Raw genomic sequence first — 56792 nt, 5'->3', positions numbered from 1 at the left:
GTCCGCGGCTTCATGGCCGCCATGCTCGTTCCCCTTCCTGAAACCAGCTCATCGTCGTAGCCGACGGCCCCTTGAAGGGCACGCGCCGTCTCCTGAAGGGGACGCGCGACACCGGCATCGAACACATTGCTTCCCAGCCATTATCCCGCATCTCACGACCCGATGACCAACATCAGTCCGCATCGCTTGGGCAACGCACGCGAGCAAAACCACTCAATTCGGGGATGTGACTGCGATACTGCGCCGCCGCACCGACTTCCCCCGGCCAGAAACCGGCTCGAATTCTTTGACGCAGCTCACACGCGGGGAACGGTCAACCACCGGCGATCTCCGTCATGCTGTCCTTCGAACAAGGACATACCGACGGGTACGACCGCGACGACCGAGACGACCAGAGGGGATCTGCCATGGCCGACACCGTGCTCTACGAGGTGGGCGACGGGCTCGCGACGATCACGCTGAACCGCCCCGAGGCGATGAACGCGCTGAACGTCGCGACCAAGGCCGCCCTGCGGGACGCGGTACGGTCCGCGGCGGACGACGAGGCCGTACGGGCGGTGCTGCTCACCGCGGCCGGGGACCGGGCGTTCTGTGTGGGCCAGGACCTCAAGGAGCACATCGGGCTGCTCGCCGCCGACCGGGAGTCCGGCTCGGGGCAGACCATGAGCACGGTGAAGGAGCACTACAACCCGATCGTGCGGGCGCTCGCCGGGGCGCCGAAGCCGGTGGTCGCCGCGGTGAACGGCGTCGCGGCCGGGGCGGGCTTCGGCTTCGCGCTCGCCGCGGACTACCGGGTGGTCGCGGACACCGCGGCCTTCAACACGTCCTTCGCGGGGGTGGCCCTGACCGCCGACTCCGGGATCTCCTGGACGCTGCCCCGGGTGGTCGGCCCCGGCCGCGCCGCCGACCTGCTGCTCTTCCCGCGCTCCATCAAGGCGCGGGAGGCGTACGAGCTGGGCATCGCCAACCGGGTCGTACCGGCCGCCGACCTGCGCGCCGAGGCGGAGCGGGTGGCCCGCGCCCTCGCCGAGGGCCCGACGCTGGCGTACGCGGCGCTGAAGGAGTCCCTGGCCTACGCCCTCACCCACTCGCTGGACGAGGCCCTGGACAAGGAGGACGAACTCCAGACCCGCGCGGGCGCGTCCCAGGACCACGCGATCGCGGTCCAGGCGTTCGTGAACAAGGAGAAGCCGAAGTACCTGGGCCGCTGAGCGGGCCCGCGAAGGCCGCCGCGGGCGGGGTCAGGCGCCGTCGGCCCCGCCGGTCCCGGCCGCCGCGCCCGTCCGTACCAGGCACGTCTCCAGGTGGTCGTCGACCAGTCCGCACGCCTGCATCAGGGCGTACGCCGTCGTCGGGCCGACGAAGCGCAGGCCCCGCTTCTTCAGGGCCTTCGACAGCGCCGTCGACTCGGGGGTGATCGCCGGGACGTCGGCGAGGGTCCTCGGGACCGGGCGGGCGGCCGGGTCCGGGGCGTACGACCAGATCAGCTCGTCCAGCTCGCCCGGCGCCCACTCGGCCAGCACGCGCGCGTTGGCGAGCGTGGCGTCCACCTTGGCGCGGTTGCGGATGATGCCCGCGTCGGCCAGCAGCCGTTCCCGGTCGGTGTCGGTGAAGGCCGCCACCTTGCCGATCTCGAAGTCCGCGAACGCGGCGCGGAAGCCGGGGCGGCGGCGCAGGATGGTGATCCAGGACAGCCCGGACTGGAACGCCTCCAGGCTGAGCCGCTCGAAGAGGGCGTCGTCGCCGTGGACCGGGCGGCCCCACTCCTCGTCGTGGTACGTCACGTAGTCCGCGGTGGAGACGGCCCACGGGCAGCGCAGCGCGCCGTCCGGGCCCGCCAGGGCGGCTCCGTCGCTCACTGCCGCTCCTCGGGCTCGGACTTGTGCAGGTCGGCGCGGGCGGCGGCTCTGGCCCCGGTGAGCGCGGACTCCAGGTCGGCGATGCGCGCGTCCCGCTCGGCCAGTTCGGCGCCGAGGCGGTTCAGGGCGTCGTCCACGTCGGCCATGCGGTAGCCGCGGACGGCGAGCGGGAAGCGCAGGTCGTCGATGTCCGAGCGGCTGACCGGGCGGTCCTCCGGCAGCATGTCGTGCAGCCGCTCCGGCGCCACCTCGGGCAGCGGACCGCCGCCCTCGCCGCCGCCGACCACGGCGAGCGTGACCGCGCCGACCACGACGGCGAGCGCGACCACCAGGAACAAGAACATAACCATTGCGAGGCCCCACGCTCCGAGTCAGAGATCCGTGCCGACTGTGCCACACCGTGCCCACCGTGTTCATCCGCGGCCGGCGGTGCCGACGGGCGCGGATGCGTCAGGGTCCGATCGTGCCATGCGACTCTGACAGTTAGGGTCGCAGGCGGCCGTAAGGGCCGAGGACCAGGACTTATCGACGACGCATCGACGAAGAGGGGCCACAGGGGATGCTCAGGCTGGGCAGGCGGGAGTTCGACCCGCGCGAGCCGGTGATCATGGCGATCGTGAACCGGACCCCGGACTCCTTCTACGACCAGGGGGCGACCTTCCGCGACGAGCCCGCCCTCGCCCGCGTGGAGCAGGCGGTGGCCGAGGGCGCCGCGATCATCGACATCGGCGGGGTGAAGGCCGGGCCCGGCGAGGAGGTCAGCGCCGAGGAGGAGGCGCGGCGGACCGTCGGGTTCGTGGCCGAGGTGCGGCGGCGCTTCCCCGACGTCGTCATCAGCGTCGACACCTGGCGGCACGAGGTCGGCGAGGCGGTGTGCGAGGCGGGGGCCGACCTGCTGAACGACGCGTGGGGCGGCGTCGACCCGCGGCTCGCGGAGGTCGCCGCGCGCTACCGGGTGGGGCTGGTGTGCACCCACGCGGGCGGCGCGCAGCCGCGGACCCGGCCGCACCGGGTGACGTACGACGACGTGATGGCCGACATCCTGCGGGTCACCCTGGGGCTGGCCGAGCGGGCGGTGGCGCTGGGGGTGCCGCGCGAGTCGGTGCTGATCGATCCCGGGCACGACTTCGGGAAGAACACGCGGCACAGCCTGGAGGCGACGCGGCGGCTCGGGGAGATGGTGGACACCGGGTGGCCGGTGCTGGTGTCGCTGTCCAACAAGGACTTCGTGGGCGAGACGCTCGACAAGCCCGTGAAGGAGCGGGTGGTGGGCACGCTGGCCACGACCGCGGTGTCCATGTGGCTGGGGGCGCAGGTGTACCGGGTGCACGAGGTGGCCGAGACCCGGCAGGTGGTGGACATGGTGGCGGCGATCGCGGGGTGGCGGCAGCCCGCGGTCGCCCGGCGGGGGCTGGCGTAGCGGCGGAGGCCCTGGGCGGGCCTCGCCCTCAGCCGCCGGACGGGGTGGGAGTCACCTGCCCGCTTCCTTCGACACCAGGGCCACCGCCTCGTCCACGTCGTCCGTCACGTGGAACAGGGTCAGGTCCTTCTCGGCGGCCTTGCCCTGGGCGATGAGGGTGTTCTTCAGCCAGTCCACCAGCCCGCCCCAGTACTCCGAGCCGAACAGGACGATCGGGAAGCGGGTGACCTTCTGGGTCTGGACCAGGGTGAGCGCCTCGAAGAGTTCGTCGAGGGTGCCGAGGCCGCCGGGCAGGACCACGAACCCCTGCGCGTACTTGACGAACATCATCTTGCGGACGAAGAAGTAGCGGAAGTTCAGGCCGATGTCGACATAGGGGTTGAGCCCCTGCTCGAAGGGCAGCTCGATGCCGAGGCCCACCGAGACGCCGCCCGCCTCCAGGGCGCCCTTGTTGGCGGCCTCCATCGCGCCGGGGCCGCCGCCCGTGATGACCGCGAAGCCCGCGTCGACCAGGCCCCGGCCGAGCCGCACGCCCGCCTCGTACTCCGGGGAGTCGGCCGGGGTGCGGGCCGAGCCGAAGACGCTGATCGCGGGCGGGAGTTCGGCGAGGGTGCCGAAGCCCTCCACGAACTCGGACTGGATGCGCAGCACGCGCCAGGGGTCGGTGTGCACCCAGTCCGACGGGCCGCCGGTGTCCAGCAGCCGCTGGTCCGTCGTACTCGCCGTGATCTGGCCGCGTCGCCGGAGGACCGGTCCCAGGCGCTGCTCCTCAGGCCGCCTGTCGTTCCCGGGGTTACCGGTAGCCATGTGCGCTCCCTCCGCTTGCCGTCTCTCCACCTCAGCGTAGATCTACGCGGGTTACGTACGGGGTACCTGAGCATGTCCGCCGTACGGCCGGGTAAACCGGCCCCCGCCGTCATGCCGTGAGCCAGGCCCGCAGGCGCTCCTCCCCCGCCAGGATCTTGGCGGTCTCGACGCGTTCGTCCCGCCTGTGCGCCAAGTGCGGGTTGCCGGGGCCGTAGTTGACCGCCGGGATGCCGAGCGCGGAGAAGCGGGAGACGTCCGTCCAGCCGTACTTGGGCTGCGGGGTGCCGCCGACCGCCTCGATGAACGCCGCCGCGGCCGGGTGCGACAGGCCGGGCAGCGCGCCGCCGCTGTGGTCCTCGACCACGAACTCCGTGACCCCGCAGTCCGCGAAGACCTCGCGGACGTGGGCCACCGCCTCGTCCTCCGTACGGTCCGGCGCGTAGCGGAAGTTGACCGCGACCTCGCACGCGTCGGGGATGACGTTCCCGGCGACCCCGCCCGAGATCCGTACGGCGTTGAGGCCCTCGCGGTACTGGAGGCCGTCGATCACCGGGTTGCGCGGCTCGTACGCGGCGAGCCGGGCCAGGATCGGGGCGGCGGCGTGGATGGCGTTGGAGCCCATCCAACTGCGCGCCGAGTGCGCCCGCTCGCCCGTCGTCCTCAGGACCATCCGCAGGGTGCCCTGGCAGCCGCCCTCCACCTCGCCATCGGACGGTTCGAGCAGCACCGCGAAGTCGCCCTCCAGCCACTCCGGGTGCGCCTCGGCGACGTGCTTGAGGCCGTTCAGCTCGGCGGCGACCTCCTCGTTGTCGTAGAAGACGAACGTCAGGTCGCGGTTGGGGGCGGGGACCGTGGCCGCGACGCGGAGCTGGACCGCGACCCCGGCCTTCATGTCGCAGGTGCCGCAGCCCCACAGCACGCCGTCGGCGTCCAGCCGGGAGGGGACGTTGTCCGCGATGGGGACGGTGTCGATGTGCCCGGCGAGGATGACGCGCTGGTCGCGGCCCAGGTGCGTGCGGGCGACGACGTTGTTGCCGTACCGGTCGACCGTCAGGTGCGGCAGGGCGCGCAGCGCGGTCTCGATCGCGTCCGCGAGGGGCTTCTCGGTGCCGCTCTCGGAGGGGAGGTCGACCAGCCGCGCGGTGAGCTTCGCGGCGTCCAGGGTGAGGTCAAGCGGGGTGTCCGACATGGCGTCGACCCTAACCCCCGCCGGTTTCCGTACTCTCCAGTACCTTGTATCGCGTGCCAGAGCCGTCCCCCACCACCCGCAAGCGTCGCGGCCGTCTCCTCCGTGCCGCGGCGGCCCTCGTGGTCCTGTGCGCGGTCGCCGGTTACCTCGCGGTGCAGTACGTCACCGGCGGGACCGGCGCTCCCGGCTGCAAGGTCGTCTCGGCCGGGGACCGCGGAGCCACGTACGAGTTCTCGCAGGAGCAGGCGGTCAACGCCGCGACGGTCACCGCCGTCGGCATAGCGCGCGGTATGCCCGAACGGGCCGTGACGATCGCGCTGGCGACCGCCCTCCAGGAGTCCGCGCTGCGCAACATCGGCTACGGCGACCGCGACTCGCTCGGCCTGTTCCAGCAGCGGCCGTCCATGGGATGGGGCAGCGAGGAGCAGATCATGGACCCGTCGTACGCGGCGGGCATGTTCTACGACCACCTCGCCAAGGTCCCCGACTACACCCGGCTGCCGCTCACCGTGGCCGCGCAGCGCGTGCAGCGCAGCGGCTTCCCGGAGGCGTACGCCAAGCACGAACCCGACGCCACGCTGCTCGCCGCCGCCCTCACCGGCCGCGCGGGGGCCACGCTGACCTGCGACGGGCGCCCGGCGGCGACCCAGGCCGCGGGGCCGGACGCGGTGCGCTCGGCGCTGGTGCGGGACTTCGGGCGGGACGCGCTGGAGGAGACCGCCGCCGAGGTGGACGGGGACGGGCAGGAGTCCGCGGGCGCGGCCGAGGTCGCCGCCGAGACCAGTGGGCGGGCGGTGACCGTGCCCGTCTCCGAGGACACCAACGCCGTGGCCGGGCGCACCGTCGAGCAGCGCGGCTGGCAACTGGCCCACTGGGCGGTCGCCAACGCCTCCACCCTGCACATCGAGAGCGTCTCCTACGCGGGCCGGACGTGGACCGCCGGGAACACCGACAGCCGGTGGCGCACCACCGGGGCGACCGACGCCAAGGGGTCCACTGGCGCGGGCGGGGCCGCGGGCGCCGTCCGAATCGTCACTGGACAGTAGTGCGGGGCCTCACCCTCCCGGGTTAGCCGTACGGCTCGGTGACGGCCGGATCCACGGGGTTTCGCGCTGACGCCCCCGGATCGGGCGGAATCCTTGGCAGCAAAGGGCTGTCGGGGTTTCGCGGGCTTTCCGGGGCGGTGTCCTTTGCCCGTTTTTATCCACAGCAGATAATGCGACGCATTGCCAACTCTTTACGTTGCGCCGCCGCAACCTTCCCGGGGTTCGAGCGGTAGTCACTGCGTCTGGGCCCGGACGATCAACAGCCTTCCACCTGTTCTCTCCCGTCAAAGGAGCACCATGTCCCTCCCCCTGACCCGTCGGATCGCCCGTGCCGCGCTGCTCGTCGCTGCGGGAGCGGCCGCCGGGGTCGGTGCGGCTGGCTCGGCCAGCGCGGCCCCCGAGCTGCCCGCCACGCCCAACCTGAGCGGTCTGACCGCCCTGGACGGGGCGAACGTCGGCAACACCGTCGACGGTGCGGCGCAGAACCTCACCGGTGCGGCCGGTGAGACCGGCAGCAAGGCGGTCAAGAAGGCGGTTCCGGCCGCGGGCAAGACCGGTGGTCAGGCCGTGAAGAAGGCGACTCCCGCGGTGCAGAAGGCGGCCGGTGACGCGGCCGGGGCCGCGGGGGACGTGCTGGGTGACACGGCGAAGACCGCGACCAAGGGCGGGCTGCCCACGGATGGGCTGGCCAAGGGCGGTGCGCTGCCGGTGCAGGGCCTGCCGGTGGGCTGACCCGCTTCTGTTGTTGCTGGCGGTGGGGTTCAGGGGTTTCCCTGGCCCCACCGCCGTTTTGGTGGGCGCAGGTGCCGTCTGTTGGTTGGGCGCCCGGCGTCTGGGGCTGTGCCCACCCGTTCCGCCCTGCGGAACGACTGCCCACAGCCACGCGGCAGTTACCCGGCCAGCCTGGTCACCGCCGCCGCCACCCGCTCGTCCGTCGCCGTGAAGGCCACGCGGACGAACGTGGCGCCCGCGGGACCGTAGAAGTCGCCCGGGGCCACGAGGATGCCGAGGGTGGCGAGGTGGGCGACGGTGTCCCAGCAGGGCTCGTCCCGGGTGGCCCAGAGGTAGAGGCTGGCCTCGCTGTGTTCGATGCGGAAGCCGTGGGACAGCAGGGCGTCGCGGAGGGCGGTGCGGCGGGCGGCGTAGCGGGCGCGCTGGGCGTGGACGTGGTCGTCGTCGCCGAGGGCCGCCACGACGGCCGCCTGGGTCGGGGCCGACGTCATCAGGCCGCCGTGCTTGCGGATCTCCAGCAGCGGGCCGAGGACGGCCGGGTCACCGGCGATGAACGCGGCCCGGTAACCGGCCAGGTTGGAGCGCTTGGAGAGGGAGTGGACGGCCACGATGCCGTCGTAGGAGCCGCCGTTCACGTCCGGGTGCAGGACCGAGACCGGGTCGGCCTCCCAGCCCAGTTCGAGGTAGCACTCGTCGGAGAGGACCAGGACGCCGTGGGCACGGGCCCAGGCGACGATCCGCGTCAGCTCCGCCTGGGACAGCACCCTGCCGGTCGGGTTGGACGGGGAGTTGAGCCAGAGCAGCTTGAGGTTGGCCGGGTCCAGCTCGGTCGGGTCGTCGTAGACCTCGTGGTCCGTCCGCGCCAGACGGGCGCCGACCTCGTAGGTGGGGTAGGCGAGGCGCGGGTAGGCCACCTTGTCGCCGGGGCCGAGGCCGAGCTGGGTGGGGAGCCAGGCCACGAGTTCCTTGGAGCCGACGACCGGCAGCACGTGGCGGTGGGTCAGGTCGCGGGCGCCGAGGCGGCGGCCGAGCCAGCCGGTGATCGCGTCGCGCAGCTCGGGGGTGCCCCAGACGGTCGGGTAGCCCGGCGAGTCGGCGGCGGCGACCAGCGCCTTCTGGATCAGCTCGGGGACCGGGTCGACCGGGGTGCCCACGGACAGGTCGACGATGCCGCCGGGGTGCTCGGCGGCCGTCTTCTTGTAGGGCGCGAGCTTGTCCCAGGGGAAGGCCGGGAGGCGGTCGGTGACGGAGGACACGGGGTGCTGGCTCACTTTCTCGTACGTCACTCGGAAACGCCTCGGTCCCGTACGGCGCCGGTGATGACCTGGGTCATCGGGCCGTACGGGACCGAGGCGGCGCGGTGTGCGGGCCGCTTGGGGTGTTACTCGCCCGAAGCCTGCGGCGGCAGCGCGGCGATGAAGGGGTGGTCCCGCTCGATCAGTCCGAGCTTGCTGGCACCGCCCGGGGAGCCCAGTTCGTCGAAGAACTCGACGTTCGCCTTGTAGTAGTCCTTCCACTCCTCCGGAGTGTCGTCCTCGTAGAAGATCGCCTCGACCGGGCATACCGGCTCACAGGCACCGCAGTCGACGCATTCGTCCGGGTGGATGTACAAGGACCGCTGGCCCTCGTAGATGCAGTCGACCGGGCACTCCTCGATGCACGCCTTGTCCTTGACGTCGACACAAGGCTGCGCGATGACGTAGGTCACGCTGTCGTTCCTCCTCGATACGGGCGCTGGCGGGCCTCCTCAGGCTCCGCCGCCTGGCGCGCGGGAGCGCGGCGTCGTCGATGCCCGCCCCTAGTATCTCCGTTCCTGGGCATGATCCGAACAGGAGGGGTGAACTGGCCTGTGGAAATGTCGGCCGCTGGACGCCTTGAGGTCCGTCTCACCGCCGCTGACGTGGGCAAACGCGTATCCGTACGACGGTTGACCGGCGCGTCGGGCACAGAGGGGAAATTCACCGACACGGTGGGTGTTCTCACATCATGGGATGACGATGTGCTCGTGATCACAAAGCGGGACGGGGAGTCCGTGCCGATCGCGCGGGCCTCGCTGGTCGCCGGGAAGGTGGTGCCCGCGGCGCCCGCCCGGCGCCGGGGGCCCGCCGCGTCGTACGAGGAGCTGGCCCGCGTCTCCGCGCGGGCCTGGCGGCCGGTGGAGAGCGAGTGGCTCGGCCGGTGGGAGCTGCGGGCCGCCTCCGGGTTCACCCGGCGGGCCAACTCGGTGCTGCCGCTCGGCGACCCCGGGGTACCGCTGGACGAGGCGCTGGCCGCCGTACGGCGCTGGTACGGCGCCCGCGGGCTGCCCGCCTACGTCCAGACCGCCACCGGTGGCGAGGGGACGCAGGAGTTGCTCTGCGCGGAGCTGGAGCGGCGCGGTTGGGTGCGGGAGGTGACCGCGGAGCTGTGGACCGGGGCGCTGGCGCGGGTCGCGGACCTGCGGGACGGTCCCGGCGCGGTCGTGCTGTCGCGGACCGCCGACGACGGCTGGCTGGCGCGGTACCAGCGCAAGGGCGTGAGTGACGTGGCCCTGCGGGTGCTGGGCGGCGGGCCGTCGGTGTGGTTCGCGGCGGTGCCCGGTGCCGGGGGCGCGCCGGACGCGATCGGGCGGCTGGTCGTGGACGGGCGGTGGGCCGGGTTCGCCGCGGTCGAGGTCGCCCCGGAGCGGCGGCGCCAGGGGCTCGCGACGACCGTGATGGCCGCGCTGGCCCGGCAGGCGCTCGCCGAGGGCGCCTCGGCGGCGTGGCTCCAGGTGGAGACGGAGAACGCGGGGGCGCGGGAGCTGTACGCCCGGATGGGGTTCTCCGCGCACCACGCCTACCACCACTACCGGGAGCCGGACGGCCCGTCGTCCGCTGACGGAACCCGCCTCTGCTGAAGGGCAGCCTGACTGATGCGTTCCCCCTTCCCCCCGCCCCCCGAGCGCTCCGCGGAGCTGCGGCGGCGGTTCGCCGCGGAGGCGCGGTCCGAGCTGCCCGACCTGTCGGCGCTGTGCCTGCTGCTGGGCGCGGTGGCGGACGGCACGCTGGACGAGGCGGGCATCGACGCCGCGCAGGTGGAGCTGGACGAGCTGGCGGGGCGGCTGCCGTTCCGGCCGGGCGGGCCGCGCGCGTGGGCGGTGGCGCTGCGGGACCTGCTCGGTGAGGAGCTGGGCTTCCACGGCTCCCCCGGCGACTACCAGCGCCTTGGGTCGTCCCTGCTGCACGAGGTGCTGCGGCGGCGGCGCGGGCTGCCGATCCTGCTGTCGGTGGTCTGGCTCGAGGTGGCGCGACGGGCCGGGGCGCACGTCTACGGCGTGGCGCTGCCCGGGCACTTCGTCGTCGGGTTCGGGACGGCCGGGGAGCAGGTGCTGGCCGACCCGTTCGACGGCGGGCGGGTGCTGACCGGGGCCGACGCGGAGCTGCTGGTCGCGGGCGCGGCGGGGGTACCGCTCGACCCGGGCATGTTGCGGCCCGCCGATCCGCTGGACGTGGTGCTGCGGGTACTGAACAACGTGCGCGCGTGGGCCGCCGCCCGGCCCGAGCGGTCGGACGTGGCGCTGTGGGGCGTGGACCTGTCGCTGCTGCTGCCGTCGCACCCGGCGCGGCTGCGCTACGAGCGGGCGCAGTTGCTGGTGCAGCGCGGGGAGTTCCTCGCCGGGGCGGCCGAGCTGGACGCGTACGCGGAGGTGGTGGCGCCGGTGGACGAGGCGACGGCGGAACAGGTACGACGGCAGGCCCGCGTGGCACGGGCCAAGCTGAACTAGGGCGTGTTGCGAAAGTCCCGTCGTCCGCCCGGAGGGCGGGCCGAGCGGCGTCCGGTGCGTGCTCTCGGCGTGCCGGGCGGAAGCCCTCGTACTGGTTGTACGTGGGCTTTCGTCCGGTGCGGCGAGAGTGCGTGCCGGGCGTCGGGCGGCAGGCGGGACTTTCGCAACACGCCCTAGGTGTTCTGTCCACGGAGGTTGGCGACAGCGATCACTGATGTGTGATCTTGAAATGGGTGAGGGCCTTCTGGCTCGGTGTGGATTGCGAGATCTGCACCGGCGACCAGAGAGGCCCTCGTGCCCCACCGTAATGCACCCCTGACCGAGACCGGACGACTGCGCCTGGCCCGCTGCGTCGTGGACGACCACTGGCCCCTGCGGCGGGCCGCGGAACGCTTCCAGGTCTCCGTGAGCACCGCCAAGCGATGGGCCGACCGCTACCGGCAGCACGGCGAGGCGGGCATGGCCGACCGGTCCAGCCGCCCGCACACCAGCCCACGGCGGACCCCGACCCGCACCGAGCGGCGGATCATCAAGGTCCGTGTGCTGCGCCGCTGGGGACCTGCGCGGATCGCGGGCCTGCTGCGGCTGGTTCCTTCCACCGTCCACCGGGTGCTCACCCGCTTCGGCCTGGCCCGCCTCACGCACCTGGACCGGGCCACCGGCCACGTCATACGCCGCTACGAACGGGAACGTCCCGGCGAGCTGGTGCATGTGGACATCAAGAAGCTCGGCAACATCCCCGACGGCGGCGGCCACAAGGTCCTGGGGCGCCAGGCGGGCCGAAGGAGGCGTTGCGGGGCTGGCTACAGCTACCTGCACACCGCCGTCGACGACCACTCCCGCCTGGCCTACAGCGAAATCCTCACTGACGAGAGGAAGGAAACCGCCGTCGCCTCTGGGGGCGGGCGCAGGCGTTCTTCGCCTCGTGCGGGGTCACCGTCGAGCGCGTGCTGACCGACAACGGTTCCTGCTACAAGTCCCGTCTGTGGCGCGATGCCCTGGCCGCAGCCGGCATCACGCACAAGCGCACGCGCGCCTACCGGCCCCAGACCAACGGCAAGGTCGAACGGTTCAACCGCACCCTGCTCGACGAATGGGCCTATGCCCGCCCCTACCGCTCGGAACAGGAACGACGCGACGCCTTCCCCAACTGGCTGCACACCTACAATCACCACCGCGGACACACCGCGCTGAGAGGTCAGCCACCCGCCAGCCGCGTTCCCAACCTCACGGGCCAATACACCTAGGGCCCGTCGGTTGGTGGTGGGCGCGTTGGCGTGGTGGAGCGCGGCCCCGCGCCCCTTGGGGGCGCGGGGGGTACCGGCGTCTTCTAGGGTCCGTCTTCAAACGGATCTTGCCCAGAGTAGGAGCGATGCGAGGGTGACCGCCGCTTCGTAGGAGGTGGCGGTCTTGTCGTATCGGGTGGCGATGCCGCGGAAGCCCTTGAGCCGGTTGAAGCAGCGCTCGATCACGTTGCGCCGCCGGTAGGTCTCCCGGTCGAACCCTGGCGGTCGGCCGCCTTGGCAACCGCGCCTCAGCCGGTGCCGTCGCTGGTCGGTTTTCTCCGGAATGGTGTGCGCAATGCCGCGTTTTCGCAGGTAGGCGCGGAAGCTGCGGGAGCTGTAAGCCTTGTCTGCGATGACCTGGTCGGGCCTGCACCGAGGCCGGCCCAGGCCGGTGCGGGGAACACGGATCCGTTCCAGCAGAGGGCGTGCACAGACACTGTCGTGGCGTTGGCCGGGCGTCACCAGGATCGCGAGCGGGCGGCCCTTGCCGTCGCAGGCGAGGTGGACTTTGGTGGTCAGTCCGCCGCGGGATCGGCCGAGGGCGTGATCGTCCGGTTCGTCCTGCTGGTGCCGCCCCCTTTTCGGCCCGTGGCGGCGGCGTGCTGGTGAGCGCGGACGATGGTGGAGTCGATCTGGACCAGCCAGTCGATGTCGCCGGCCGCGTCCGCCTGGGCCTGGATCTGCTGCAGAGCCCGGGTGAACACCCCGTCCAGGGCGTAGCGGCGGAAGCGGGTGTAGACGGTCTTCCACGGCCCGTAGCGTTCCGGCAGGTCACGCCAGGAGATCCCGGTGCGGATCTTGTAGACCATCCCGTTGATGACCTGCCGGTCCTCCACTCGAGGCCGCCCCGTCGCGGCCCGGGGTATCAGCGGAGCGAGCAACTCCCACTCCCGGTCGGTGAGTTCATGACGACGTACCACAACACCATGATCTACCACCCAGATGATCTTTGAAGACAGCCCCTAGTTCGGGTTCGTTTCTATGACCGCCGTGCGGTCCGTGGTGCTCTTCAGGGCCAGGCGGAGGGCGCCGATGACGTCCTCGACGGTGACCGGGGTCTTGTCGCCGGTGGCGCGGGTGATCTGGACGCCGTCGAAGGTGCTGCCGTACAGCTCCTTCAGGGCGGCCTTGTCGTAGCTCTCGACGAGCTTGCCGTCGACGGCCTTCACGCCGAGGAACTTCCACAGGGAGTTCTCGGGGCTGAAGGCGATCGAGTGCGCCGCGTCGGTCTGCACGGTGACGTTGCCGGACATCGCCGGTTCGGCGAACTCCTTCATCATCCGGTCGACCTCGGCCTTGTCGACCGTCGGCCGCTTGGCGGTGGTCGGGACCTGGACGGGCGCGGCCTCGCCGGTCTCGACCTGGGTGCGGTACGCCGCCGCGACGGCCTTGGCCGCCGGGTCCACGGCGATGCCCTTGCCCTCCTTGCCGTAGACCGGGACCGCCTTGCCGGACACGAACTTGATGGTGCCCTCGGTGACCGAGCCGGTGCCGCCCGCGGCGGTCTCCAGGGCCGCCTGGAGCTTCTCCTCGTCGACCGGCATGACCGGTTCGACGACCCGCTGGTTGCCGAAGAGCGAGCCGATCACCGAGACGGGGTTGTAGTCGCTCGCCGCCGCCGCCGCGACCGTGGCCGTGGCGTCGAACTGGAGGCCCGCCTGGTCCGGCTTCAGGGCGACGGACTCACCGCCCACGGACAGCTTGAGCGGGTTGTCGATCCGGTCGCCGAGCGCCCCGTCGAGCTTCTTGACGGCCTCGTCGCGGGTGCCGCCGCCGATGTCGACGCCGAGCACGGTGGTGCCCTTGGGCACGTCGGAGTGGTTCATCAGCAGCCCGGCGCCGTAGGCGAGCCCGGCGATGAAGAGGACGCCGCCGCCGAGCAGGACGAGCTTGTTGCGGCCCTTCTTCCTCGGGGCCGCGGCGGCGGGCGCGCTGGACTGCTGCGTCCGCGGCGGCGCGGGCGGCCGGGGCCCCTCGGCGGGGGCGCCGGTGCCGAACGGCGGGGTGCCCCGGTCGGCGGGCGGTACGACGGGGATGCCGCTGGTGACGGTGTGGCCCGAGACGTTGTCCGCGGCGCTGCCGTAGAGGCCGCCGGGCGGTTCGGGGGCGGGCTTCTGCGGGGTGAGGATCGCGGTGTCGTCGCTCAGTCCGCCGCCGGGGCCGGGGTGGCCGGGCGCGCCGGGGCCGCCAGGGGCCGTGTGCGGGCCGCCGCCGGACATCCCCGGCCTGCCGGGGGCCCCGGGTCCCGCGGGGCCGCCAGGGGCGCCGGGAGCCGCGCCGGGGCCGCCCGCCGCGGGCACCCGGGGGCCGTCGCCGGTGACGGGGCCGCCGGTGGGGCCGGTGGGGTGCTGGGGGGCCGCGCCGGGGCTGCTGAAGTCGTACGGGTCCACGGCGTGCTGGCCGGTGCTGCTGCTCGGGTCGTCGTCCGTGAAGTACGGCAGGTCGTCGCGGCGCGGTGCGGTGCCGCGCTGGCCGGCGGTGAGGGCCTCGGTGACGTCGAAGGAGCCGGTGCCGCCGCCGTGGCCGGGGGCGACGGGGCCGCCGGTGGCGCCGGGCAGCCCGGCGCCGTTGGTGCCGCCGGGGCGGGGGGCGCCCGGCGCGGTGCCGGAGCCGACGGCGCCGCCGGGGCGGGGCGCGGCGGTGCCCGGCGCGCCGGGGGCGGGTGAAGCGCCGGACGGGGCCGAGCCGTTGGCGGCGGCGCCGCCCGCTCCGGCCTTGGGGGCCGGGGACTTGCGGGGGGCGAACCAGTCGCTGGTCTTCTCCTCGGCGCCCGCGCCGGAGGTGTCCGGGCCGGAACCGGAGGCGCCGGAACCGCCCGGGCCACCGGTGCCACCAGCGCCACCGGGACCGCCCGGAGCGCCGTTCGCCCGCGGCTCGTTGGCGCGCTGGGCGGCTGCGGGTGCCGCGCCGGACGTCGTCGGCGTCTCGCCCTCGGCCGTGCCCGCGTCCTCGGTCTCACCGACGGGCTTGCGCACGACGACCGGCGGAATCGGTCGCGATCCGGGGATGTTGATCCGGATCCGGGTCGTCAGCGTGGTCTCGGTCTTGCGGTCCTCCGGCTGTGCGGCCGTACGGCCCGCGTCCGTGGTGCCGCCGGGCCCCGTGGGGGTGCCGTACGGCGGCGTGCCCGACGGGTAGGCGGCAGCGCCGCGCCCGTTGGGCCCGGAGGACGGACTGTCAGTTTCACGACTCAAGGCAGGTTCTCCCGGTTGGCTCGCCGCCCGCTGCGACCTCACTCCGCTAGGGGGTCCCCCCGGCTTGAGCGGAACTCAAGGTGTGGGGGAGGCTCGGCGGCGGGACCACCATACTGGCCACTTCTGGCGCTTATCCCACGACCGCTGGGGAAACCCACACGGGACTCGCACGAGCGTGGGACGGCGAACTGGTACGTCACTTGCGAAGTCGGACGACCCGGACCTACGGTTGCCGACCCGTGGCGAGAGTGGCGCACATCACAGCCACGGCCATCCCGCCGAGCAGGAAGAGGTACGAGCCCGCTCCCGCGGCGAAGAGGAAGTCGCCCTCGGGGCGGCTGGCGGTGAGCAGCACCACGGCGACCATCCACCCGGCGGCGGGCGCGATCGCCCCGCCCCGGCCGCCGAGCCCGCGGGCGCCGCCGAGGAAGAGCCCGGCCGCTCCGGCGAGGGCGAGCAGCAGTCCGCCGGGGAACCACCCGGCCTGCACCAGCGCCCCGGCGCCGCCGACGACCGCGCCGAGCAGGAAGAGCCCCAGGTAGACGGCGATCCGCAGGGCGGACGGCCGGTGCAGGGGCTGGGCGAGCAGGGAGCCGCGGTCGCTCATGCCTCCCCCTCCGGGTCGAGCCCGGCGAACAGGTCGCCGCGCGCCGCCGGGTCGGGCTCGCCGCTGGCCAGCTCGTAGTACTCGGTACTGAAGATCGGCTGGGCGAGGTCGTTGGAGAGCGCGAAGTAGGGCTCGGCGACCTCGATCTGGGTGGCGTGCGCCCGCATGGCGGCGGCCTTGGCGGCGGCGTACGCGGTGCCGTCGACGGTGGTGGTGATCCGCTCGTCGGGGACGACTCCGGGTACGTCGTCGAGGGTGGCGGTCCTGGTGAAGGGCAGGCCGGGCAGCGCGTCGGTGAGGCGGGCGAAGGCGTCCTCGGCGGCGGAGCGCGGGACGCGGTTCCAGTAGACGCGGGCGACGCCGCAGCCCGCGGCCCCGGCCAGTTCGGCGGCGCGGGTGGCGATGCGGTGGGCCTGGATGTGGTCGGGGTGGCCGTAGCCGCCGTCCGGGTCGTAGGTGACCAGCACCTGGGGGCGGACCTCGCGGATGACCTCGACCAGGTGGGCGGCGGCCTCGTCGAGGTCGGCCCGCCACAGGCAGTCGGGGTCGTCGTTGTCGGGCAGGCCCATCATCCCGGAGTCGCGGTAGCGGCCGACGCCGCCGAGCTGGCGGAAGTCCTCGACGCCGAGGGCACGCATGGCGGCGGCCAGCTCGCCCAGCCGGTGTTCGCCGAGGGCGGTACCGGTGAGGTGGGCGAGCGCGGGCGGGATGACCTCGCCACGCTCGCCCAGGGTGCAGGTGACGAGGGTCACATGGGCACCCTCGGCCGCGTACCTGGCCATGGTCGCGCCGTTGTTGATCGACTCGTCGTCCGGGTGCGCGTGCACCAGCAGCAGACGCCGCGCGGGCAGTTCCGTCATGCGCCCACCCTACGAGGACGCACCGACGGACCCGCGCGGCACCGGCCGTGGGACCTGCCTAGAACTTGATGCTGCCGATCATGCCCGCGATGTTCGTGGTCAGCTCGTTGATCGTCGGCGCGACGGTCGAGGAGGCGAGGTAGAAGCCCAGGAGCATACACACGACGGCATGTCCGGCCTTCAACCCCGACTTCTTGACCAGCAGGAAGACGATGATCGCCAGCAGCACCACCGCCGAAATCGAGAGTGCCACGGCGGCTCACCTCCAAGAACCCGGGAACGTGGGGGAAACGGTCGAGGGACAGAGCGAGGGAACGGGTAAATCCATACATCAGCCAGCAGGTTCATACCCACGCAGCGCTAGTGATCATAACTATCAGTACGTGCGCATCGATCGGCGCACGGCCGCACAAGGGGGCGCATGGCCAATATGGTCAGGGCATGACGATGGCGCCTGATTCCTTCCCCCGACGGCACGCCCGCACCCAGCGCTTCACGCTCGGCGCGCCGCGTTCGTTCACGGTGGCTCCCGACGGTTCCCGTGTCGCGTTCCTGCGTTCCTCCTCCGGCTCCGAGCGGGCCAACTCCCTGTGGGTCCTGGACGTCGAGGACGGTCAGGAACACCTGGCCGCCGACCCTGGCGCCCTGCTCGGCGGCGCCGACGAGGACCTGCCGCCCGAGGAGCGGGCGCGCCGCGAACGCAGCCGTGAGGGCGGTGCCGGGATCGTCGGCTACGCCACCGACACGGCCGTGGAGTTGGCGGCTTTCGCCTTGTCAGGGCGGCTTTTCACGGCCGAGCTGCGGGCCGGTACGGCACGTGAACTGCCCGTCGCGGGGCCGGTGATCGACCCGCGTCCGGCGCCCGACGGGCGGCATGTCGCGTATGTCGCGCGGGGCGCGCTGCGGGTGGTCGGCGCGGAGGGCGAGGGCGACCGGGCGCTGGCGGAGCCGGAGTCGGAGGGGGTTTCCTACGGTCTGGCCGAGTTCATCGCCGCGGAGGAAATGGCGCGTTCGCGTGGGTTCTGGTGGTCTCCGGAATCGGACCGGCTGCTCGTGGCGCGGGTGGACGACACGCCGGTGCGACGGTGGTGGATCTCTGATCCAGCCCGGCCGGAGCGTGACCCACAACACGTTCCGTACCCGGCCGCGGGCACCCCCAACGCGGAGGTGCGGCTGCTCGTGATCGGCCTGGACGGGACCCGCACGGAGGTCGTCTGGGATCGTGCGCGCTATCCGTACCTGGCCCGAGTGCACTGGTCAGCGGCAGGTGCCCCGCTGCTGCTCGTCCAGGCCCGTGACCAGTGCAGCCAGCTCTATCTGGCCGTGGACCCGGACACCGGGGCGACCCGGATGGTGCACGCCGACGAAGATCCGATTTGGCTTGATCTTTTCCCCGGGGTGCCGTGCTGGACGCCGTCCGGGCGGCTGGTCCGGATCGCCGACGAGGGCGGCGCGCGGGTGCTCGCGGTCGGTGAACGCCCGCTCACCGGACCGCAGTTGCACCTGCGTGCGGTGCTCGACGTCGCGGACGAGGACGTGCTGGTCGCGGCGTCCGCGGGGGCGGAGGCGGCGGCTTTCGAGATTGGCGAAACCCATGTGTACCGGGTGAACGAACTCGGGTGGGAACGGCTGTCACAGGAGCCCGGCGTGCACTCGGCGGTGCGCTCGGGGAACGTGACCGTACTGGTGTCCCACTCCCTCGACTGGGCGGGGGCGCGGGTACGGGTGCTGCGGGACGGCAAGCAGGTGGCGACCGTCCCCTCGTACGCCGAAGATCCCGGTCTGTCCCCGCGCATCACGCTCACCGAGGGGGGCGCACGCCGCATCCCGTGCGCCGTGCTTATGCCTCGGGACTACGCCGGTGACACCCCGCTGCCGGTCCTCCTCGACCCCTACGGTGGCCCGCACGGCGCACGCGTGGTCGCCGCGCACAACGCCCACCTCACGTCGCAGTGGTTCGCCGACCAGGGGTTCGCGGTGGTCGTCGCGGACGGCCGCGGCACCCCCGGACGCTCCCCCGCCTGGGAGAAGGCCGTCAAGGACGACATCGCGGCGGTCGTCCTGGAAGACCAGGTCGACGCGCTCCAGGCGCTGGCCGCCGAGTACCCGCTCGACCTGACCCGGGTCGCGATCCGCGGCTGGTCGTTCGGCGGTTACCTGGCGGGGCTGGCCGCGCTGCGCCGCCCGGACGTCTTCCACGCGGCGGTGGTCGGCGCCCCGGTCACCGACCTGCGGCTGTACGACACCCACTACCAGGAGCGCTACCTCGGCCACCCCGACGAGCGGCCCGAGGTCTACCGGCGCAACTCCCTGGTCGACGACGCGGGCCTGGTGGACGCGGCCGAGCCGCACCGGCCGATGATGATCGTGCACGGCCTGGCGGACGACAACGTGGTGGTCGCCCACTCCCTGCGCCTGTCCTCGGCCCTGCTCGCCGCCGGACGCCCGCACGAGGTGCTCCCCCTGTCCGGCGTCACCCACATGACCCCCCAGGAGGAGGTCGCGGAGAACCTGCTGCTGCTCCAACTGGACTTCCTCCGCCGCGCCCTCAGACTGAGCTAGCGGCAAACACTCCACGGAGCACCGCAACCATCAATTGAGGAACCACGGCGAAGCACCAGCCAGGTCCGCGAGAGCGGCGCCGGTTTAGGCGCAAAAAGGGGCAACGGGCCGGGGGACATGGCGTACCCCGGCCCGTTTACGGCACCCGCACGGCCGTACGCTCCACAGACTGCCGCGTCCGTATATCGGAGCCGCTTCGCGGGAGTTGCCTGTGTGTTACTCGTTGGGCGGTTCCGGTGGGACGACCTGTTTCTCCTCCGCGAAGTGGCACGCCGAGTCGTGCGCGGCCGGGCCCCGCGCGCCCTGGAACGCCTCCGGGACCGCCAGCGCCGGTACCTCCACCACGCACCGCTCCCGCGCCTTCCAGCAGCGGGTGCGGAACCGGCAGCCGGAGGGGATCTTCGTGGGGGACGGCACGTCACCGGCCAGGATGATCCGCTCCCGGTGCTCCCGCGCCGCCGGGTCGGGCACCGGGACCGCGGAGAGCAGCGCCTGGGTGTAGGGGTGCGTCGGATGGTCGTAGATCTCGGTGTCCGTGCCGGTCTCCACGATGCGGCCGAGGTACATCACCCCGACCCGGTCGGAGATGTGCCGGACGATGGACAGGTCGTGGGCGATGAAGACGTACGACAGGTCGAACTCGTTCTGGAGGCGGTCCATCAGGTTGATGACCTGCGCCTGCACCGACACGTCAAGGGCGGAGACCGGCTCGTCCGCGACGATGACCTCCGGGCGCAGGGCGAGGCCGCGGGCGATGCCGATGCGCTGGCGCTGGCCGCCGGAGAACTGGTGCGGGTAGCGGTTGACGTACTCCGGGTTCAGGCCGACCACGTCCAGCAGCTCCTGGACGCGCCGCCGCCGGTCGCCCTTGGGCGCCACCTCGGGGTGGATGTCGTACGCCTCACCGATGATGTCGCCGACCGTCATCCGGGGGTTGAGGGAGGTGTACGGGTCCTGGAACACCATCTGGATGTTGCGGCGGACGGCCTTCAGGGCGCGGCCGGTCAGGTGGGTGATGTCCTCCCCCTTGTAGCGGATCGTCCCGGCCGTCGGCTTCTCCAGGCTGACCAGCATCTTGGCGACCGTGGACTTGCCGCAGCCGGACTCCCCCACGATGCCGAGGGTCTCGCCGCGGTCTAGGTGGAAGTCGACGCCGTCGACGGCCTTGACGGCGCCGACCTGCTTCCTGAAGAGGATGCCCTGGGTGAGCGGGTAGTGCTTGACCAGGCCGCTGACCTCCAGAATGGGCTCAGCCATGCAGGCACTCCCTCCAGAAGTGGCAGGCGCTGCCCCGGCCCGGGTGGCCCTCGACGTCGTACAGGGGCGGCTCGTCGGTGGTGCAGACGTCGCGGGCGAGCGGGCAGCGCGGGTGGAAGGCGCAGCCCGGGGGGATGTTCAGCAGGCTGGGTGGCAGGCCCTTGATGGCGTACAGCTCCTGGCCCTTCTGGTCCAGGCGCGGGATGGAGTCCAGCAGGCCGCGGGTGTACGGGTGGGCGGGCGCCTTGTAGAGGTCGTGGACGGGGGCCGACTCCACGATGCGGCCCGCGTACATCACCGCGATCCGGTCCGCGACGTCCGCGACCACGCCGAGGTCGTGGGTGATCAGGATCAGGCCCATCCGGTACTCGCGCTGCAACTCCGCGAGGAGTTCCATGACCTGGGCCTGGACGGTGACGTCGAGGGCGGTGGTGGGCTCGTCCGCGATGATCAGTTTCGGTTCCAGGGCGAGCGCCATCGCGATCATGATGCGCTGGCGCATCCCGCCGGAGAACTGGTGCGGGTACTGCCGTACCCGCTCCCTGGCGGCGGGGATGCGGACCCGGTCCATCAGCTCGACGGCCTTGGCGCGGGCGTCCTTGCGGGACATGCCGCGGTGCACGGTGAACATCTCACCGAGCTGGTCGCCGACCGGGATCACCGGGTTGAGGGCGGACAGCGCGTCCTGGAAGATCATCGCCATCTCGGCGCCGCGGACCTTCCTGCGCTCCTCCTCCTTCAGCTTCAGCAGGTCCCGGTCCTGGAAGACGACCTCACCGCCGGTGATCCGGCCGGGCGGCACGTCGAGGATGCCCATGATGGCCTGGGCGGTGACGGACTTGCCGGAGCCGGACTCGCCCAGCACGGCGAGGGTCTCGCCCGCGTCCACCTGGTAACTGACGCCGTTGACGGCCTTGGCCACGCCGTCCCGGGTGTGGAACTCCACGTGCAGGTCACGTACGTCGAGGAGCACGGCTCACCTCAGCTTCGGGTCGAGGGCGTCGCGCACCGCGTCGCCGAGCATGATGAACGCGAGCACGGTCACCGCCAGCGCCCCCGAGGGCCACAGCAGGGCGTGCGGGGCGTTGCGGACGTACGGGGAGGCGGCGGAGATGTCGATGCCCCAGGAGACGCTGGGCGGGCGCAGGCCGACGCCGAGGAAGGACAGGGTGGCCTCCAGGGCGATGTACGTGCCGAGCGCGATGGTGGCGACGACGATCACCGGGGCGACGGCGTTGGGCGCGATGTGCCGCAGCAGCAGCCGGGAGTTGGAGGCGCCGAGGGCGCGGGCGGCCTGGACGTAGTCGTTCTGCTTGGCGGTGATGACGGAGCCGCGGGCGATGCGGGAGAGCTGCGGCCAGCCGAGCAGCACGATGAACCCGATGACGGGCCAGATGGTGTTGCTGGTGACCACGGAGAGCAGCACGAGTCCGCCGAGGACGACGGGGATGGCGAAGAAGACGTCGGTGATCCTGGACAGGATCGCGTCCCCGAGGCCCCCGAAGAACCCGGCGAGGGCGCCCAGGACGCTGCCGAGGACCGCCACCCCGAGCGTGGACAGGACGCCCACCGCGACGGACGTACGGGCCCCGTACACGGTCCGGGTGTAGACGTCGCAGCCCTGCCCGTTGAAGCCGAACGGATGGCCCGGCTGGGAGCCCTCCTGGGCCCGGGAGAGGTCGCACTTGAGGGGGTTGCCGGAGGCGATCAGGGAGGGCCACAGGGAGATGACGAGCAGGAAGAGGATGACCAGGGCGGAGCCGATGAAGACGGGGTTGCGGCGCAGGTCGTGCCAGGCGTCGGACCACAGGGAGCGCGGCTTCTCCTGCGGTCCGGTGCCGAGCGGTCCGCCGGGGGTGCGCTCCAGGGTCTCGGCCTCGTCCAGGCCCAGGTCCATCGCGCCGCCCTGCCCGGTGGAGGCGATGGCGTTGTCCGGTTCGCGCGGCGGCTCAGGCATAGCGGATCCTCGGGTCGAGTACGGCGTACAGGAGGTCGACGATGAGGTTGGCCACCAGGAAGACGAGGACGAGGACGGTCACGAAGCCGACGACGGTCTGGGTGTTCTGGCGCAGGATGCCCTGGTAGAGCTGGTAGCCCACGCCGTGGATGTTGAAGATCCGCTCGGTGACGATCGCGCCGCCCATGAGGAAGCCGATGTCGGCGCCGATGAAGGTGACCACGGGGATGAGGGAGTTGCGCAGCAGGTGCCGGGTGATCACCCGGCGCCGGGGCAGGCCCTTGGCGACGGCGGTGCGGACGTAGTCGGAGCGCCGGTTCTCCGCGATGGAGGTGCGGGTCAGCCGGGTGACGTACGCCAGGGACACGGACGCCAGCACCAGCCCCGGCACGATCAGCTCGTCGAAGGTGGCCTCCGACGACACCGACGGTTTGATCCAGCCCCACTTCACGCCGAGCAGGAGCTGGATCAGCAGGCCGGTGACGAAGGTCGGGACCGAGATGACGACCAGGGTGACCAGCAGCACCCCGGTGTCCACGGGGTGGCCGCGGCGCAGGCCGGTGACGACGCCGAGGGTGATGCCGATGACGATCTCGAAGAGGATCGCCACCACGGTGAGCCGGATGGTGACCGGGAACGCCGTGCCCATCAGCTCGGTCACCGGCTGCCCGTTGAAGGCGGTGCCGAAGTCGCCGGTGAACACGTTGCCCATGTAGGTCAGGTACTGGCGCCACACCGGCTGGTCGAGGCCGAACTCGTGGCGCAGCTGGGCCGCGGTCGCGGGGTCGCACTGCCGGTCGCCGCACAGGCCCGCGATGGGGTCGCCCATCACGTTGACCATCAGGAAGATCAGCAGCGTGGCCCCGATGAAGACCGGGATCATCTGGAGCAGCCGCCGGACGACGTAGCGTCCCATCGCCGCCCCCTCTCAGCCGACCTTGATCTCGTTGTAGACCGGGACGCTGAACGGGTTGAGCTTGACGTCGGAGAGCCGCTCGGAGTAGCCCGCGCTGCCGTTCTGGTACCAGAGCGGGATGGCGGCCATGTTGTCCCGGACGACCTCCTGGGCCTGTTTGAAGAGGTCGACGGCCTTGCCGGTGTCGGACTCCGCGTTGGCCTGGTCGACGAGGTCGTCGAACTCCTTGTTGCTCCACTTGCCGTCGTTGGACGAGGCGTTGGTGTAGTAGAGCGGCTGGAGGAAGTTCTGGATCAGCGGGTAGTCCATCTGCCAGCCCGCGCGGAACGGGCCGCTCATCTTCTGGTCGGTGATCTGGCTGCGGAAGTCGGCGAAGGTGCCGACGGGGTTGCCGACGCAGGCGCGGTCGTTGTCGAGGGCGTTGTTGATGGAGTTGCAGACCGCGTCGACCCACTCCTTGTGGGAGCCGGTGTCGGCGTTGTAGCTGATCCTGACCTGGCCGCCGGGGATGCCGCCGCCCCGCTCGATCAGCTTCTTCGCCTCGGCGGGGTCGTACTCGCACAGTTCCCCGCAGAGTTCGGGGTCGTAGCCGCCGTCCTCGCCGAGGACCGGGGAGGTCCAGTCCTTGGCGGGGGTGCGGGTCTTCTGGAAGATCTTCTCGGTGATCTGCTCGCGGTCGATCGCGCGGGACAGGCCCTTGCGGACGTCCTCCAGGCCGTCGCGGCCCCAGTTGCGGTCGTAGAACGGGAAGGCGAGGGTCTGGATGATCCCGGCGGGGGTGTTGATGTACCGGTCGCCGAGGTCGTTCTTGACGTTGCTGAGCTGGGCGGCGGGCACGTCGTCGACCAGGTCCAGGTTCCCGGCGAGCAGGTCGGTGTAGGCGGTGTTGTTGTCGGTGTAGACCTTGAGGTCGACGCCGCCGTTCCGCGCCTTGTCGTCGCCGGGGTAGTCCTGCCACTTGCGCAGGGACATCTGGGAGCCGCGGGTGTAGGAGTCCACCAGGTACGGCCCGTTGCCGACGGGCTTCTTCAGCCAGGCGTCGTGGTCGTCGAAGAACGCCTTGGGCAGCGGGACGTAGGCGTTGTAGCCGAGGGTCTCGGGGAAGGTGGAGAACTTCTGGTTGAGCTTGACGGTGAAGGTCCGCTCGCCGGTGACCTTGAGGCCGGAGAGGGTGTCGGCGCTCTGCTTGCCGCCGTCCTCGGGGTGGACCTTGTCGTAGCCCTCGATGTAGCTGAAGAAGTAGGCGTTGCGCTGGTTGTTCTTCAGGCTGGCGCCGTAGTTCCAGGCGTCGACGAAGGACTGGGCGGTGACCTTCTCGCCGTTGCTGAAGGTCCAGCCGTCCTTGACGGTGACGGTGAAGTTCTGGGAGTCGGAGGTGTCGATCTTCTCGGCGAGCATGTCCTTGGCCTCGCCGGTGTCCGGGTCGTACTTCTTCAGCCCGCGGAAGAGCATGTCGAGGACCTTGCCGCCCTGCACCTCGTTGGTGTTGGCGGGCTCCAGCGGGTTCTGCGGGTCGCCCCAGGACGAGGTGAGCACGGCGCCGGAGTCGCCTCCGCCACCGCCGTCGTCGCCGCCGCCCCCGCAGGCCGTCGCCGCAAGGCCCGCGGCCACCGCGCACGCGGCCCAGCGGGCGTGCCTGGCTCCACGCATGGAGTCCCTCCTCGTATCGCCGTGCGTCAGCGCCGGGGCACTGAACCGTTAACGGCCAATATCGGTGCGAAGAGGGGCATGGCGCATGTGGTGCCGGGCCGGATGGATGACGGGCGCGCACACGCGGCGGAGCCCGGCCGGGTGGGCCGGGCTCCGCACATCGGTACGCGTCGGGTCCTAGCCCTCGGACTCCAGGGCCTTCAGGGCGGGGTCCATGACCACGTCCTCCGCGCGGACCTCCGTCGTCGGCTCCTCCGGGAAGTGGCAGGCGGTCAGGTGACCGTCGTGGTTGCCGGAGATCTGCACCAGCGGGGGCTCCTCCGTGGCGCACTTGTCCTGCGCCTTCCAGCAGCGGGTGCGGAACCGGCAGCCGGACGGCGGGTGGATCGGCGAGGGCACGTCCCCGGAGAGGCGGATGCGCTCGCGCTGCTCGGCGTCGTCGTCCACCTGCACCTCGGGCACCGCGGACAGCAGCGCGTGGGTGTAGGGGTGCCGCGGCCGGTTGTAGATGGAGTCCCGGTCGCCGACCTCGACCACCTTGCCGAGGTACATCACGGCCACGCGCTGCGAGAAGTGCCGCACGATCGCCAGGTCGTGGGCGATGAAGACGAACGCGATGCCCAGCTCGTCCTGGACCTTCTGGAGCAGGTTGACCACCTGCGCCTGGATCGACACGTCAAGGGCCGAGACCGGCTCGTCCGCGACGATCAGCTTCGGGTTCAGGGCGAGCGCGCGGGCCACGCCGATGCGCTGGCGCTGACCGCCGGAGAACTCGTGCGGGAAGCGGTTGTAGTGCTCGGGGTTGAGGCCGACCAGCTCCAGCAGCTCCCGGACGCGCTTCTCCCGGCCGCCCTCGGGGTTGATCCCGTTGACCTCCATCGGCGCCTTGATGATGGAGCCGACGGTCTGCCGCGGGTTCAGCGACGAGTACGGGTCCTGGAAGATCATCTGGATCTCGGACCGCACCGGCGCGAGCTGCCTGCGGTTGGCCCGGGTGATGTCCCGGCCCGCGTACGTGATCTGTCCCGCCGTCGGCTCCAGGAGCCGGGTGATCAGCCGACCGGTGGTGGACTTGCCGCAGCCGGACTCACCGACCAGACCGACGCTCTCGCCCACCCCCACGGTCAGGTCGACGCCGTCGACGGCCTGCACGGCACCGACCTTGCGCTTGATCGGGAACCCGCCGTAGATCGGGAAGTGCTTGGTCAGCCCCTTGACCTCCAGGAGGGGTTCCGTGGAGGTCGCGGAGGTGCCCTGCTGTACGGGGAGGGTGAGGTTCTCGCTCATGATCTCGGTTCTCCCTAGCGCAGCCGGGGCTGGATCTCGTCGATGAAGATGGTCTGCTTCTGCTCAGCCGTGAGGTGGCAGGCGGCGGCGCGGCCCTCGCCGAGCGGCGGCCGGGCGTCGGTGCACTGGTTGCCCGGCACCTTGTCGCGGTAGGCGCAGCGCGGGTGGAAGGGGCAGCCGGTGGGCGGGTTGAGCAGCGACGGCGGGCTGCCCGGGATCGGGGTCAGCTCCTGCTCGATGTCACCGTCGAGGCGCGGCATCGAGCTGAGCAGGCCCCAGGTGTAGGGGTGCTTCGGCGTGCGCAGCACCTCCTTGACGGAGCCGCGCTCCACCGCCCGGCCCGCGTACATCACCAGCAGGTCGTCGGCCATGTTGGCGATGACGCCGAGGTCGTGGGTGATGAAGACGATCGCGGAGCCGAACTCCTGCTGGAGGTCCTTCAGCAGGTCCAGGATCTGCGCCTGCACGGTCACGTCGAGCGCGGTGGTCGGCTCGTCGGCGATCAGCAGGTCGGGGTCGCACATCAGCGCCATGGCGATCATCGCGCGCTGGCGCATACCGCCGGAGAACTGGTGCGGGTAGTCGTCGAAGCGGACCTTGGGCTGCGGGATGCCGACCTTCTCCAGCATCTGGATGGCCCGGTCCCTGGCCTCCTTCTTGGAGGCGCCCGTGTGCTTCATGTACGGCTCGGCGAGCTGCCGTCCCACCGTGTAGTACGGCGACAGGGCCGTCAGCGGGTCCTGGAAGATCATCGCCATCTTGTTGCCGCGGAGCTTCTCCAGCTCCTTCTCCTTGGCGGTGACGAGCTCCTGCCCGTCGAGGATGATCTCGCCGTCGATGGTGGTGGTCAGCGGGTTGTGCAGGCCCAGGATCGTCAGGTTGGTGACGGACTTCCCGGAGCCGGACTCGCCGACGATGCCCAGGGTCTTGCCGCGCTCGACATCGAAGGAGAGTCCGTCGACCGCCTTGACGATGCCGTCCTCGGTGGAGAACCGCACCCGCAGGTCACGGACCGAGAGGAAACTCTCGGACCCGGTCGGGGCCGGGGCGTCCTCGGTTTTGGTCAGTGTGGTCACGGTGGTGGGTTCTTCCTAGGAGAGCCGGACGCGCGGGTCGATCCAGGCGTACGCGATGTCGACGAGGATGTTCAGGAGCAGGATGAAGAAGGCTCCGACCAGCATGACACCCATCGTCAGCGGGAGGTCCTTCGTGATCGCGCCGGTCACCGCGAGGCGGCCGATGCCCTGGAGGTCGAAGGTGAGCTCGGTGACGACACCGCCGCCGAGCAGGGCGCTCAGGTCGATGCCGATGATGGTCACGATCGGGATGAGGGAGCCACGCCAGGCGTAGCGGAAGAAGACGTACTTCTTGCCCATGCCCTTGGCGCGGGCGGTGCGCACGTGCTCCTCCTGGAGCTGCTCGATCATCGAGGAGCGCGCCATACGGGTGTACTGGCCGGTGAAGATCGTCGCCATCACGGCCATGGGGATCCACAGTCCCCCGAGCCAGCCCGCCGGGTCCTCGGTGAACGGGATGTACTTCGGGTTCTCCACCCAGCCGGTGCTGTAGACGAAGATCAGCAGCACGATCGGGCCGAGGAAGTAGATCTGGAAGGAGCTGAGCACCATGGAGGCGCCGGTGGCGGCCTTGTCCACCAGGGTGCCGCGCCGGTAGGCGGCGATCATGCCCGCGCCGATGCCGAGGATGAGGAAGACGACCAGGGCGCCGATGGTCAGGGACAGGGTCAGCGGGAACCGGTCCATGATGATCGCGGTGACGTTGTCGTTGTAGAAGAACGACCGGCCCAGGCACGGCGCGGGGCAGTCACCCTGCGGGAAGTCGCGCCCGGCCACGATGCCCGACATGAAGTCCCAGAACTGCGTGGCGAGCGGCTGGTCGAGGCCGAGGGCGTGCCGGATGTCCTCCAGTCGCGCGGGCGAGCAGTCCTTGCCACAGGCCAGGGAGGCGTAGTCGGAGGGCGCGGCGACGAAGAGGAAGAAGGTGACGGCGCCGATCAGGAACAAGGTGACGAGGGCACCGACCGAGCGCCGGATGATGAACTGAAGCATGGCGGGGGGCTGCTCTCTGCGGAGACGGTGGACGGGTTCACGGAACCGCGGGGACGCGCTCCGCCTGGTGCGCGCCCCCGCGAACAGCCGTAGAGAGTTACGACTTCAGGAACAGTCGGGTGACGTCCAGGTAGCTGGACTCAGTGCTGTAGCGGGCACCGCCGATGTTCGAGCCGAAGAGCTGGAGCTGCTTGGTGTACCACAGCGGAGCGGCCGGGTTGACCTCCTCCAGGATGTACTTGTGGGCCTCTTCCCAGGTCTTGGCGGCCTGCTCGGGCTGCTCGGTCAGGGCCTTCTTGATCAGCTCCTGGACCTTCGGGTCGTTGATGTGCGAGTAGTTCGACGAACCGTCGGCCACCTGGTCACCGTCGTAGATGGGGGTGATGACCGTCGCGGCGGACGGCCAGTCCTGGCCCCAGCCGGTGATGTAGATGTCGTACGGGTTCTTGAGCTTGCCGATCTGCTCGTAGTAGCTCGCCGCGTCGATCTCCTTGGAGACGACGTCGATGCCGACCTTGCCCAGCGCGTCCTCGATGGCGACCTTGCGCTTCTGGCCGGCCTCGGAGTTGGCGTAGGCGAAGACGAGCTTCTTCTCGGACGCCGGGACGTCCGCGAGCAGCTCCTTGGCCTTCTCGATGTTGCCCGCGGGCGTCTTCAGACGGCCGTAGGGGTCGTACGTGGCGTCGTAGCCCGGCAGGGTCGGGGCGAACAGGTTCGGGGCGACGTCACCGCCGTACGCGCCACCCTCACCGGCGATGAGGGACTTGGAGTTCACCGCGTAGGCGACGGCGTCACGGACGGTCTTGTTCTTGACCCGGTCCAGGTTGAAGGTGAGCTGCATCACGTAGGGCTGGTAGCCCTTGATGGTGCGGCTCTCGACCTTCGGGTCGCCGATGACGTCCTGGATCTGGGTGGCGTCGACGCTGCCCGTGAACTGGATGGCGTTCGCGGCGTCGCCGTTGCTGGCGATCAGACGCTTGGTCTGGGACGACTCGGTGATGCCGAACTGGAAGTTGAAGCCGTCCACGTACTGGTGGCGGACGGAGTCGGTGTTCGGGTCCCAGTTCTCGTTCTTGACGAGCTTGAGGGTCTTGCCCGCCTTGAACTCCGCGATCTTGTACGGGCCGAGGGCGACCGGCGCGGTGTCGTACTTCTCCTTGGTGTCGGTCTCCTCCGGCACGACGGAGTAGCCCGGCATCGCCAGCGTCATCGGCAGGTCCGGACGCGGGGTGTCGAAGTGGAAGATGACCGTCTTGTCGTCCGGGGTCTCCAGGACCGAGTCCGGCAGGTGCTTCTTGCCGAAGCCGCCGTCCGGCAGGGCCTTGCGGTAGTCCGGGCCGCTCAGCCAGTTCTGGAGGTAGGTCGGGCCGTCGAAGATGAACTCGGCGTACAGGCGCTCGACGGTGTGACGGATGTCGGCCGAGGTGATCTCGTTGCCGTTCTCGTCCTTGATGCCGTCCTTGAGCGTGTACGTCCAGGTCTTGTTGTCGTCGGACGCCTTGCCGGAGTCGGTGGCGAGGTCACCCACGACGGAGACGCCGCCCTTGCCGTCCTCCTCGAAGTTGGTGAGACCGCGGAAGACCAGGTTGGCGAACTGACCGGCGTCCGAGACGTAGATCTGACCCGGGTCCATGTGGGACAGGCCGGACTCCTGGAAGACCGTGACGGTGCCGCCGGGCTTGGCCCCGGGGACCTCCTCGGCCGGACCGGTGGAGGCCTTGGCGTCCAGGTACGCGACGCCCTGCTGCTGCTCCTTGGCCTTTTCCTGCTTCTCGCTCTTGTCCTTACCGGAGCTACCGGTGTTCTCAGAGCAGCCGGTGAGCGCGAGGGAACCGGCCGCGATGGCGACCAGCGCGGCGCGCGCTCTGCGCGAGGTGAACGACTTCATAGCGGTGTATGCACCTACCTGTCGGTTGTTATCCATGAGTACTGCCTGACGCGGCTGGTAGGCCGACGCGGGGGCGGCAGCCACCCCCCACCAATGGACGGCTCAGCGCCCGGACTTGGGGTCGAAGGCATCCCGTACCGAGTCTCCGAGGAGGTTGAAGCACAGGACGAAGATCACCAGCGCCACACCCGGGAAGAAGATGAACGCGGCATCCTGCTGGGTGTACTGAGCGCCAGCGGCGAACAGCCGCCCCCAGTCCGGGGTGGGCTCGACGAAGCCGACGCCCGCGAAGGAGAGGAAGGCGATGGTCAGGATGGTGCTGGGCAACTGGTACGTGAACTGCACCAGCACCGGCGTGACGATGTTCGGCAGGACCTCCTTGCGGATGATCCGGCCCGGCGAGGCCCCCGAGACCTTGGCGGCCTCGATGAACTCGCGCTCGCGCAGCGCCAGCGCGACGGAGCGCACCAGGCGGGCCATGCCCATCCAGCCGAGCACCCACAGCACGATCAGGATCGCCAGCGCCCGGAAGTACGTGGGCGTCTCCTCCTGCGGGTCCACGAAGAACGAGGTCACCACGGGCATGAAGGCGATGAAGAAGAGCTGCGAGGGGAAGGACAGGAAGAAGTCCGTCACCCGGCCCAGCCAGTAGTCGGTACGGCCGCCGAAGTAGCCGCCGACCAGGCCGATGATCACGCCCGTGACGGTCAGCAGGATCGACACGCCCAGCGCCATGAACAGCGACGTCCTCATGCCGTAGACCAGCATGGCGAACAGGTCGCGGCCGTACTGCGGCTCCACACCGAACCAGTGGTCGGCGGACATCCCGCCGAAGTAGCCGAGCGGCAGCCCGAAGTCGTCCAGGATGGGCTTGTCCGCGTACGTGGGGTCCTGGCCGTACAGGGTGTACGGGTCGGTGCCGCTGATCATGGTGAGCAGCGGCGCGCAGAGCGCGATGACGAAGTAGAAAATCACTACGCCCGCGCAGATCATCCCTGTACGGTCACGCTTGAAGCGCTGCCACATCAACTGCCCGGGAGAGCGACCCTCAAGCTTCTTGGGGCCCTCGGCGACCTCGGAGGTCGCGTCGAGCTCTGGGTCCAAGGCGACCGCGGACCCGGAGCCCTCGGCCTTCGTCGGACTGGTCATGTGTGTTCTTCCCCCGGGGGGTTGGAGAGTTGAGCGCAGCACAGATACCGGCAGGTTCTGTGGTTTGGGGGAACTTTCGCCAAACGCATCAACGCGCGTCAAGGGCAGAAGACATAGGGATCTCCCTACCGAGCTTTTTTTGAGCAAAAATTGCAAAGATTGACACCTGGGCGCGCTTGACAGGTGAGATCGATAATCGACAGTTTCCAACGAATCGGACAATTTGCAGGTTTACATGTCCGAAACTTGAGCGCAGCCATACCGATATCCGAACAGCATGGTTCAACTGTCCTGTCTGCCGTTTCTCGGGCACGACGGCGACCCGGCCCCCACCGGGGGGAGCCGGGTCGTCACACCGGGTGGCGTCAGCCGTGCTTGGCGCGGCTCGCGGCGCGGGCGCGCTCGCGGGCGTCCAGGTTGACCTTGCGGATGCGAACGGCCTCGGGGGTGACCTCCACGCACTCGTCGTCGCGGCAGAACTCCAGGGACTGCTCAAGCGACAGCTTGCGCGGCGGGACGATCGACTCGGTCACATCGGCCGTGGACGACCGCATGTTGGTGAGCTTCTTCTCCTTGGTGATGTTCACGTCCATGTCGTCGGAGCGGGAGTTCTCACCGACGATCATGCCCTCGTACACCTCGGTGCCGGGCTCCACGAAGAGCACGCCGCGCTCCTGGAGGTTCGTCATCGCGAACGCCGTGACGGCGCCGGAGCGGTCGGCGACGAGGGAGCCGTTGTTCCGGGTCTGGAGCGGCCCGAACCACGGCTCGAAGCCCTCGTGGATCGAGTGGCCGATGCCCGTGCCCCGGGTCTGGGTGAGGAACTCCGTCCGAAAACCGATCAGTCCGCGCGAGGGCACGACGAACTCCATGCGGACCCAGCCGGAGCCGTGGTTCGACATGTTGTCCATCCGGCCCTTGCGGACGCCCATGAGCTGGGTGACGGCGCCCATGTGCTCCTCGGGCACGTCGATCGTCATCCGCTCGACCGGCTCGTGGACCTTGCCGTCGATCTCCTTGGTGACGACCTTGGGCTTGCCGACGGTCAGCTCGTAGCCCTCCCGGCGCATGGTCTCGACCAGGATGGCCAGGGCCAGCTCACCGCGGCCCTGCACCTCCCAGGCGTCCGGCCGCTCGGTGTCCAGCACCCGGAGGCTGACGTTGCCGATCAGCTCCCGGTCGAGGCGGTCCTTCACCTGGCGGGCGGTGACCTTGCGGTCCTTCACGGCCGCCTTGTTGTCGGCGCCCTTGCCGGTGCCGCCCTTGCCGACCAGCGGCGAGGTGTTCGTACCGATCACCATCGAGATCGCGGGCTCGTCGACCGTGATCAGCGGCAGCGCGATCGGGTTCTCCGGGTCGGCGAGGGTCTCGCCGATCATGATGTCCGGGATACCGGCCACGGCGCAGATGTCACCGGGCCCGGCCTTCTCGGCGGGCTTGCGGGTCAGCGCCTCGGTCATCATCAGCTCGCTGATGCGCACGTTGGTGACGGAGCCGTCGCGCTTCATCCACGCGACCGTCTGGCCCTTCTTCAGCTCGCCCTGCTGCACGCGCAGCAGCGCGATGCGGCCGAGGAAGTTGTCGGCGTCCAGGTTGGTGACGTGCGCCTGGAGCGGGGCGTCCGCGTCGTAGGTCGGCGCCGGGATGTGCTCCAGGATCGTCGAGAAGAACGGCTCCAGGCTGTCGCTGTCCGCCGGGACCGTGCCGTCCTGCGGCTTGGTCAGCGAGGCGATGCCGTCCCGGCCGCAGGCGTAGACGATCGGGAACTCGATCTGGTCCTCGTCGGCGTCCAGGTCGAGGAACAGGTCGTACGCCTCGTTCACGACCTCGTCGATACGGGCGTCCGGCCGGTCGGTCTTGTTGATGCACAGGATGACGGGCAGCCGCGCCTGGAGCGCCTTGCGCAGCACGAACCGGGTCTGCGGGAGCGGGCCCTCGGAGGCGTCGACGAGCAGCACGACACCGTCGACCATCGACAGGCCGCGCTCGACCTCACCGCCGAAGTCGGCGTGGCCGGGGGTGTCGATGATGTTGATCGTGATCGGGTCCCCACCGGCCTTCGGGTGGTACTTCACCGCCGTGTTCTTGGCGAGGATCGTGATGCCCTTCTCACGCTCCAGGTCGTTCGAGTCCATGACCCGGTCGTCGACCTGTTCGAGCTGGTGCGCTGCGAAGGCACCGGCCTGCTTGAGCATGGCGTCGACGATGGTGGTCTTGCCGTGGTCGACGTGGGCGACGATGGCGACGTTGCGGATGTCGTGACGCGTTGCAGTCACAGCCATAGTGCGGCGAACTCCCGGGATGTGAGGACGGCTGCGCGTAGGTCTGCGTTACGCGCGCCCTGCCGGGCTTGACACGCCTCGGCCTTATCCCATGGTACGGGGCGCTCGGGCAAGGGGCCGCGCGGAGGGGCGGGCGGGGGCTCCCGGGACTACGAGCGGGAGGCGGAGGCGCTGGTCGACGCCTTCCCGGACGGGCTCCCCGGTTCCTTCTTCAGGAACCCCATGTCCTCGTACACCGGCGTCCCGAAGCCGAAGGCGCCGACGTTGGCGAGGCCGGACCTGGCGGCGACGAGTTGGGGGCGCTGGTAGAGGGGCAGCGAGCCCGCCGCCGCCCAGATGCGGGCGTCGGCCTTGCGCAGCAGGGCGCGGGACTCGCCCTCGTCGAGGGTGCCGACCGCCTGCTCGAAGAGCTGGTCGACCTGGTCGGTGCCGACGCGGGTGTAGTTCTGCTCGACGTTCAGGGAGCCGTCCGCCGCGGGGACCGGCTTGGCGTAGATCGGGCGGGCGTCGGTCGCGGGGAAGGCCGACGTGGGCCAGGAGTACAGGGCGAGGTCGTACTCGCCGGACGCGATGTGGTCCTTGAAGTAGCCCTCCTCCTCGACCTTGGACACCTCGGTGCGGATGCCGACCCGGTCCAGCATCCGCCGGATCCGCTCGGCCACCGTCGCCAGCGTCTTCGAGCCCGGCCCGGACGGCAGCACGAACCGCAGCGACAGCGCCTTGCCGTCCTTGGCCAGCGGGCCCGGGGCCGACCTGGCGGGGGCCGCGGTGCCCTTCGGGGCGTAGGCGCCGGGGGCGCCGCCCTGCTTCAGGTGCTGCTTGCCGTCCTGCGCGAGTTCCTCGTCGTCGCCGCGGGCCTTGTCGTCCTCGCCGACGATGTAGGTGCCGTCGTCGGCCTCTTCGCTGCCGTCGTCGTCCTTCTTGGGTCCCGCGGCCTTCTCGCCCTTGTCCTTGTCCTTCTTCTCCTTCTTCTCCTTCTCCGTCACCGTCCCCGGCTCCCACCCCGCGTCCGCCAGCAGGGCCCGCGCCTCCTTGGTGTCCTGGCCGCCGAGCGCCCCGCTGCCGTCGGCGTAGGCGGCCTGGCCGGAGAGCGCGACATGGCTGCCGACCGGCTTCGCGGGCAGCCCCAGCGGCTCCAGGACGACGCGGGCCAGCTCCCGCCGGTCCAGCGCCCGCGCGACGGCCCTGCGCACCCGCTCGTCGGCCAGCGGGCCCCCGGCGCCGTTCAGGGCGAGCTGGGTGAACGCGGGCTCCAGGGACTTGCGGACCTCCACGGTGCCCTCGTGCGGGGCGAGCCGCCCGGCCGTCGCCGCGTCGATCTCCGCGACGTCGACCCGGCCCGCCGTCAGCGCGGCGGCCCGCTTCTCGCGCGGGACCTCGCGCAGCACGATCCCGGAGAGCTTCGCGGGCCGCCCCCACCAGCGGGGGTTGCGCGCGAGGCGGACCTCGTCGTCCGCGCGGTCGACCTTCTTCAGGACGAACGGCCCCGCCGTCAGCTTCAACGCGCGCCGCGCGCCCTCGTTGAAGGCGTCCGGCGACCCCATGACCTCCTTGGGGTACAGCGGGGAGAACAGCGACTTCCAGTCGGCGTAGGACCGCTTGAAGGTGACCTTGACCTCCAGGTCGCTGGCCCCGCGCTCGATCCGCTCGATGCGCTCGTACCCGGCGTTGCGGGCGGTCCAGTACGCGCTGTCCCGGCCGGACAGGGCCCGCCACTGGGCGGCGAAGTCCGCGGCGCCGATCTCGCGGCCGTCGCTCCAGACGGCCTGCTGGTTGAGCTTGTAGAGGACGACCTGCTGGGGCTCGGTGTCGACGATCTTGGCCGATTCCAGATAGTCGGGGTTGATCTCCGGGCGCCCCCGCTCCCCCATCCGGTACAGCGACGGCAGCACCGCCTGCGCCACCCGCGTGGTGCCCGCGTCGGCGTCGGCCTGGAAGGCGTTCAGCGTCTCCGGCACGGCGTCCACGGCCCACCGCAGCGTGCCGCCGTCGGCGATCCGGTCCCGGGCGGCGGGCGCGGTGTCCGGTCCGGCCAGCGGCTTTCCCGCGGGGTCCGGGGAGCCGCACCCGGCGAGCGCGGGGACCGCGAGCGCGCCCGCGGTGAGGAAGGCGGCCGAGCGCATGACCGCGCGCAGTCCGACGCCGTGCTGGGACATCTCTGCTTACCTCCGGAGGCCGCGGGCGTTACGATCACTTTGGCGGTTTAAGACGGTATACGGCGGTATATGGAGCTGATCACATCTATGGCGGCCTACTGAAGAGGAAAGGGTTCAGCAGCGGACGGCGACACGACGGCACTCCCGGCGAACCTCACCCGCGCGGCGCAACCACACCCCTGGTGCACCCACGCGCCTCGGCCAATCGGTGCACGTCCCTTCCCAGCGGGTGGTGTGACGCGCAACACTCGCAGGCGCATGAACGTCACCTGAACGTTGCCGCCCACGGCCGCCAGGCCGACGGAAGTGAGGTCACGTCATGTCCGTGCACGAGGAACTCAACTCGGTCCAGCGCTGTCTCGACGACCTGATGAGGTCGGTGAGCCGACTGGAACAGCAACTGGGCAACGGCGGGGTGGACATCCGCCGGGTCCGCGCCGACTGCGCGCACCTGCGCGAGAGCGTGGCGCTGCTGCGGGAGGCGGCGGCCGCCCCGGGCAGCGCCCGGCGCCAGGAGCTGGTCACCATCTCCGACACGCCCTACGACAGCGCCCTGTGGACCGACTCGGACGACGAGGGCCTCGGCGCCCGCAACCGCCACGCGCCGTGACGCCCTGACGCCGTAGACCCGCGCAGCCCTGGCGCCCCGGCACCCCCGACCCGACCGGAGTCCCGACTTGGCCACTGGTACGGAACCCCCGACAACCGAACCCCATCCCCCCGGCGGCGGCGTCCGGTCCGCCACCCGCGCCGCCATCACCGCCCCCCACCTGCGCACCGACCGCTGGTGGCTGGCACCGGCCGTCACCACCGCCGGGCTGCTCGCCTTCATCGTGTACTCCACCTGGCGGGCCTTCGCGAACGCCGACTACTACGTGGCGCCGTACGTCTCGCCCTTCTACTCCCCCTGTCTGGCGGAGAACTGCGAGCCGATGCGGGCGGGGCCCAACTGGGAGCTGTTCGGCGGCTGGTGGGGACTCTCCCCCGCCATCCTGATCCTGATCTTCCCGCTCGGCTTCCGACTGACCTGCTACTACTACCGCAAGGCGTACTACCGGGGCTTCTGGGCCTCGCCGCCCGCCTGCGCGGTGGCCGAACCGCACAAGACGTACAGCGGCGAGACCCGCTTCCCGCTCATCCTGCAGAACACCCACCGCTACTTCTTCTACGCGGCGCTCCTGGTCGCGGGCGTCCTCACCTACGACACGGTGCTCGCCTTCCGCGACGAGGACTACGCGTGGGGGCACATGGGCCTCGGCACCCTGGTCTTCCTCGTCAACATCGTGCTGATCTGGGCGTACACCTTCTCCTGCCACTCCTGCCGCCACATCGTCGGCGGCCAGCTCAAGCACTTCTCCAAGCACCCCGTGCGCTACCGCATGTGGCGCTGGGTGGGGAGGCTCAACGCCCACCACATGGCACTGGCCTGGGCGTCGCTGGTGAGCGTGGCGCTCGCCGACTTCTACGTGTACCTGGTCGCGTCCGGCGCCTTCGACGATCCGCGCTTCTTCTAGTGAGTGGGGCCTTCAGATGACCGTGGTGGAGCGACAGCAGTGGGACGTCGTCGTGATCGGGGCGGGCGGCGCCGGACTGCGCGCCGCCATCGAGGCGCGCGAGCGGGGTGCCCGCACCGCCGTGATCTGCAAGTCGCTGTTCGGCAAGGCGCACACGGTGATGGCGGAGGGCGGCATCGCCGCGGCCATGGCCAACGCCAACGAGCACGACAACTGGCAGGTCCACTTCCGGGACACCCTGCGCGGCGGCAAGTTCCTCAACCAGTGGCGGATGGCCGAGCTGCACGCCCGCGAGGCACCGGACCGGGTGTGGGAGCTGGAGACCTGGGGCGCCCTGTTCGACCGCACGAAGGACGGCCGGATCTCGCAGCGCAACTTCGGCGGCCACGAGTACCCGCGCCTCGCGCACGTCGGCGACCGCACCGGCCTGGAGCTGATCCGCACCCTCCAGCAGAAGACCGTCGCCCTCCAGCAGCAGGACCACAAGGAGACCGGCGACTACGAGTCGGGGCTCAAGGTCTTCCAGGAGTGCACGGTCACCCGCGTCCTGAAGGACGGCGACCGGGTCTGCGGGGTGTTCGCCTACGAGCGTGAGTCGGGCCGCTTCTTCGTGATCGAGGCGCCCTCGGTGGTGATCGCCACCGGCGGCATCGGCAAGTCCTTCAAGGTCACCTCGAACTCCTGGGAGTACACCGGCGACGGCCACGCGCTGGCCCTGCTCGCGGGGGCGCCGCTGCTGAACATGGAGTTCGTGCAGTTCCACCCGACCGGCATGGTCTGGCCGCCGTCGGTGAAGGGCATCCTCGTCACCGAGTCGGTGCGCGGCGACGGCGGGGTGCTGCGCAACAGCGACGGCAAGCGGTTCATGTTCGACTACGTCCCGGACGTCTTCAAGGAGAAGTACGCCGAGACCGAGGACGAGGCCGACCGCTGGTACGACGACCCGGACCACAACCGCCGCCCGCCCGAGCTGCTGCCCCGCGACGAGGTGGCCCGCGCCATCAACTCCGAGGTGAAGGAGGGCCGCGGCTCCCCGCACGGCGGGGTCTTCCTTGACGTGTCGACCCGGATGCCCGCCGAGGTGATCAAACGGCGGCTGCCGTCGATGTACCACCAGTTCAAGGAGCTGGCGGACGTCGACATCACCGCGGAGGCGATGGAGGTCGGGCCCACCTGCCACTACGTGATGGGCGGCATCGCCGTCGACTCCGACACGGCCGCCGCGCGCGGGGTGCCGGGGCTGTTCGCGGCCGGTGAGGTGGCGGGCGGGATGCACGGCTCCAACCGGCTCGGCGGCAACTCCCTGTCCGACCTGCTGGTGTTCGGGCGGCGGGCGGGCTGGCACGCCGCCGAGTACGCGCGGGGGCTGAGCGGTGCCCGGCCGGTCGTGGACGACGCCCAGGTGGACGCGGCGGCCGAGGAGGCGCTGCGGCCCTTCTCGGTGTCCGGCGAGAACCCGTACACCCTGCACCAGGAACTCCAGCGCACCATGAACGACCTGGTCGGCATCATCCGCCGGGAGGCGGAGATGGAGCAGGCCCTGCGGGCGCTCGCCGAGCTGCGGGAGCGGGCCGCGCGGGCCGGGGTGGAGGGGCACCGGCAGTTCAACCCCGGCTGGCACCTCGCCCTGGACCTGCGGAACATGCTGCTGGTCAGCGAGTGCGTGGCGCGGGCGGCGCTGGAGCGCACCGAGTCGCGCGGCGGCCACACCCGCGAGGACTTCCCCGGCATGGACCGCGCCTGGCGGCCCCTGAACCTGCTGTGCGCGCTCACCGACGGCGACGCCGTCGCCCTCACCCGGGAGACCACCGAACCCATCCGCCCGGACCTGCTCGCCCTCTTCGACAAGGAGGAGCTGGTCAAGTACCTCGCCGAAGAGGAGCTGTACGAATGAGCAGCTACGACGCCCACTTCAAGGTGTGGCGGGGGGACGCCGAGGGCGGCGGCCTGGCGGACTTCGAGGTGGAGGTGAACGACGGCGAGGTCGTCCTCGACATCATCCACCGCCTCCAGGCCACCGAGGCCCCCGACCTGGCCGTGCGCTGGAACTGCAAGGCGGGCAAGTGCGGTTCCTGCTCGGCGGAGATCAACGGGCGGCCCCGGCTGATGTGCATGACCCGGATGTCGGTGTTCACCCGCGACGAGACGATCACCGTGACCCCGCTGCGCGCGTTCCCCGTGATCCGGGACCTGGTGACGGACGTCGGCTTCAACTACGCCAAGGCTCGCGAGGTGCCGTCCTTCGTGCCGCCCGCGGACCTCGGTCCGGGCGAGTACCGGATGATGCAGGAGGACGTGGACCGCTCGCAGGAGTTCCGCAAGTGCATCGAGTGCTTCCTGTGCCAGGACACCTGCCACGTGGTCCGCGACCACGAGGAGAACAAGACGGCCTTCGCGGGCCCCCGCTTCCTGATGCGGGTCGCCGAACTCGACATGCACCCGCTGGACGCCGCCGCCGAGTCGGGCCTGGACCGCAAGACCACCGCGCAGGACGAGCACGGCCTCGGCTACTGCAACATCACCAAGTGCTGCACGGAGGTCTGCCCCGAGGGCATCCACATCACGGACAACGCCCTGATCCCGCTGAAGGAACGCGCCGTGGACCGCAGGTACGACCCCCTGGTGTGGCTGGGCTCGAAGATCCGCCGCCGCACGGGCTGAGGCGCTCAGGGGGCGGGCGTGGAGTGCCGTGCCCGTCCCGGGCGCTGGGCCAGGACCTGGATGAACAGGCCCGTCGCGAAGCACGCCATGCTCGCCAGGGCGACGACCGTGTACGTGGTCTCCGGCCCGTCGTACGGCCCGTACGACCCCAGTGACACCGACCCGCCGAGCCCGGCGCCGGCCGCCAGCGTGCCGTACCCGTACAGCCTCGGCCGCAGGACGCGCCCCCGTCCGTACGGCGGCACCCACCCCGTCACGGCCCCGGCCACGCCCATGGCCACGGTGACCACCGCGACCGTCATGGCCGCGCCCAGCAGAATCCCGTACATAGCGCACACCTTCCCAGCCGGGCGGACGCGGCGTCGAGGGTGCGGACGGTAACGGCCGTACTGCTCCCAGTCGCGGGCGGCCATTCCTGGCCATACGCTCCCAAACGTGACGCCATCCTTGATCCGGGGCCGGACGCGGCGGGGGAAGGGCCAGATAGCCGCGCGCATCGCCCAGGGGGTGCTCGGGGGCGGGATAGCGGTGCTGTGGCTGTGCCTGGTGCTGCCGCGGGTGACGCCGCGGGCGGACGGCCCGGTCGCGGGCGCGGTGGCGCGGGAGGAGGGCGGGACGTACACCGCGGACCTGGTGCTGCCGCTGGTGGCCGCGGTGGCGGTGCTCGCGCTCGCCGCCTACGGGTACCTGCGCCGCAACCGGCGCGCGGTGACCCGGACGACGCCCGCCGGGACGGGGGCGGTGGCGGGCGGGGCGCCGCTCACCGACCTGGACGCGCGGGCGTGCGCGGCGCTCGTCGAGGCGGACGACGCGCTGCGCGCCCGCCGCGCGGAACTCGGCTTCGCCGCCGCCCGGCTCGACCCTGCCGACCTGGAGCCGTACGAGCGGGCGGTGCGGGCCGCCGGGACGGAGCTGCGGGCGGCGTTCGCGATCCGGCAGCGCTACGACGGTGGCGTCCCCGGCGACGAGATGGCGCGGCGGCAGGCGCTCGCCGGGATCGTCGGCCGGTGCGCGGAGGCGCGGCGGCGGCTGGACGCGGAGGAGGCCGGGCTTGCGCGGCTGCGCGGCCTCGACCGGGCGCCGGGTGCGGCGCTCGAGGTCGCGGAGGGGCGGTTCCGGGAGCTGGCGGGGCGGACGACGGGGCTGGCGGCGACGCTCGACGCGCTGCGGGAGCGGTTCGCGCCGGGCGCCTCGGCGTCGGTGACCGGGTTTCCGGAACTGGCCAAGGACCGGCTGGTGTCCGCCACGACGCGACTGAACGAGGCCCGGCAGTCCACCGACCTGGGCCAGAGCGACCGCGCCGCCGGGCACCTGCGCGCCGCCGAGGACGCGATCGCCGGGGCCGCCGTCCTCGTCGCCGGGGTCGACCGCCTCGCCGGTGAGCTGACCGCGGCGGCGGCGCTGCTCCCGGCCACGCTGACGGGGGCGGAGGCGGAGCTGGCGGGGGCGCGGGAGCGGGCGGCCGGGGGCGGCGCGGGCGGGGTTGGGGGTGAGGCGGGGGCGGGGAGCAGGGCGGTGCCCGTGGCGGACGTGCCCGTGGCGGAGCTGCGGGCGCGGGTCCGGCAGGCCGACGTGGTGCTGGGTGGCGTACGGGAGGAGCTGACGGCGGGGCGGGCGTACGACCCGGTCGAGCTGCTGCGCCGGACCGTGCGGGCGGTGCTGCCGGTGGCGGACGGGCGGGCCGGGGTGCTGGGGGCCGCGGCCCTGCTGCTGGCGCGGCACGCCACGGCCGCCGCGGACGACTTCGTGGCCACCCACCGGGGCGTGGTCGCCGCCGAGGCCCGCACCCGGCTGGCGGAGGCCCGGCGGCTGCTGGCGCCCGGCCCGGAGACGGACCTCCTCGCGGCCGACGACCTGGCCCGGCAGGCCCGTCACCTCGCGGAGCAGGACGTCCGCCTGCACGGCACCCGTGGCTAGCGGCTCAGAAGAGGCTCAGCAGGGCCTCGGCCGGGTCCGCGAGGGTGGTCTCGCCGTCAGGGAGCGGGAGTTCGAACCAGACCGTCTTGCCGCGCGGGGTGCGCCGGGAGCCCCAGGCCACGGAGAGCAGCCCGACGAGCTGCAGGCCACGGCCGCCCTCGTCGGTGTCGCGGGCGCGGCGGCGGCGCGGCTGGACCAGCCCGGCGTCCCAGACCTCGCAGACCAGCGTGCGGTCCAGCAGCAGCCGGAGTCTGATCTCGCCCTCGCCGTACCGCAGGGCGTTCGTCACCAGCTCGCTGACCAGCAGTTCCGTGGTGTCGACGAGGGGTTCGAGGTCCCAGCTCAGGAGCTGGCCGCGGGCGTACTCGCGGGCCCGGCCGACGCTGCGCGGTTCGCGCGGCAGGGTCCAGTCGCCGACGGACTCGGCGGGCAGGCCCTGGACGCGGGCCATCAGCAGGGCGATGTCGTCCTCGCCGTGGTGGGTGTCGAGGGTGTTGAGGACGTGGTCGCAGACGTCCTCCAGGGGGCGCGCGGGGTCGGTGAGCGCGCCGACGAACGCCTGGAGGCCCTCGTCGAGGGGGTGGTCGCGGCTCTCGACGAGGCCGTCGGTGTAGAGGGCGAGCAGGGCGCCCTCGGGCAGTTCGACCTCGACCTCCTCGAAGGGCTCCCCGCCGACGCCGAGCGGCAGGCCCGGCGGTACGTCGAGCATGAGGGCGGCCTCGTCGGGCTCGACCAGGACGGGCGGCAGGTGGCCCGCGTTGGCGAAGGTGCAGCGCCGGGTGACGGAGTCGTAGACCGCGTACACGCAGGTCGCGAGGTAGACCTCGGACAGGTCGGCCTCGCGGGGGCGGCGGGCGGCGCGGGTGGCCTGCTGGATGCCGCCGGGGGTGCCGAGGCCGCGGGCGATCTCGTCCAACTGGGAGAGCACCTCGGCGGGTTCCAGGTCGAGCTGGGCCAGGGTGCGCACGGCGGTGCGCAGTTCGCCCATGGCGACGGCGGCGCGCAGTCCGCGCCCCATCACGTCGCCGACGACCAGCGCGGTGCGGTGGCCGGGCAGTTCGATGACGTCGAACCAGTCGCCGCCGACCTCGCTGGGCCGCCCGGAGGAGACGTGGCCGGGCAGGTAGCGGCAGGCGATGTCGAGTCCGGAGGCGACGGGGTCGCCGGGCGGGAGCAGGGACCGTTGCAGTATCAGGGCGCGTTCGTGCTCGCGCCGGTAGAGGCGGGCGTTGTCGATGCAGACCGCGGCCCGCGCCGCCAGCTCCACCGCGAGGTCCCGGTCCCGGTCCCCGAACGGTTCGCTGCCCTTGGTCCGGGCGAACTGCGCGAGTCCTACGACGGTGTCGTGGGCGACCATCGGCACGGCGAGGGTGGACTGGACGAGGCCGCCCTCCTCGGCGGGCACCCGGCGCGGCCGGGCGGTACGCAGGGCGTCCGCGCAGGGCGAGTTGAAGGGGTAGTGGTGGACGGCGCCGACGGCGACCTGCTGGCCGCTGCCGTAGAACGGGGCGTCGGAGACGGCGCTGGCGAAGGCGACGCGGCGCAGGTCGGCGCTGCCGTCGGGGAGTCCGGGCGGGGTGCCGTCACCGACCAGCAGGCCCTGGTAGAGGTCGACGGTGGCGAGGTCGCAGAAGCCGGGGACGACGACGTCGAGGAGTTCGCGGGCGGTGGTCTCCAGGTCGAGGGAGTTGCCGATGCGGGCGCCCGCCTCGTTGAGCAGGGCGAGGTTGCGGCGGGCGGCGGCGGCCTCGCGGGCGGCGGCGCGGCGGGCGGTGATGTCGGTGCCGAGCCAGGCGACGCCGATGGGGCGGCCGGTGCCGCTGTGCACGCGGTAGAGGTTGACCGACCAGTGGCGGCGGTCGTCGGAGCCGGGCACGAAGCCCGTGATGTGCATGTCGGTGATGGACTCACCGGTCTCCAGGACCCGGCGCAGGGTGGCCGAAACCCGCTCGGCCTCGCCGCGCGGCAGGTAGTCGTGGACGCCCTTGCCGCGGTGGTCGTCGGGGGTCCCGCCGAAGGTGGACGCGAACCGCTCGTTGGCGCGGCGCACCCGCAGCTCGGTGTCGATGAGCAGGAACCCGAACGGGGATTGGCCGAAAATCGCCTGCGAGGCGGCGAGGTCGGTCTCGATGCTCCGCAGCACGCGGACGTCGACGACGATGCAGACGGCGGCCTTCTCGCCGCCCTCGGCGCGGGTCGGCATGACGTAGATCTCGGCGAGGGCCTCCACCGCGGGCCCGCCGTGCACCGGGTCGGGCAGCCGGACGGGCACGACGCCGGTCCACTCCCGTCCGTCGAGGATCTCGGCCATCTTCCGCTGGCCCTCGGCGCGGTGGTCGGGGTCGATGAACGCCTCGATGGGGTCCAGGCCGACGGCGCGCTCGGCGGCGATCCCGAACAACTGCTCGGCGCGCACGCTCCACTGGTCGACGAGCCCGTCCGGACCGATGGAGAACGACGCCACCTTGACGTAGTCGTACAGCGAACCCGGCGGGCTGCTCTGCCAGATCGCCTCCCCGGCTGACGCGCCCTCAGCGGCGAGGGCGCTGGTGGCCAACGTCCGCGCGGCGTCGGGGGAGTCGACGAGGGGGTCGGCCGGGTGGGCCGCCACGGTACCGGAGTTGACCGTCCCGGCGCGCGGCTCCGCGCCACTCGGGCCCGCCGGGACCGCGGAAGGGTCCGCTGACCCGTCGTCCCTCGCGCCGTCCGACGGGTCCTCGGACTCCGTGGCCTTCGCTGGTATCTCGCTCACGCGAACCGTCCCCTCCAGCTCACCGCGTCCGGCACCGGTCACCGGGTGCGGCTGCCCGCAGTATCCAGCACTACGGCGCCCCACGACACGGTGTTCACGATCACAACACGGTCCTGGTGGTTTTCGGACCGGGCGGTGACAACACTTCCAGTCTTCTAACCAGCGGACACGCCCTCGAATCACGCCGGTCGGCAACCGGTGCCAGCAAGATCCGGCCGCGGTGCCCGCCGCGGCTCACCCGGGCACCGTCAGTTCGAACCACACCGTCTTACCGGTCTCCCCGGGGCGAGTGCCCCAGCGACGGGTGGTGGATGCCACCAGTTGCAGGCCACGTCCGCTCTCGTCGTCCGGCCGGGCCACGCGCTCCCGGGGCGGGTCGGGCAGCGGGTCGGAGACCTCGACCAGCAGCACCCCGTCCCCCGCCGCGGTGTCCGGCCGTACCAGCCGTACGCCGATGGGGCCGGTGGCGTGCCGCAGCGCGTTGGTGACCAGCTCGCTCACCAGCAGGGCGGCGAGGTCGCCGACGCGGTCGAGGTCCCAGCCGTGCAACTGGCGGCGGACCTCACCACGGGCGGCGCGCACGGCGCCCGGGTCCGCGGGGAACGTCCATTCGGCGTGGTCGCCTGCGGTGTCGATCACACCGACCACTTCCCAGCGCATCAGCCCCACCCCCGTACCCCACGTCCGGTTTCGTGTGGTTAAGGAGGACATACCCGATATCAGGGACCCGGTACACCCCGTACGGCGAGCACCTCGCGCACGGCCGGGACGTCCTGGTCGAGCCAGTCGACGTCCCAGATCTCGGCGGGGGTGAGCCAGCGCAGTTCGTCGTGGTCCTCAAGGGGGCGGGGCGCCGCGCTGCCGGGGCGCAGCCGGGCGGTGAGGACCCGCAGCACGTACGGCGGTCTCAGGGGCCACTCCCCCGGGACGGGTGCGCCGGTCTCGGCGTCGACGCCGAGTTCCTCGCGGAGTTCGCGGACGAGCGCCGCCTGGAGCGTCTCGCCGGGTTCGACCTTGCCGCCGGGCAGTTCCCAGCGCCCGGCGACCTCGGGGGGCGCGCTGCGGCGGGCGGCCAGCAGTCGGGCGCCGTCGCCCTCGCCGTCGAGGAGGGCCGCCGCGACCACCACGATCCGTTCGCTCATGCGCCGGAGCCTACGGCAGGTCCGGGTGGCCTCCCGGGCGCTCAGTCCTGTTCGGCCGGGGCCGCCTGGCCGATGCGCTCGACCCAGTAGAGCTGCTTGTGACCGCGGCTGTCGAGGCTGTCGGCGATCTTCTGCGCCTCGGCGCGGGTGGCGTACCGGCCCACGCGGTAGCGATTGCCGTTGTCGTCCTGCCGTATGACGAGCCAGGGGAGAGTGACCGTGCCCTCGTTCATCGCGCCCCTCCCCTTCCCGTCCGCGGCCGGTGCCGTGCCCCACCCTCTAAGGAAACCGCAATCCGCATATGCCCGAGCGTACGCCTTACCTTCACGCTGCGAATACGGCTTTTCACCAAGAGGTACGCAACCGGCCATGCCCCAGGGGGCGCACAGCACCGAACGCGCCGCCCGAAGGACCCGGCGCATCCGGTCAGCGGCATACCGCCGCCCCTTGGGCATCGCGGGGGCGACCTGCGAGAACGACCGGATTGCAGCGCCGGGAGAAGGGCGCGGGCGGGGGCCGGTGCCGGGGGCAACTGCCGTACGGGCGTGCGCGCCCCGCGCGCTGCGTGGGCTACTTCACTGACCTGCCGTGCGCTACCTCACGGGCAGGTGGTACGCCACCCGGTAGCGGTCGGCGGGGATCACCACGTCGGCCGTCTCGACGGCGCGGCCGGAGGCGTAGAAGGTGCGCTGGACGACCAGGACGACATGGCCGGGGACGCCGCCGAGGGCGTGCAGTTCCTCGGCGAGGCCGGGGCGGGCGCCGACCTCCTCGGTGACGTTGTCGACGACGACGTCGATGGCGGCCATCCGCTCGACCACTCCCATGCCGCCGAGCGGGCCCTCCTCGGGCAGCATCACGGGGGTGCGGCCGGTCAGCGCGAGCGGCTCCCAGGAGGTGGAGAGCATCATCGCCTCGCCCGCCTCCCGGAACACGTACCGCGTGCACATCACCTTCTCGCCCGCCTCGATGCCGAGCCGCTCGGCGATGGCGCCGCTCGCCTCGGCCCGCTCGCTGCTGGACTCCCAGGTGCCGCGGACGGTGGCGTCGGCCTGCTCCTGGCGGAAGGGGGTGGCGCCGCCGGAGGGGCGGTAGCCGGAGCGGGCGATCCGGCGGGGCACGGGGCGCTCGCGCACATACGTCCCGGAGCCGGAGCGGCCCTCCACCAGGCCCTCGGCCATCAGCACCTTGCGGGCCTCCAGGGCGACGGTGTCCGAGACGCCGTACTCCTCGCGGATGCGGGCCTGGGAGGGCAGCCGGGTGTGCGGTGGCAGCAGACCGTCGACGATCTTCTTGCGGAGATCACCCGCGACGCGCAGGTACGCCGGCTGCTCACCGAATGTCACTGGCCGCTCCCATCAGGTTGTACAGACAGCCACAGCGTGGCAACCGTGGGTTGGAGCGTGCAAGCAAAGGCCAGGGAATCACCCGATGTGATGACGTGCGGGTGGGAAGGGTTTTACGCGTCCCCCGTCGCCTCCCCGGAGTCCTCCCCGTAGAGGTACGCCGGTGGTGACGTGTCCAGGCCAAGCGCCTCGCGCGCGGTGACGGTCGCCTCACCGTCGTAGAAGCCGTACCCCTCGTCGTAGTGCTCCCAGTACGTCTCCGCGTCGGCGGCCGTGCCCGCCTTGCGCCAGTGTCCGCGCGCGGACTCCAGTTCCGCCAGCAGCGCGGTGAGGGGCTCTTCGGTGTCGGACCGCCAGGTGTGGTCGCGCAGGACGCCGGTCTGCTCGCCGAGCACCTCCTCGACCTCCTTCGCCCACGCCCGGTTCCCCGGCAGGTCGTCCTCGGGGTACTCCTCGGGCTCGGTGTCCAGCACCACGTCGATGGCGTGCGCCGCCTCCAGGTAGGCGAGCTGGTCGGCGTCGAGGTCGCTGCCGTCGTTGCGCAGCGAGCCGGTCAGCGTGCCGCCCTCGTCGGTGTTGCCGAAGACGCAGGTGATCTCCCGGTCACCGAGCCGCCAGCTCTGCGAGGTGGGCGACAGGTAGTAGACGTCGACGTCGTCCGGAACGGCCCAGCTGTCCAGGGCGTAGTCCCCCATGAGGGAGTAGCACCTCTCGTCGGCGATCCCGGTGAGGCGGTCGTCGCCGGGGTAGCCGCCGTCCGGCAGGGTGATGGTCGCGAACACCTCGCCGTCGTGCTCGCCGGAACAGGGCACGGTGTCAACGTCGTAGGTCACCCCCTGGAGGGAGCCGGAGGGGGTGTCGAAGCAGTCGCCCTCGTCCAGCGAGAAGCTCCCGCCGTCCCGCACGCCCTCCTTGACGCCCTCCCAGAAGCTGGTCGCGGCGCCCGTGCCGAGGATCAGCGCCCACAGCAGCACACCGGCCGACGACAGCGCCGTCCCGGTGACGGCCAGCGCCTTGCCGCGCTCGCCCCTGCGCCGGATCTGCGCCAGCGCGACCACCCCGAGCACCAGCCCGACGCCGGGCAGCAGGCACAGCACGCCGAAGACCAGCGAGGCGATGGCGACCCCGTTAAGGGGCGGCTGCGGGGCCGGGGGCTGGTACGGGAAGCCGTACGGGTACGCGTGCGCGTACGGCGGGGGTGGCTGCGGAGCCGGGTACTGGCCCTGCTGGCCCTGCGGGTCCGGGGGCGGGAAGGGCCCCGGGGGCGGAGGAATGGACACGTGTACCGTGCTCCCGGTCGTGACGGTGGCGGGACGCGCGCGCGAGGGGCGTGCGCGGCTGGGCGCATCGTAAGCGGGCGGACGCCGGGGACGCTGGGCCGCCCCCGGGCTGGGGAGGGCCGGGAACAGTGGCACAGGTGGCGGCGCGGGCGACCGTCGGCGCGGTGAACGGGCTGACCGCCCGCTGGGCCGGGACGGTGACCGCGGACGGGAACACGGCCTTCGCGGCCCCCGGTGTCTGGCCGCTGCTGGCGTTCCTCGCGGACGGCGCGCACGGCCCCGCCCGCGCGGAGCTGGCGGACGCGCTCGGCCTGCCCTCGGACCGGGCGGCGTCGGCCGCGCGCGAGGTGCTCGGCACGCTGGAGGAGGTGCCCGGCGTCGACTCCGCCCTGGGACTGTGGACCAAGCGGACGGTGGAGCCGCACGCCGCGTGGACGGACGGCCTGCCCACGCGGGCGCACGGTGTGCTCACCGGGGACGCGGCGGCCGACCAGCGCGCCCTGGACGCCTGGGCCGCGGCGCGGACCGGCGGGCTCGTCGACCGGCTGCCGGTGGCGCTGGCCGAGGACACCGAGCTGGTGCTGGCGAGCGCGCTCGCCGTGCGCACCGGCTGGCTGCGCCCCTTCCGGGACTGGCCGTTCATCCCCGAGACGGGCCCGTGGCGGGACCGGCCGCTGCCCGGCCTCTTCCGCCGGAGCGCCGTGCTGGACCGGATCGGGGTGGCGGACACGCCGGACGGCCAGGTCACCGAGGTGAAGGTGCTCGGGGACACCGCGGTGGACGTCCATCTCCTCCTCGGGGAGGAGCGGATGACGCCGGGCCAGGTACTGGGCGCGGGCCTCGGGCTGCTCACCCGCGCGTATCCGGTGGTGCCGGGCGGGCGGCTGCCGTACGGGGAGGCGGGGCCCGGGGTGCGGGTGGTCCGGGAGCTGGACACGCGCCCCGCGCCACCGACGCTCGACATCGAGACGGTGGCGTTCGACCTCACGGCCCGCCACGACCTGCTCGCCGCGCACCGCCTGTTCGGACTGACCACCGCGAGCGACACCGACCGGGGCCACTTCCCTGGCATCAGCGACTTCCCGCTGGCCGTCGGGTCGGCCGCGCAGTCCGTGACCGCGGCCTTCGGGGAGCGGGGCTTCGAGGCGGCGGCGGTGACCGCCGTGGCGGCGGCCCCCGGGGGCGCGGCGCCCGCCCCGCGCTACCGCACCACCACCGTCGAGGCCCGCTTCGACCGCCCCTTCGGCTTCCTCGCCGTGCACCGCAGGACGGGGCTCGCCCTCGTGGCGGGCTGGGTCGGGGACCCGGGGACCCACCCCGAGGGCGAGGAGACTCCTGACTGGTAGGTCACTGACTGGCCAGTCGCTGACCGCTGTTCAGCGGATCAGAACTGCAGCGCCCAGGAGTCGATGCGTCCGGTGTCGTAGTTCGCGTTGTCGCTGACCCGCAGCCGCCAGGTGCCGTTGGCGACCTCCGAGGAGGCGTTGACGCCGTACGTGGTGTTGATGTTGTCCGCGCTGCCGCCGGTGCCGTACGCCTTGAGGGTGTACGCCGTGCCGTCGGGCGCGACGAGCTGGACCTGGAGGTCGCCGATGTACGTGTGCACGATGTTGACCTCGACGGCCAGCGTGGCCGGCGCGTTGCCGGAGACGCCGGAGACGGTGATCGGGGACTCGACCGTGGAGTTGTCGGCGATCGCGTAGTCAGCGGTGTTCTCGAAGCGCGGTCCGGGCGGGGTGGTGGGGCCGCCGCCGACGTACAGCAGGCGGTTGGGGGAGCCGGTGCCCGGGTTGGAGACCACGTTCGGGGTGGCGGCGGCGACCAGCGCCGAGGACACCTGGGCGGGCGTGGCGGTCGGGTTGTCGGCCAGGTACAGCGCCGCGGCACCGGCGACGTGCGGGGTCGCCATCGACGTACCGGAGATGGTGTTGGTCGCCGTGTCGCTGGTGTTCCAGGTGGAGGTGATCGACGAGCCCGGCGCGAACAGGTCGAGGACCGTGCCGTAGTTGGAGTAGCTCGCGCGGGCGTCGGTCGACGTGGTGGCGCCGACCGTGATGGCCTCCGTCACGCGCGCGGGTGAGCGGGTGGAGGCGTTGGTGGACTCGTTGCCCGCCGCGACGGCGAAGGTGACACCGGCGGCGACGGCGTTGCGCACGGCGGTGTCCAGCGCGGTGTCCGCGCCGCCGCCGAGGGACATGTTGGCCACGGCGGGCTTGACCGCGTTGCGGGCCACCCAGTCGATCCCGGCCACGACCTGAGCCGTCGTACCGGAGCCGGAGTTGTTCAGCACCCGGACGCCGACGACGCGCGCCTTCTTGGCGACGCCGTGGGAGGTCCCGGCGACGGTGCCCGCGACGTGCGTGCCGTGGCCGTTGCCGTCCTGGGCGGTGTTGTCGTTGTCGACGGCGTCGTAGCCGTAGGAGGCCCGGCCGCCGAAGTCGCTGTGGGTGATGCGGACACCGGTGTCGATGATGTACGCGGTCACGCCCTGCCCGGCGGAGTCCGGGTAGGTGTACGAGCTGTTCAGCGGGAGGTTGCGCTGGTCGATCCGGTCCAGGCCCCAGGAGGGCGGGCTGGGCTGGGTCGCGGCGATGGTGAAGGTGCGGTTCTGGACGACCGACGCCACGGCGGGGTCGGCGGCGAGACGTTTCGCCTCGGTCTCGGACGCCTCCACCGCGTAGCCGTTGAGGGCCTTGGTGTAGGTGCGCTCGATGGTGGCGCCGTACTTCTTGGCCAGCGCGCGGCCCTCGGCGGAGCCCGAACGGGCCTCGTCCGCCTTGAGGGTCACGATGTAGCTGTCGGCGACGGCGTTGGCCGCGCCCTCGTACTGGATGCGGCCCTCGGCCGGTGCCGCGTCGGCGGGCAGCGCGGTCATGAGGCTCGCCGCGAGCGCCGCGGTGGCCGCGATGCCGGTCGCGGCCAGTCTTCGGCGGGCGTGGAACAGGGGAGTACGCATCACTGCCATCTGAGGGGTCCTCCTCAATCGGTGGTGCGCTGGTGGGGGGATGGTGCGGGGGGTGGCGCCGACGTACCGGAACGGGGTGACAGTGATCAGGTGCATGTCAACCCGGAACGGCACCGCGGGGTGCGCCGTGCCGAACCTGTGCGTCAGGCGAAAGATTGAGGGATCCACAGGAATTGCACAAGGGGCCCCGCGCGGACCGGAGCACCGCCGGCGTTGTCAGTGGGTCCCGTTACGGTGACGGGGACTTGATCGAAAGAGGCCGTCCGGCGAGGGAGCCGGGCGTGGGGGTGGAGTGTGCGCGACGACGTGACCGGGTTCCCGTTCCCTGACGAGGACACCTTCGTACTGCCGGACGCCTGGCGCGCGCTGGCGTACCCGAGGCGGGCCGGGGGGCGCCGGGAGGCCACGGCACCGCACCCCGACGCCGGGGAACTGGTGGCCCGGCGGCTGCGGGAGACCGCCGACCGGGTCGAGCGGCTGCTCGCCGCCCCCGGCAGCGACCCGCGGCTCGTCGCGGCGGTCCGGGCCCACCGGGGCGGCACGCCCGATCCGCTGGGCGCCGCCGTCCTGGCCGCGGTGGCGGTCAGCTTCGAGGTCCCCAAGGGCGTCTTCGTGGACACCTGGGCCGCCGACCACGGCGTCACCTTCGCCGCGCTCGCCGCCGTCGCGTACTTCCGCATCACGTCGGACGGCACCGAGTACACCGGGTACGGCCGCGACGAACTGCTCCTACGCGCCGACTACCACCGCGTCGACGCGTGGTACGCGCGGCCCCACTTCGCCGACCGGACGCGGGAACTGCTCGCCGCCGCCGACGAGGAGACCTACCGGCGCACCGTCGACGCGCTCGCCGGGCAGCGCACCGACGAGCGCACCCGCGTCGCCGTCACCTACCTGGTGCCCGACGAGCGGGCCTGGTCCACCGAGTGCACCTCCGGTCCGCCCAGCGAGGACGAGCAACTGCGGGCCATGCTGCTGGCCTCGCTGCACTCCCCCGCCCAGCTCGCCCACTTCGGCGACCGGGTGCGGCTCGCCTGGGACGGCTGGCGGCCCCCGCTCGTCGCCTCTCTCGCCCAGGGCACGGGACCGGCCTTCGCCCCGCTGCTGGCCCCCCTGCTGGAGTACGACCACGAGGGCGAGTTCGCCTCGGCCCTGGTGGAGCTGCCGACCGACGACGCCTTCGGCATCCTCCTCGCCCACGCCGAGCGCAAGCACGTGCGCCCGCACCTGCTGGCGGCGCTGCGGCGCTACCCGGTGCGCGCGCTGCGGCTGGTGGGCGCGGCGGCCTGCGGTTCCGGGCGGGCCGCCGCCAACGCCGGGTACCTGCTGGCGGGGCACGTCCGAGCGCACCCGGCGCTCGCCGCCGCCGTGCTGCCCGAGCTGGCCGAACTCTCCAAGGACGTCGCCGCGCGCGTGGAGACGCTGCTCAGCGGTGCGGACCGGGCGCCGGACGCCCCCGTCGAGGCGCTGCCCGCCGTGCTGGTCAGCCCGCCGTGGGCGGGCAGGAGCAAGCCCGCGAAGGCGCGCGTGGCGGCCGAGGTGACCGTACCCGCGCCACGGGTCGCCTGGGCCGCGGGTGAGCGGGAGGAATGGGCCAGCGCCTTCGGCGGGTACCGGGGCGGGCGCCGGGACTGGTCGCCCGAGATCCGGCTGCTCCAGCGCGGCGGCACCCTGCCGGACATCCGTGACTCCCGGCTGTTCGTCGACGGCCCCGAGGACGAGGTCCGCCCGCTGCTCGCCGACTGGGCGCCCGACGACTGGTGGGACGGCGAGCGCAGGCTCCGGCCGGTCGCCGCCCGCCACGGACTGCACGCCGTGCCGGTGCTGCTGCGCGGCACCGCCCAGCGCCCCGCCACCCTGGGCCCGCTGCTCCTGCCGTACCTGCACGTCGACGTGGCCGGGCGGCTCTGCGACTGGCTGACGCGGCTGAAGACCGTCCGCAAGCTGGCCCGCGCCTGGCTCACCCGGCACGGCCTGGCCGCCGTCCCGTACCTGGTGCCGCACGCCGTGGGGCCGGTCGGGCGGGAGCGCACCGGCGCCGGGCAGGCGCTGCGGCTGCTGACCGCCGCGCACGGGGACGCGGCGGTGCTGGAGGCCGCCGCCGGGTGCGGGCCCGAGGCCGGGGGAATCGTCGCGGACCTGCTGGCCGCCGACCCGCTGGCAAGCGCCCTCCCCGCCCGCGTCCCCGTCGTCGGTGACTGGGCCGACCCCGCGCTGCTGCCGCAGCTCATGCTCACCGACGGCGGCGCCGTGCCCGCCGAGGCGGCGGGGCACGCCCTGACCATGCTGGCGCTGTCCAGGCCCGGCGAGGTGTACCCCGGCGTCGACGTGCTGACGGCGCACTGCACCGCCGACTCCCTCGCCGCGTTCGCCTGGGGCGTGTTCGAGCAGTGGCGGTTCAACGGGATGCCCGCCAAGGAGAGCTGGGCCCTGCACGCCCTGGGCTGGCTCGGTGACGACGACACCGTGCGCCGTCTCACGCCCGTGCTGCGCGCCTGGCCGGGCGAGGGCGCGCACCACCGTGCCGTGGAGGGCCTGGACGTCCTCGCCACGATCGGCACCGACCTGGCCCTGGCCCACCTGCACGGCATCTCCCAGCGGGCGCCGTTCAAGGCCATCACGGCGCGCGCCCGGGAGAAGATCAGCGAGGTCGCGGAGGGCCTCGGGCTCACCCGCGAGCAACTGGGCGACCGGCTCGTCCCCGACCTCGGCCTGGCCGCCGACGGCACCACGGTCATCGACTACGGCACCCGCCGCTTCACCGTCGGCTTCGACGAACGACTGCGCCCGCTCCTGCGCGACGCCGACGGCAAGCTCCGCAAGGCCCTGCCCGCCCCGGCCGCCGGGGACGACCCCGAGCTGGCCCCGGCCGAGCGCAAGCGGTTCGCCGCGCTGAAGAAGGACGCCCGCGCCGTCGCCGCCGACCAGTTGACGCGCCTTGAGGCCGCGATGGTCGCCCAGCGGGCCTGGGCCGCCGCTGACTTCCGGCAACTGTTCGTGGCGCACCCGCTGCTGTCCCACCTGGTACGGCGCCTGGTGTGGCTGCGCGAGCTGGACGGCGCGGTGACCGCGTTCCGGGTCACCGCACAGGGCGCGTTCACCGACGTCCACGACGACGCGCTGCCGCTGCCCGGCGAGGCGCGGGTCCGGCTGGCCCACCCGCTGCGGCTGGGTGGCGACGTGACCGCGTGGGCCCGGCTGTTCAGCGGCCACGGCATACTCCAGCCGTTCCCGCAGCTCGCCCGTCCCGTGCACGCCCTCACCGCCGAGGAGGCCGACGGCCACCGGCTGACCCGCTTCGAGGGCGTACGCGTACCGGTCGGCGAGCTGCTCGGCCTCACCAGGCGGGGCTGGGAGCGGGGGGCGCCCCAGGACGCGGGCGTGGAGCGCTGGTTCTTCCGGCGCGTCGACGACGACCGCTGCCTCGTCGTCGCCCTGGACCCCGGGATCGCCGTCGGCATGGTCGAGCACCGGGGCGACCAGACCTTCCGCACCGTCTGGCTCGACGACGGCCCCGGCGACTACCACCCCCGGCACGCCCACCGGCTGCGCCTGGGCGACGTGGACCCGGTCATCGCCTCCGAACTCCTCACCGACCTCACGGCGGTGACCACCCCGTGACGGCGTCGGCGCTCAGTCCGCGTCCTTGACCTCGTCGTGCCGCCCCAGGAGGCGGAAGGCGCCGTCGCGGACCTGGTAGAGGAAGTTCGTGCCGAGGGGTGCCAGGACCTGGGTCCTGTCCTGGCTGAAGCTGAGCCGCTTGGCCACGCCGTCGTGGGAGACGCGGAAGATCCGCTCGGCGATCCTGCCGGGTTCGACGTCGGATTCCCCGCCGAGGGCGGCGATCGTACGGGCCACCAGGTGCACGGCGTCGTACGCCTCGGCGGCCCAGCGGCCGGGATCGTCGCCGTAGCGGCGGCGGTGGGCGGCGGTGAACGCCCTGGCGGCCTTGGAGGTGGCCGACTGGGGTGCGGTGTAGGGGGCTCCGAAGACCCAGCCCTCGGCGGCGTCGCCCGCCTCCGTGAGGAACGCGGGCCGCATCACGGGCTCGTACGCGGCGCGGGGCCCGGTGAAGCCCTCGGCCGCGAGCGCGCGGGCGCAGGCGGCGGCGCGGCGCGGTGAGGCACCGGCGAACACCACGCCCTGCGGCCGGTCGGCGAGCGCGGCGCGGACGGCGGAGCGGAAGCCCTCGTCGGCCGCCACCGGGTAGGCGGTGGCCGTGCCCTCGGCGGGTGGCGTGGCCTCCATCTGGCGGGCGTTGTCCCAGGCGACCGCACCGGAGGCCCGGTCCTCGATGACGGCGGTGCGCTCGGAGCGCCGTACCCGGCTCAGGTAGTCGAGCAGGGCCAGGTGGCGGTGGGCGCCGTTCGCCCGGGTCACGCACAGGGTGCGCAGTTCGCTGGTGGACAGGGTGGTCGCCTCCGTGTCGACCGACACGAGGACGACCGGCAGCTCGGCGGCCCCGTACAGCGGCGCCGCGGCCTCCGCGGTCGCGGTCGCCGTGGGCCCGAGGACGGCGCGCACCCGGGAGTCGTCCAGCACCTGGCGGGCGACCCGCTTGGCGCGGGCCGCGTCGCCCGCGTCGTCGTGGGTGGTCAGGGCGAGCCGGAACGCGGCGTCCGGGCGGGCGTTGTGCGCGGCGACGGCGAGGCGCGCCCCGTGCTCGTGCGCCGTGCCCGTCCCCCGCCCGGGGCCGCTGAGGTCGGCGTGCAGGGCGAGGGTGTGGGTCGGCAGGTCCCCGGAGGAGCCGCCGCCCGCCGGGGTCCCGCGCCGGGACAGCAGGACGGCGGCCCCGGCGGTGGCGACCACGGCGGCCACCGAACCGCCGACCGCCAGCACCCGCCGCCGCGAGGTCCCGGCCGACGGCCCCACCCGTGGCCCGTCCCCTGACCCCTCCCCGGACCCGTCCCCGGCCCGGGTGGGCGGCTCCGCCCGGGGCGGCGGCACCAGCGCCCGCGCCGACCGCTCGGCCACGAGGCGCAGCAGGTCGGCGGGCAGCCAGTCGCCCTCCGGTGCCGGGCCCCGGGGAGCACCGGGGGGCGCCGACGTGGGGGCGGGCCCAGAGCCCGAAGCAGACGCCGCCGACGCCGCGGGCTCGGGCCTGGCGGTGACCGTGGGCGCGGGCACCGACCCGCCCGCCCCGCGCCCCGGCGGCCCCCAGCCCCGCAGCACGTCCCGCACCTCCCCCGCCGTGGGCCGCCCCTCGGGCTCCTTGGCCAGGCACCGTCTGACCACGGCGCACGCCGGCGGCGGCAGCGCGCGGTCCAGGCCGGTCAGGTCCGGTTCCTCGTGGACCG

Annotated in this window: 47 protein-coding genes and 1 pseudogene (2 of these 48 running past the window's edge); 15 read left to right on the top strand and 33 right to left on the bottom strand. The window is 72.3% G+C overall.

What is annotated here, in order from left to right; translation table 11 throughout:
* On the bottom strand, window positions 1–23 hold the 5' portion of the coding sequence (locus ACFQZ6_RS23520) for a DUF3117 domain-containing protein (protein ID WP_003966491.1). It extends 145 nt beyond the left edge of the window; only the first 23 of its 168 coding nucleotides appear in the window; the start codon lies at window positions 21–23; its stop codon lies off the left edge, out of view.
* A gap of 384 nt (window positions 24–407) precedes the next feature.
* Here ACFQZ6_RS23520 and chcB point away from each other — a divergent pair, with 384 nt between their 5' ends.
* Window positions 408–1211, top strand: coding sequence for a 2-cyclohexenylcarbonyl CoA isomerase (gene chcB, locus ACFQZ6_RS23515; protein ID WP_381612174.1), 804 nt, complete (start codon window positions 408–410; stop codon window positions 1209–1211).
* Between the two features lie 30 nt (window positions 1212–1241).
* Here the strand turns inward: chcB and ACFQZ6_RS23510 are convergent, their stop codons facing one another.
* Both ACFQZ6_RS23510 and ACFQZ6_RS23505 read right to left on the bottom strand, forming a co-directional pair.
* Window positions 1242–1859 carry a DNA-3-methyladenine glycosylase I gene (locus ACFQZ6_RS23510; RefSeq protein WP_381612172.1) on the bottom strand — a complete coding sequence of 206 codons (618 nt, stop codon included), beginning with the start codon at window positions 1857–1859 and terminating at the stop codon, window positions 1242–1244.
* Window positions 1856–2203 (bottom strand): DivIVA domain-containing protein, encoded by a 348-nt coding sequence (locus tag ACFQZ6_RS23505; protein ID WP_381618588.1) that lies wholly within the window; start codon window positions 2201–2203, stop codon window positions 1856–1858. Before ACFQZ6_RS23505 ends, ACFQZ6_RS23510 begins: the two co-directional genes overlap by 4 nt.
* A 215-nt stretch (window positions 2204–2418) precedes the next feature.
* Here ACFQZ6_RS23505 and folP point away from each other — a divergent pair, with 215 nt between their 5' ends.
* Window positions 2419–3279, top strand: a complete 861-nt coding sequence (gene folP / locus ACFQZ6_RS23500) for a dihydropteroate synthase (RefSeq protein ID WP_381612170.1) — start codon at window positions 2419–2421, stop codon at window positions 3277–3279.
* A 51-nt stretch (window positions 3280–3330) separates the two neighbouring features.
* Here the strand turns inward: folP and ACFQZ6_RS23495 are convergent, their stop codons facing one another.
* Together ACFQZ6_RS23495 and dapE are read right to left on the bottom strand one after the other, a co-directional pair.
* Window positions 3331–4086: an LOG family protein gene (locus tag ACFQZ6_RS23495; RefSeq protein WP_381612168.1), complete on the bottom strand. Its 756-nt coding sequence runs from the start codon at window positions 4084–4086 to the stop codon at window positions 3331–3333.
* A gap of 109 nt (window positions 4087–4195) precedes the next feature.
* Window positions 4196–5275, bottom strand: coding sequence for a succinyl-diaminopimelate desuccinylase (gene dapE, locus ACFQZ6_RS23490; protein ID WP_381612166.1), 1080 nt, complete (start codon window positions 5273–5275; stop codon window positions 4196–4198).
* A gap of 53 nt (window positions 5276–5328) precedes the next feature.
* Here dapE and ACFQZ6_RS23485 point away from each other — a divergent pair, with 53 nt between their 5' ends.
* Both ACFQZ6_RS23485 and ACFQZ6_RS23480 read left to right on the top strand, forming a co-directional pair.
* Window positions 5329–6321: a heavy metal transporter gene (locus ACFQZ6_RS23485; protein WP_381612165.1), complete on the top strand. Its 993-nt coding sequence runs from the start codon at window positions 5329–5331 to the stop codon at window positions 6319–6321.
* A gap of 297 nt (window positions 6322–6618) precedes the next feature.
* Window positions 6619–7053: an ATP-binding protein gene (locus tag ACFQZ6_RS23480; RefSeq protein ID WP_381612164.1), complete on the top strand. Its 435-nt coding sequence runs from the start codon at window positions 6619–6621 to the stop codon at window positions 7051–7053.
* A gap of 158 nt (window positions 7054–7211) precedes the next feature.
* On the opposite strand, the gene ACFQZ6_RS23475 is transcribed toward ACFQZ6_RS23480, so the two are convergent.
* Together ACFQZ6_RS23475 and fdxA are read right to left on the bottom strand one after the other, a co-directional pair.
* Window positions 7212–8309, bottom strand: coding sequence for a bifunctional succinyldiaminopimelate transaminase/glutamate-prephenate aminotransferase (locus ACFQZ6_RS23475; RefSeq protein WP_381618585.1), 1098 nt, complete (start codon window positions 8307–8309; stop codon window positions 7212–7214).
* Between the two features lie 125 nt (window positions 8310–8434).
* Window positions 8435–8761, bottom strand: coding sequence for a ferredoxin (gene fdxA, locus ACFQZ6_RS23470; RefSeq protein ID WP_053665104.1), 327 nt, complete (start codon window positions 8759–8761; stop codon window positions 8435–8437).
* 141 nt (window positions 8762–8902) lie between these two features.
* Here fdxA and ACFQZ6_RS23465 point away from each other — a divergent pair, with 141 nt between their 5' ends.
* The 3 genes and pseudogenes from ACFQZ6_RS23465 (at window position 8903) to ACFQZ6_RS23455 (ending at window position 12045) form a co-directional block, all read left to right on the top strand.
* Window positions 8903–9931, top strand: a complete 1029-nt coding sequence (locus ACFQZ6_RS23465) for a GNAT family N-acetyltransferase (protein WP_381618582.1) — start codon at window positions 8903–8905, stop codon at window positions 9929–9931.
* Window positions 9932–9946: 15 nt separating this feature from the next.
* Window positions 9947–10798, top strand: coding sequence for a transglutaminase family protein (locus tag ACFQZ6_RS23460; RefSeq protein WP_381612162.1), 852 nt, complete (start codon window positions 9947–9949; stop codon window positions 10796–10798).
* 294 nt (window positions 10799–11092) lie between these two features.
* Window positions 11093–12045, top strand: a pseudogene (locus tag ACFQZ6_RS23455) (IS481 family transposase).
* 96 nt (window positions 12046–12141) lie between these two features.
* Here the strand turns inward: ACFQZ6_RS23455 and ACFQZ6_RS23450 are convergent.
* The 5 genes from ACFQZ6_RS23450 to ACFQZ6_RS23430 form a co-directional block, all read right to left on the bottom strand.
* Window positions 12142–13004, bottom strand: a protein-coding gene (locus ACFQZ6_RS23450) for an IS5 family transposase (protein ID WP_381604552.1) whose coding sequence is annotated in 2 segments (ribosomal slippage) — window positions 12142–12635 and window positions 12635–13004 — 864 coding nt in all. Because the reading frame shifts where the segments join, the coding sequence is not laid out codon by codon here.
* 42 nt (window positions 13005–13046) lie between these two features.
* The gene (locus tag ACFQZ6_RS23445) at window positions 13047–15278 is read right to left on the bottom strand and encodes a hypothetical protein (RefSeq protein ID WP_381612160.1); all 2232 of its coding nucleotides are present in this window, start codon (window positions 15276–15278) and stop codon (window positions 13047–13049) included.
* Between the two features lie 223 nt (window positions 15279–15501).
* On the bottom strand, window positions 15502–15885 hold the full coding sequence (locus ACFQZ6_RS23440; RefSeq protein ID WP_381612159.1) for a DUF6113 family protein: 384 nt from the start codon (window positions 15883–15885) through the stop codon (window positions 15502–15504).
* The gene (mshB, locus tag ACFQZ6_RS23435; RefSeq protein WP_381612157.1) at window positions 15882–16745 is read right to left on the bottom strand and encodes an N-acetyl-1-D-myo-inositol-2-amino-2-deoxy-alpha-D-glucopyranoside deacetylase; all 864 of its coding nucleotides are present in this window, start codon (window positions 16743–16745) and stop codon (window positions 15882–15884) included. Before mshB ends, ACFQZ6_RS23440 begins: the two co-directional genes overlap by 4 nt.
* 58 nt (window positions 16746–16803) lie before the next feature.
* A complete protein-coding gene (locus tag ACFQZ6_RS23430) occupies window positions 16804–16998 on the bottom strand; it encodes a hypothetical protein (protein WP_360217543.1) in 195 nt (64 codons plus the stop codon).
* Between the two features lie 188 nt (window positions 16999–17186).
* Here ACFQZ6_RS23430 and ACFQZ6_RS23425 point away from each other — a divergent pair, with 188 nt between their 5' ends.
* Window positions 17187–19307, top strand: coding sequence for a S9 family peptidase (locus tag ACFQZ6_RS23425; RefSeq protein ID WP_381612155.1), 2121 nt, complete (start codon window positions 17187–17189; stop codon window positions 19305–19307).
* A gap of 216 nt (window positions 19308–19523) precedes the next feature.
* Here ACFQZ6_RS23425 and ACFQZ6_RS23420 read toward each other — a convergent pair whose 3' ends face one another.
* The 12 genes from ACFQZ6_RS23420 to ACFQZ6_RS23365 all read right to left on the bottom strand — a co-directional run bounded on the left by ACFQZ6_RS23420 (window position 19524) and on the right by ACFQZ6_RS23365 (window position 35918).
* Window positions 19524–20564, bottom strand: coding sequence for an ABC transporter ATP-binding protein (locus ACFQZ6_RS23420; protein ID WP_381612153.1), 1041 nt, complete (start codon window positions 20562–20564; stop codon window positions 19524–19526).
* Complete coding sequence (locus tag ACFQZ6_RS23415; protein WP_381612151.1) at window positions 20557–21537, bottom strand: ABC transporter ATP-binding protein; 981 nt, start codon at window positions 21535–21537, stop codon at window positions 20557–20559. The genes ACFQZ6_RS23420 and ACFQZ6_RS23415 overlap by 8 nt, the downstream gene beginning before the upstream one ends.
* A gap of 3 nt (window positions 21538–21540) precedes the next feature.
* Window positions 21541–22521 carry an ABC transporter permease gene (locus ACFQZ6_RS23410; protein ID WP_381612149.1) on the bottom strand — a complete coding sequence of 327 codons (981 nt, stop codon included), beginning with the start codon at window positions 22519–22521 and terminating at the stop codon, window positions 21541–21543.
* Window positions 22514–23437, bottom strand: coding sequence for an ABC transporter permease (locus ACFQZ6_RS23405; protein WP_381612147.1), 924 nt, complete (start codon window positions 23435–23437; stop codon window positions 22514–22516). The genes ACFQZ6_RS23410 and ACFQZ6_RS23405 overlap by 8 nt, the downstream gene beginning before the upstream one ends.
* A gap of 12 nt (window positions 23438–23449) precedes the next feature.
* Window positions 23450–25087: a peptide ABC transporter substrate-binding protein gene (locus tag ACFQZ6_RS23400; protein WP_381612145.1), complete on the bottom strand. Its 1638-nt coding sequence runs from the start codon at window positions 25085–25087 to the stop codon at window positions 23450–23452.
* 177 nt (window positions 25088–25264) lie between these two features.
* The gene (locus tag ACFQZ6_RS23395) at window positions 25265–26374 is read right to left on the bottom strand and encodes an ABC transporter ATP-binding protein (RefSeq protein WP_381612143.1); all 1110 of its coding nucleotides are present in this window, start codon (window positions 26372–26374) and stop codon (window positions 25265–25267) included.
* A gap of 14 nt (window positions 26375–26388) precedes the next feature.
* Window positions 26389–27450, bottom strand: a complete 1062-nt coding sequence (locus tag ACFQZ6_RS23390) for an ABC transporter ATP-binding protein (protein ID WP_381612141.1) — start codon at window positions 27448–27450, stop codon at window positions 26389–26391.
* A 15-nt stretch (window positions 27451–27465) separates the two neighbouring features.
* The gene (locus tag ACFQZ6_RS23385; protein ID WP_381612139.1) at window positions 27466–28443 is read right to left on the bottom strand and encodes an ABC transporter permease; all 978 of its coding nucleotides are present in this window, start codon (window positions 28441–28443) and stop codon (window positions 27466–27468) included.
* A 97-nt stretch (window positions 28444–28540) separates the two neighbouring features.
* Window positions 28541–30331, bottom strand: a complete 1791-nt coding sequence (locus ACFQZ6_RS23380; protein ID WP_381612137.1) for an ABC transporter substrate-binding protein — start codon at window positions 30329–30331, stop codon at window positions 28541–28543.
* A gap of 102 nt (window positions 30332–30433) precedes the next feature.
* The gene (locus tag ACFQZ6_RS23375) at window positions 30434–31480 is read right to left on the bottom strand and encodes an ABC transporter permease (RefSeq protein ID WP_381612135.1); all 1047 of its coding nucleotides are present in this window, start codon (window positions 31478–31480) and stop codon (window positions 30434–30436) included.
* 365 nt (window positions 31481–31845) lie between these two features.
* Window positions 31846–33762, bottom strand: a complete 1917-nt coding sequence (gene typA / locus ACFQZ6_RS23370) for a translational GTPase TypA (RefSeq protein ID WP_381612133.1) — start codon at window positions 33760–33762, stop codon at window positions 31846–31848.
* 149 nt (window positions 33763–33911) lie between these two features.
* A complete protein-coding gene (locus ACFQZ6_RS23365; RefSeq protein WP_381612132.1) occupies window positions 33912–35918 on the bottom strand; it encodes an ABC transporter family substrate-binding protein in 2007 nt (668 codons plus the stop codon).
* A 319-nt stretch (window positions 35919–36237) separates the two neighbouring features.
* Here ACFQZ6_RS23365 and ACFQZ6_RS23360 point away from each other — a divergent pair, with 319 nt between their 5' ends.
* From ACFQZ6_RS23360 to ACFQZ6_RS23345, 4 genes are all read left to right on the top strand, one after another.
* Entirely contained in the window at window positions 36238–36528 is a 291-nt protein-coding gene (locus tag ACFQZ6_RS23360) for a hypothetical protein (protein ID WP_381612130.1), read from the top strand.
* 67 nt (window positions 36529–36595) lie between these two features.
* Entirely contained in the window at window positions 36596–37432 is an 837-nt protein-coding gene (locus ACFQZ6_RS23355) for a hypothetical protein (RefSeq protein WP_381612128.1), read from the top strand.
* A 16-nt stretch (window positions 37433–37448) separates the two neighbouring features.
* Window positions 37449–39326, top strand: a complete 1878-nt coding sequence (locus tag ACFQZ6_RS23350; RefSeq protein ID WP_381612126.1) for a fumarate reductase/succinate dehydrogenase flavoprotein subunit — start codon at window positions 37449–37451, stop codon at window positions 39324–39326.
* On the top strand, window positions 39323–40093 hold the full coding sequence (locus tag ACFQZ6_RS23345; RefSeq protein ID WP_381612124.1) for a succinate dehydrogenase/fumarate reductase iron-sulfur subunit: 771 nt from the start codon (window positions 39323–39325) through the stop codon (window positions 40091–40093). The genes ACFQZ6_RS23350 and ACFQZ6_RS23345 overlap by 4 nt, the downstream gene beginning before the upstream one ends.
* A gap of 5 nt (window positions 40094–40098) precedes the next feature.
* On the opposite strand, the gene ACFQZ6_RS23340 is transcribed toward ACFQZ6_RS23345, so the two are convergent.
* Window positions 40099–40422, bottom strand: a complete 324-nt coding sequence (locus ACFQZ6_RS23340; protein WP_381612122.1) for a hypothetical protein — start codon at window positions 40420–40422, stop codon at window positions 40099–40101.
* A gap of 106 nt (window positions 40423–40528) precedes the next feature.
* On the opposite strand from ACFQZ6_RS23340, the gene ACFQZ6_RS23335 reads away from it, so the two are divergent.
* Entirely contained in the window at window positions 40529–42010 is a 1482-nt protein-coding gene (locus ACFQZ6_RS23335) for a hypothetical protein (protein WP_381612120.1), read from the top strand.
* A gap of 4 nt (window positions 42011–42014) precedes the next feature.
* Here ACFQZ6_RS23335 and ACFQZ6_RS23330 read toward each other — a convergent pair whose 3' ends face one another.
* From ACFQZ6_RS23330 to ACFQZ6_RS23305, 6 genes are all read right to left on the bottom strand, one after another.
* Window positions 42015–44804: a SpoIIE family protein phosphatase gene (locus ACFQZ6_RS23330; protein ID WP_381612118.1), complete on the bottom strand. Its 2790-nt coding sequence runs from the start codon at window positions 44802–44804 to the stop codon at window positions 42015–42017.
* Window positions 44805–44996: 192 nt separating this feature from the next.
* Complete coding sequence (locus tag ACFQZ6_RS23325; RefSeq protein WP_381612116.1) at window positions 44997–45422, bottom strand: ATP-binding protein; 426 nt, start codon at window positions 45420–45422, stop codon at window positions 44997–44999.
* 59 nt (window positions 45423–45481) lie between these two features.
* Complete coding sequence (locus tag ACFQZ6_RS23320; protein ID WP_381612114.1) at window positions 45482–45904, bottom strand: (deoxy)nucleoside triphosphate pyrophosphohydrolase; 423 nt, start codon at window positions 45902–45904, stop codon at window positions 45482–45484.
* 41 nt (window positions 45905–45945) lie between these two features.
* The gene (locus tag ACFQZ6_RS23315) at window positions 45946–46137 is read right to left on the bottom strand and encodes an SPOR domain-containing protein (protein WP_381612112.1); all 192 of its coding nucleotides are present in this window, start codon (window positions 46135–46137) and stop codon (window positions 45946–45948) included.
* 360 nt (window positions 46138–46497) lie between these two features.
* On the bottom strand, window positions 46498–47250 hold the full coding sequence (locus ACFQZ6_RS23310) for a GntR family transcriptional regulator (RefSeq protein WP_381612110.1): 753 nt from the start codon (window positions 47248–47250) through the stop codon (window positions 46498–46500).
* 113 nt (window positions 47251–47363) lie between these two features.
* Window positions 47364–48530 (bottom strand): DUF4190 domain-containing protein, encoded by a 1167-nt coding sequence (locus ACFQZ6_RS23305; RefSeq protein ID WP_381612109.1) that lies wholly within the window; start codon window positions 48528–48530, stop codon window positions 47364–47366.
* Between the two features lie 128 nt (window positions 48531–48658).
* Here ACFQZ6_RS23305 and ACFQZ6_RS23300 point away from each other — a divergent pair, with 128 nt between their 5' ends.
* Window positions 48659–49876, top strand: a complete 1218-nt coding sequence (locus ACFQZ6_RS23300) for a serpin family protein (protein WP_381612107.1) — start codon at window positions 48659–48661, stop codon at window positions 49874–49876.
* Between the two features lie 38 nt (window positions 49877–49914).
* Here the strand turns inward: ACFQZ6_RS23300 and ACFQZ6_RS23295 are convergent, their stop codons facing one another.
* Window positions 49915–51495 carry a S8 family peptidase gene (locus tag ACFQZ6_RS23295; RefSeq protein WP_381612105.1) on the bottom strand — a complete coding sequence of 527 codons (1581 nt, stop codon included), beginning with the start codon at window positions 51493–51495 and terminating at the stop codon, window positions 49915–49917.
* A gap of 294 nt (window positions 51496–51789) precedes the next feature.
* Here ACFQZ6_RS23295 and ACFQZ6_RS23290 point away from each other — a divergent pair, with 294 nt between their 5' ends.
* Entirely contained in the window at window positions 51790–55116 is a 3327-nt protein-coding gene (locus tag ACFQZ6_RS23290; RefSeq protein ID WP_381612103.1) for a DUF4132 domain-containing protein, read from the top strand.
* Between the two features lie 12 nt (window positions 55117–55128).
* Here the strand turns inward: ACFQZ6_RS23290 and ACFQZ6_RS23285 are convergent, their stop codons facing one another.
* A protein-coding gene (locus ACFQZ6_RS23285; protein WP_381612101.1) for a bifunctional serine/threonine-protein kinase/ABC transporter substrate-binding protein crosses the window boundary here: on the bottom strand, window positions 55129–56792 show its 3' portion. The gene runs 676 nt beyond the window's last position; only the last 1664 of its 2340 coding nucleotides appear in the window; its start codon lies off the right edge, out of view; its stop codon occupies window positions 55129–55131.

It is taken from the genome of Streptomyces flavalbus (assembly GCF_042674625.1).
In the GTDB taxonomy this organism is placed as follows: domain Bacteria; phylum Actinomycetota; class Actinomycetes; order Streptomycetales; family Streptomycetaceae; genus Streptomyces; species Streptomyces flavalbus.
This window is presented reverse-complemented; position numbering and strand designations above follow the sequence as displayed.

What these genes read in the sequence shown, in the direction of transcription:
- ACFQZ6_RS23425 (WP_381612155.1), top strand. Translation starts at nt 17,187, where the DNA reads ATGACGATGGCGCCTGATTCCTTCCCCCGACGGCACGCCCGCACCCAG.
- ACFQZ6_RS23385 (WP_381612139.1), bottom strand. Translation starts at nt 28,443, where the DNA reads ATGCTTCAGTTCATCATCCGGCGCTCGGTCGGTGCCCTCGTCACCTTG.
- ACFQZ6_RS23480 (WP_381612164.1), top strand. Translation starts at nt 6,619, where the DNA reads ATGTCCCTCCCCCTGACCCGTCGGATCGCCCGTGCCGCGCTGCTCGTC.
- ACFQZ6_RS23325 (WP_381612116.1), bottom strand. Translation starts at nt 45,422, where the DNA reads ATGCGCTGGGAAGTGGTCGGTGTGATCGACACCGCAGGCGACCACGCC.
- ACFQZ6_RS23375 (WP_381612135.1), bottom strand. Translation starts at nt 31,480, where the DNA reads ATGACCAGTCCGACGAAGGCCGAGGGCTCCGGGTCCGCGGTCGCCTTG.
- mshB (WP_381612157.1), bottom strand. Translation starts at nt 16,745, where the DNA reads ATGACGGAACTGCCCGCGCGGCGTCTGCTGCTGGTGCACGCGCACCCG.
- ACFQZ6_RS23495 (WP_381612168.1), bottom strand. Translation starts at nt 4,086, where the DNA reads ATGGCTACCGGTAACCCCGGGAACGACAGGCGGCCTGAGGAGCAGCGC.
- ACFQZ6_RS23380 (WP_381612137.1), bottom strand. Translation starts at nt 30,331, where the DNA reads ATGAAGTCGTTCACCTCGCGCAGAGCGCGCGCCGCGCTGGTCGCCATC.
- ACFQZ6_RS23395 (WP_381612143.1), bottom strand. Translation starts at nt 26,374, where the DNA reads ATGAGCGAGAACCTCACCCTCCCCGTACAGCAGGGCACCTCCGCGACC.
- ACFQZ6_RS23315 (WP_381612112.1), bottom strand. Translation starts at nt 46,137, where the DNA reads ATGAACGAGGGCACGGTCACTCTCCCCTGGCTCGTCATACGGCAGGAC.
- ACFQZ6_RS23505 (WP_381618588.1), bottom strand. Translation starts at nt 2,203, where the DNA reads ATGTTCTTGTTCCTGGTGGTCGCGCTCGCCGTCGTGGTCGGCGCGGTC.
- ACFQZ6_RS23345 (WP_381612124.1), top strand. Translation starts at nt 39,323, where the DNA reads ATGAGCAGCTACGACGCCCACTTCAAGGTGTGGCGGGGGGACGCCGAG.
- ACFQZ6_RS23400 (WP_381612145.1), bottom strand. Translation starts at nt 25,087, where the DNA reads ATGCGTGGAGCCAGGCACGCCCGCTGGGCCGCGTGCGCGGTGGCCGCG.
- ACFQZ6_RS23340 (WP_381612122.1), bottom strand. Translation starts at nt 40,422, where the DNA reads ATGTACGGGATTCTGCTGGGCGCGGCCATGACGGTCGCGGTGGTCACC.
- ACFQZ6_RS23440 (WP_381612159.1), bottom strand. Translation starts at nt 15,885, where the DNA reads ATGAGCGACCGCGGCTCCCTGCTCGCCCAGCCCCTGCACCGGCCGTCC.
- ACFQZ6_RS23360 (WP_381612130.1), top strand. Translation starts at nt 36,238, where the DNA reads ATGTCCGTGCACGAGGAACTCAACTCGGTCCAGCGCTGTCTCGACGAC.
- folP (WP_381612170.1), top strand. Translation starts at nt 2,419, where the DNA reads ATGCTCAGGCTGGGCAGGCGGGAGTTCGACCCGCGCGAGCCGGTGATC.
- ACFQZ6_RS23405 (WP_381612147.1), bottom strand. Translation starts at nt 23,437, where the DNA reads ATGGGACGCTACGTCGTCCGGCGGCTGCTCCAGATGATCCCGGTCTTC.
- ACFQZ6_RS23460 (WP_381612162.1), top strand. Translation starts at nt 9,947, where the DNA reads ATGCGTTCCCCCTTCCCCCCGCCCCCCGAGCGCTCCGCGGAGCTGCGG.
- dapE (WP_381612166.1), bottom strand. Translation starts at nt 5,275, where the DNA reads ATGTCGGACACCCCGCTTGACCTCACCCTGGACGCCGCGAAGCTCACC.
- typA (WP_381612133.1), bottom strand. Translation starts at nt 33,762, where the DNA reads ATGGCTGTGACTGCAACGCGTCACGACATCCGCAACGTCGCCATCGTC.
- ACFQZ6_RS23410 (WP_381612149.1), bottom strand. Translation starts at nt 22,521, where the DNA reads ATGCCTGAGCCGCCGCGCGAACCGGACAACGCCATCGCCTCCACCGGG.
- ACFQZ6_RS23295 (WP_381612105.1), bottom strand. Translation starts at nt 51,495, where the DNA reads ATGGCAGTGATGCGTACTCCCCTGTTCCACGCCCGCCGAAGACTGGCC.
- ACFQZ6_RS23365 (WP_381612132.1), bottom strand. Translation starts at nt 35,918, where the DNA reads ATGTCCCAGCACGGCGTCGGACTGCGCGCGGTCATGCGCTCGGCCGCC.
- ACFQZ6_RS23320 (WP_381612114.1), bottom strand. Translation starts at nt 45,904, where the DNA reads ATGAGCGAACGGATCGTGGTGGTCGCGGCGGCCCTCCTCGACGGCGAG.
- ACFQZ6_RS23420 (WP_381612153.1), bottom strand. Translation starts at nt 20,564, where the DNA reads ATGGCTGAGCCCATTCTGGAGGTCAGCGGCCTGGTCAAGCACTACCCG.
- chcB (WP_381612174.1), top strand. Translation starts at nt 408, where the DNA reads ATGGCCGACACCGTGCTCTACGAGGTGGGCGACGGGCTCGCGACGATC.
- ACFQZ6_RS23350 (WP_381612126.1), top strand. Translation starts at nt 37,449, where the DNA reads ATGACCGTGGTGGAGCGACAGCAGTGGGACGTCGTCGTGATCGGGGCG.